The organism is Vibrio sp. J383 (genome assembly GCF_023503985.1).
Classification (GTDB): Bacteria; Pseudomonadota; Gammaproteobacteria; order Enterobacterales; family Vibrionaceae; genus Vibrio; species Vibrio splendidus.
In genome coordinates, this window is record NZ_CP097293.1 from 807,399 (window position 1) to 865,069 (window position 57,671).

Sequence of the window (57,671 nt, forward strand, 5' to 3'; positions counted from 1 at the left end):
ACTGGCTCTGCATTCGAGTACACACTGCCCGTTTTAAACGCGGTCAATTGATAGAAAATGGTGACTGTCGGTAACAGCAGATAAAACCAACAAATAGTGGTAACATTTCCCTCACAGATTTTATGGTATAGATTGAGAGTAAATGGAACTGGTAATGACTTGGTTGTGGGACAGGGCGTATGGCTACGGTATTTATATCGTTGTTGTATTGCTGATTGCTCTCATCTGCTGGCATCTTTATTCACGTTATCAGTCGCATCTTGAAAAACTTCTACTCGCTACTCCATCGCCACTCTACTTTGTTGATGTTCGAAGTGGAGAGATCTTATATGCCAATCGCCAAGCTATGCAGCTGCTTGGTATTCGCCAAATTGGCGTTAACTTTCGATTCCCTACCGTTGAAAGCGAGAATAGCTTTCGTCATTACTTAACCAATCACATTAACTCTCGATCATTTGAGCAGGTCTCCCTGTGGGCGCTGTCTGAATTTGAGTCCTTTAAGATCAATTTGGTTGGCCGCAGGATCCGTTTTAGAAGCAAGAAAGCGTGGATGATTCACGCATCACCGTATAAAAATACAGATGAAGAGGTGTCCCAAGAAGTTCGTGAGCTTAATGTCGCGCGTACCGCTTTGGATTCTTTATCTGAGCTGATCTATGTAAAAGATCAAAAGGGCGAGTTGGTGACGAGTAATCGCTCGTTTAAAAAGTTTTGGCATGGTCGCTCAGAAGAGGGCACTTTGAGTGTTTCTGGCGGGGCTTTAAAAGGTCGAGTCAGTGAACGTTCGTGGACAACGGATCAAGACGGTAAGGGTTGTTTGCTTGAAACTTACCAAAGTGTCTTGCTCTCGCAAGATGGATCAACCATAGGTACGCTCTCAATTAGCCATGATGTGACCGATTGGCACGACATGCAGCAAAAGCTGCGCGGCGAAATGGAAAAGCGAAAAGATACTGAAGTCGCGCTTGCCCAACGTGATACCATCCTCCAAAACATCTTGGAAGCGAGCCCTGACTCGATTGGTATCTTCAACGAAAATATGGTTTACCAAGCATGTAATAAGCCATTTGTGGCTGCGCTGGGTATCTCTGAAGTGAGTGATTTAGTCGGTAAGCGCCTGCAAGATGTGGTGCCTAATAGTATGTATATGCGTATTTCAGACACCGATCACCAAGTGCTTCATCAAGGTAAGTCATTACGCTATATCGATAAGGTCGTCTCTAGTGATGGCGAATACACTTGGTATGATGTGGTGAAATCACCGTTTAGGGATCTGGCATCAAGCACTAATGGTGTGTTGATCATGGCGCGTGATATTACAGAACGTTACCTTGCGGAGCAGAAACTTGAAGAAGCCAACCTTGAGCTTGAACGTTTGAGCTTCATGGACAGCCTGACTCAGGTTTCCAACCGCCGTCGCTTTGATGAACAGCTTTCGACGCTGTGGCATTATCATGTGCGTGAGAAATTACCACTGACGATTATGCTGTGTGACATCGATTTCTTTAAAGGTTACAACGATTTTTACGGACATCAACAAGGTGATGATGCTCTGATCCAAGTCTCTCAGGCATTTAAGCAGGTGCTGAACCGTTCATCGGATTGTGTGGCTCGTTACGGTGGTGAAGAGTTCGGCTTTATTCTACCGAATACCACGGCTGAGGGTGCTCAGCTGGTGGCACAGCGTATCCATGATGGGATCCTTAAATTGGAACTGGCGCATGAGAAATCGAATGTCTCTGAATTCATCACGGTGAGTATTGGTATTATCTCTTACATTCCGACACCTGATGATGAAATGGATTCGGCGGTTGCCTTGGCTGACAGTGCGTTGTATCAAGCTAAATCCGACGGTCGAAACCGTTCGATGGTGCATCCTTCCTCAATTCGATAAGCGCATTTATCTCTTGCTACCCCTCTATTTATCCCACTTATCTGTTTTAAACAATATAACTGTAGCTCTCTTGCTGCGTGTGATGTAGCTAGCTTACCTCCTCTCTTTAAACAGGGTAGAATATTGCTAGTCTTATCGCATGGAGCGTTAAATGAAACCCATGAAAAATCTCGCTCAGTATTACGTGGATCTACTCGTAAAACTGGGGATTGTCCGCTTTTCTATCTTACTCGCCTTAGCGCTTGTAGCCCTCGCAGTTGTTGTGCAAGTGGGTATAACCCTCGCACTCAAAGGTAATGTTGATGATATCGACATTGTCCGTTCGGTTTTCTTCGGTTTAGTGATCACGCCTTGGGCGGTTTATTTCCTATCAGTGGTCGTAGACCAGCTGGAAGAGTCTCGTCAAAGGTTGGCGAAATTGGTCTCTAAGCTTGGTGACATGCGAGAGCGAGATCAAGAGCTCAACAATAAACTGCAACTCAATATCGAGAAGCTTAATCAAGAAATTGAAGAGCGTGAAAAAGCGGAAGAAGCGCGCGCAGAGGCAATGCATGATCTCGAAAATGAGGTGTTCCAGCGTGAACGAACTCAGCTTGAACTCGCAGAGCGTACGGCATTGCTACGCTCGTTTATCGATGCCTCTCCTGATCTTATTTACTATCGCAATGAAGATGGTGTGTTCTCTGGTTGTAACCGTGCAGTTGAAGAGCTTACTGGCAAGACAGAAAAAGATCTCGTTGGCTTAACGCCTTGGGATGTTTATAGCAAAGAGATCGCTCAACAAGTTGTTGAAACCGATAAGAAGGTGTTTGCTGACAACCAAGCACTGACTTATGACCAATGGTTGGAATATCCTGATGGTCGTAAGAGCTACTTCGAACTGCGTAAGGTGCCTTTCTACAGTAAAGAAGGTCGTCACTTGGGCTTGGTCGGTTTTGGCCGTGATATTACTGAGCGTAAAGAGCATCAAGAGTCACTGGAGAAAGCTAGTCGTGATAAGACCACCTTTATCTCAACCATTAGCCATGAGTTAAGAACGCCGCTCAATGGCATCATCGGCTTGAGTCGTATGTTGTTGGATAGCCAACTGACAACCGAGCAGCGCAAGCAGATGCAAACCATCAAGGTGAGCGCGGTGACATTGGGTAATATCTTTAACGATATTATCGATATGGACAAATTTGATCGTCGTAAACTTGAGTTATTCCCAACTCCGCTCAACTTTGAAGATTTCGTTGTCGAAATCGAGAGTATTTCTGCGTTAATGGCAGAGCAAAAAGGGTTAAGGTTTGATCTTGAAAGGTTATCGGATCTTCCTGCTGCGGTCGAAGTGGATGGTACTCGTCTTAGACAGGTGTTGTGGAACCTTGTTAGTAATGCCATGAAGTTCACCAAAGATGGTGGTGTGGTGATGACAGTCAGCGCTGAAATTGATGGCGACTTTGCCAACATCACCATGGAAGTAGAAGACACCGGGATTGGTATTCCTGAAAGTGAAATCGAGAAGATCTTCGCGATGTACTACCAGGTGAAGTCGGGAACAGATAATCTACACGCTGTCGGTACTGGTATTGGTCTTGCCGTGTCTCAACAGTTGATCAATATGATGGATGGTCACATTGAAGTCACCAGTGAAGAGGGCTTTGGTAGTACCTTTACGGTTTCGATTCGAGTGCCTGTTAATCACGATACTCAGGCTCTGATCAAAACGCCAAGAAAGCAGTCCAATCTTAAGATCTTCATGGTCGAAGATATTGAGCTTAATATCACAGTAGCTCGCTCTCTACTTGAAAGCCTTGGTCATGAAGTGACAGTCGTAATGACGGGTAAAGAGGCGCAAATCGTTTTCAACCCGAAAGATTATGACTTGGTATTACTGGATATCCAGTTACCAGATATGACGGGCTTCGATATTGCTCAATACTACCGCGAGAAATATAGCAAACTGCCGCCTTTGGTGGCATTAACCGCGAACGTATTAAACAACAAGCAAGAGTACTTCCAGAAAGGCATGGACGAAGCGATCAGTAAACCACTGTCGGTTCGTGCAATCCAGGATGTCATCAGCGATCTTATCGAGGATGCGCCAGAGGCTATTGAGAAAGCCAAGGGTATTGATACAGCAAAGAATGTTGAAAAAGTAACCGGTATTGAGAAAGTAACCGGTGCTGAGAAAGTAACAGCGAGTAAGCCTGCTCTTTCAACGATTGATACCACTTTGCTTGATATTGATATGCTAGAGTCTTATGTTGACATTGTCGGGTCGAAACCGGTTTTGGACAGCATCGTGATGTTTGAAGATATGATGCCGGAATATATGGAAATATTGAATTCCAACATGGTGGCGAAAGATCAAGACAGCATCGTTTCTGAAGCGCATAAGATTAAAGGTGCGGCAGGTTCAATTGGCCTGAAGCGCATACAGCAAGTTGCTCAGAAAGCTCAATCTCCAGATATACCTGCGTGGTGGGAGAACATTTCAGATTGGGTTGATGAAATAAATAACGAATACCAGAATGACATTGAAGTCTTAAAGAGTTGGTTAAATCAAAGGTAGAAGAATAATGAAAAAATTAGCATTCGCCGCATGTGTCGTGGCATTAGCGGGTTGTTCTGCACCACAAGTAGAATGGCAGCAAGATAACCAAGTAGAAATATCTGCAGCGACAGTCACAATGAAAAGCAACCTGTGGCACAACAAGATGCCTACGATTGGAGAGGCTCAAGATAAGACTCTGCACGGTTCTATCTACCTAGAGTCTGACTCACAACTACCAGCAACGCTTGCGGTTGAGAGTGTGACGGTTAAACAGGGGGCGGATACCTTGTTGGTAACAGCTGACGATCTTGATTTAAGAACACACAGTGAAACTCAGTGGGAAGTCGCTTTTGTATGGCAGCTAGAGATCGACAGTGATAAGCCTGTTGATGTTGCGATTGAACTCAAAGACGGCGAAACCGTGAAGTGGCTGGTTGAGAAAGACGTTAAGGTTGATACGGTTTACTAAAACCTTAGCGATCAATGAACAATAAAAAAGGGAGAATGCGTTGGCATTCTCCCTTTTTAATCACTATTGATTACGCTTCGACTGTTAGGAGTACTATTGGTTTATAAGTACTATCAGTTTATAAGTACTAACGGTTTAGAAGTGCTATCGGTTTAGAACAGCTAACCGATGACAAGAACTAAACGGCCCGAAGCGCGAATCGAATTAGTCTTCTAGGTCACCACAAAAGCGGTAGCCTTCACCGTGAATCGTTGCGATGATTTCTGGCGTACCAGAAACAGACTCAAAGTGTTTACGAATACGACGGATTGTTACGTCTACAGTACGATCGTGTGGCTTAAGCTCACGGCCAGTCATCTTCTTAAGAAGGTCTGCACGTGTTTGGATCTTACCTGGGTTCTCACAGAAGTGAAGTAGAGCGCGGAACTCTGAACGAGGTAGCTTGTAGCCTTCGCCATCTGGGCTAACCAGAGAACGACTGTTGATGTCTAGTACCCAACCATTGAACTCGTACTTCTCAACGCTACGCTTTTCTTCTTGAACAGAGCTTGTGCTCATTGAACGGTTCAGAAGGTTGCGTGCACGGATAGTCAGTTCACGAGGGTTGAAAGGCTTAGTGATGTAGTCATCAGCGCCGATCTCTAGGCCAAGGATCTTATCAACTTCATTATCACGACCCGTTAAGAACATAAGCGCTACATTTGCTTGCTCACGTAGTTCACGCGCAAGTAGTAGGCCATTCTTACCAGGAAGGTTGATGTCCATAATTACAAGGTTAACTTGGTTGTCAGATAGCACTTGGTGCATCTCTTCACCGTCGCTAGCCTCAAAAACAGCATATCCCTCTGCTTCAAAAATACTCTTTAGAGTGTTACGAGTTACTTGCTCATCTTCAACGATAAGAATCTGCGGGGTTTGCATTTGGCGGTACCTAAATTTGTGACGAAACTGTGCTAATAGAATAAATTCTAGGCAAAAACATAACATACAGGTAATGTATTTTTGATGATAACTTAAAGTTTTCAAAAAAACACTTACTTCCAGCTATCTGCCTTCCTTGAAGTATTGCCCAATAACGTAGATCCAGTACGCCTTTCAATCATTCTGTTAGTGATTGCAGTGGATTCTATAATGTTAACAGCATGCTAACAACGCGAGAATGTTAATTCCATTCACTTTGTTGATTTACATCAATTGCCGTATCGCAACAAACTTTAATAGTATGGCTACAACTTAACCAATGTTATGGTGATTATTTAGCAGCAAAACTAGAATGATTATTCGAGATAGTTCTCACATCTCGCTTGCTAAAGACCAGATTTTGAACCAAGGAAGCTGAAAGCTGTCCTTAGAGTCTAGTAGATAAATATGCGCAATCAACTCTAATTCAATATTAAATTGAGCATAGAACAATGAAAACAAAGGATTAATTCTAACAACATATAAAAGCATAGAGGCACACCCGCATTAGACGGCAACGCCTTACTCACGGAGGATATATGCACGATATAACACCTGATTTGTGTGACGAGTTTGAAAGCAAAGTCACCCAACTGAACATGCCATTGCAGAACTTCGGTCAACGTGGCGCGTTCTGGGGAAAAATTGTAACAGTTCGTTGTTATCACGATAATTCCAAGGTTCGCGAGGTTTTAGAGACTGACGGCAGTGGCAAAGTGCTCGTCGTAGACGGTAATGGTTCGTGTCAGAAAGCACTGCTTGGTGATCAATTGGCGATTCTAGCTATAGAAAACGGTTGGGAAGGCGTCATTGTGAATGGTGCGGTTCGTGATGTAGCGATGATGGCGCAGATGGATCTTGGTATTCAAGCGCTTGGGGCATCACCATTTAAAACCGAGAAGCACGGTGTTGGGCAAGTTAATGTCACGCTCACGGTACACAATCAACTGATTCAGCCTGGTGACTATATATATGCTGATTGGAATGGTGTGTTAATTTCAACGGAATTGTTGATTGAATCTTAACGGGCTTAACAATCAAGAAGTGAGATAGATTAGAAACGAAATCCTAATCCCACTTCAACACCTTGCTGCCACTCTTCATAATCAAGGGTGGCATGCAAATCTAGATTGTCGGTCAGTTGTACTCGGCTTGAAACCTCAGCGGCGACCGACTTTTCACTGTCCTCGGTTTCATCTTTATAAGTGTGCAGAGAACTGTTGAAAGAGACTCTCTCTGAGAATTGATAGCTGACACCACTCAAGAATCCACTCTCATATTTTAGTGAATCACTATTAATACGTGTACCGACATAAAGATCTACATCGGCAAACAGACTGTAAGAATAGCCACTATCGACTTTCCAAGTGTCAAAGCTTTCACTTGATGCATTTTGTGTGGAGATAAAAAACTTATGGGCAGAACGATCGATTTGACTGGGTAGCAAAGGCAAATTGTTTAACAGAGGTAGGCTGTTCGCTGAACAAACAACAGGCATAGCAAAGGCTAAAAGAATAAGTAATCTCTTCACTTCCCACTCCTGATGTCATTATTATTGTTCTTCGAACGTTATCGTTCAATTAAAGCACAAGATCTGTACGTTCGCTGCACAATCGATATAGCATTTTGTTATGGCTATATATGCAATGGGTTAACTTTGTTGTTCTGATATCAAACCCAACCTTTGAATTGTAGGCTTATAGCCGCTGTTTTATCCCTGAAATGGCGGTTTGCTCTGAAAAATGATGCGAATGTAAAAAAAACGCAACTTTTCATTGACGTCTAGTGGTAAAAATTGATACACGTAGAGTAAAGCACAAGCAGAGAATTTGATATGCAGCACTTAAGCCACCTAGTAATGACCACCACCATTATTATTACCGACATTCACATTGTTGGGGCAGGCTGCTAAGTAACGGATTTTAAAAAAAAGGCCTGTATCCAACAAGATACAGGCCTTTTTTTGTACCATTTTTATGACTTATGGAGAAAAGGATGCGCGTTTTAAAGTTTGGAGGTTCATCATTAGCTGATGCAGATCGTTTTTTACGAGCGGCTGATATCATCGCTAATAATGCCCAGCAAGAAGAGCTAGCCGTTGTACTATCGGCTCCAGGAAAAACAACCAATAAGTTGGTCGCTGTTATTGAAGCAGCACTAAAAAATGGTGAAGCAGACGTACAGATCACCGAGATCGAATCATCATTCGCAGCATTGTTTGCAGAGATTCAAGCTGTATTGCCGTCAGTCGATGGCTCTGCATTTCAAGAGCAGGTCGATACCTCTCTTGCTCAACTTAAGCAGTTCGTGAATGGTATTAACCTACTGGGTATGTGCCCAAATCACGTAAATGCTCGCATCATCAGTAAAGGTGAGCGAATTTCAATCCAGTTGATGAAAGCGGTACTTGAAGCGAAAGGCCAACCGGCAAGCCTGATTGACCCAGTTCAATACCTATACGCTAAAGGTGACCACCTTGAAGCGATGGTCGATGTGGATGTTTCAACTCAGAACTTCCGTCAATCACCGCTTCCACAAGGTCACGTGAACATCATGCCGGGCTTTACGGCTGGTAATGAAAAAGGTGAGTTAGTAACGCTTGGTCGCAATGGCTCTGATTATTCAGCAGCGGTACTCGCGGCATGTCTACGCGCTGATTGTTGTGAGATCTGGACAGATGTCGATGGTGTTTACAACTGTGACCCGCGTTTAGTGGATGATGCTCGTCTTCTTAAATCGCTAAGCTATCAAGAAGCGATGGAGCTTTCTTACTTCGGCGCTTCGGTTTTACATCCGAAAACTATCGCTCCGATCGCGCAATTCCATATTCCTTGCCTAATCAAAAACAGCTTCAACCCACAGGGTGCAGGTACTTTGATCGGCCAAGACACTGGCGAAGATAACCTAGCAATCAAAGGCATCACTACGCTAAGTGACCTAACGATGGTTAACGTATCAGGCCCAGGTATGAAGGGTATGGTAGGCATGGCGAGTCGTGTATTCGGCGCGATGTCTTCTGCCGGCGTTTCTATTGTCCTTATTACTCAATCTTCTTCTGAGTACAGCATCAGCTTCTGTATTGAATCAGCTGACAAAGTGAAAGCGAAACAAGTGTTGTCAGACGCGTTTGAACTTGAACTTAAAGATGGCCTATTAGAGCCTGTTGAGTTCATGGACGATGTCGCGATTGTTACGCTAGTGGGTGACGGTATGCGTACATCACGTGGCGTTGCTTCTCAGTTCTTCTCTTCTTTAGCTGAAGTGAACGTCAACATCGTTGCTATCGCGCAAGGTTCTTCTGAACGTGCGATCTCTGCGGTTATCCCTGAAGACAAAATCTCTGAAGCGATCAAAGCGTGTCACGAAAACCTATTCAACTCTAAGCACTTCCTTGACGTATTCGTTGTTGGTGTTGGTGGTGTTGGTGGTGAGCTTGTTGACCAGATCCAACGTCAACAAGGCAAACTGGCTGAAAAAGGCATCGTGATTCGCGTATGTGGTTTAGCAAACAGCAAAGGCTTGTTGCTAGATAGCGATGGTCTACCGCTAGAGCAGTGGCGTGATCGCATGTCGAGCGCGACAGAAGAGTTTAGCTTAGCGCGCTTAAATGCACTTGTTCAACGTAACCACATTATCAATCCAGTATTGGTTGACTGTACGTCTAGCGAAGGCATTGCGGCGCAATACGCTGATTTCCTAGCGGCTGGTTTCCACGTGGTAACACCAAATAAGAAAGCAAATACAGCGAGCATGGCTTACTACCATCAGCTTCGTGAAGTTGCACGTAATTCACGTCGTAAGTTGATGTACGAGACAACAGTAGGCGCAGGTCTACCGGTCATCGAAAACCTACAGAACCTAATTTCTGCGGGTGATGAACTTGAGAAATTCAACGGCATTCTTTCTGGTTCACTGTCTTACATCTTCGGTAAGCTTGATGAAGGTATGACACTGAGCCAAGCAACCAATATTGCAAAAGATAACGGCTTTACTGAACCGGATCCTCGTGATGATCTGTCTGGTATGGACGTTGCGCGTAAGCTGCTTATTCTTGCTCGTGAAGCGGGTATGGCACTTGAGCTTGAAGATGTTGAAGTTGACCAAGCATTGCCACCGGGTTTTGATGATTCAGGCACGGTTGAAGAGTTTATGGCTCGCTTGCCAGAAGCGGATGCTTACTTCCAAGAACAGTCAGCGATCGCAGCAATAGAAGGCAAAGTACTTCGTTATGTTGGTGAAATCGCCGATGGTAAGTGTAAAGTTCGTATCGCAGCTGTTGATGGCGACGACCCAATGTTCAAGATTAAAGATGGCGAGAACGCATTAGCATTCTACAGCCGTTACTACCAACCGATCCCTCTAGTATTGCGTGGTTACGGTGCGGGTACTGAAGTTACAGCAGCAGGCGTATTCTCTGATGTGATGCGTACTCTTGGTTGGAAATTAGGAGTTTAGGAATGAGTTCAAGTGATATGGATGTTGTTGTTTATGCGCCTGCATCAATCGGCAATGTCAGTGTAGGGTTTGATGTGCTGGGGGCAGCTGTGTCTCCAGTGGATGGCACGCTGCTCGGTGACCGAGTTATGGTTAAAGCAGGTGATGAATCATTCTCACTAAAAACAGCAGGCAGTTTTGTTTCTAAGCTGCCAACTGAAACCAAAGAAAACATTGTCTACGACTGCTGGGTTGTGTTCTCTCGAGAGCTTGATAAAAAAGGCGTTGCGGTTAAGCCTTTGGAAATGACACTAGAAAAGAACATGCCTATTGGTTCTGGTTTAGGTTCAAGTGCCTGTTCAATTGTCGCGGCACTGGACGCTTTAAACCGTTTTCATGGTCAGCCACTGAATGAAACTGAATTGCTTGCTCTGATGGGTGAAATGGAAGGTAAAATTTCAGGCGGTATCCACTACGATAACGTTGCACCCTGTTACCTTGGTGGTGTGCAATTAATGCTGGAAGAGCTAGGTATCATTAGTCAAGAAGTACCGTGTTTTGATGACTGGTACTGGGTAATGGCGTATCCGGGCATTAAGGTTTCAACGGCCGAAGCGCGAGAGATTCTACCTTCTCAATATCGTCGCCAGGATGTCATTGCTCATGGTCGCCATTTAGCGGGTTTCATCCATGCTTGCCACTCTGGTCAGCCAGAGCTAGCCGCTAAGATGATCAAAGACGTGATTGCTGAACCATATCGTGAGAAACTGCTTCCAGGGTTTGCTGATGCGCGTAAATACGCAACCTCAGCTGGAGCGCTTGCTACTGGGATCTCCGGTAGTGGCCCAACTCTATTTAGCATTTGCAAAGAACAAGATGTCGCCGAGCGTGTTGCACGCTGGTTAGAACAAAATTATGTACAAAACGAAGAAGGATTCGTCCACGTTTGTCGCTTAGATAAGCAAGGTTCGATCGTTACAGGAAGTGAGTTATGAAGCTGTACAACATCAAAGAAAATGACGAGCAAGTCTCTTTTGGCCAAGCCGTTCGTCAAGGTCTAGGCCGCAATCAAGGTCTATTTTTCCCATCTGAACTACCAAAGTTTGATGACATCGATGCGCTGCTAGCAGAGGACTTTGTCCCTCGTAGTTCAAAGATTCTCTCTGCTTTAATCGGCGATGAGCTACCAAAAGAACAGGTTGCTCAATTGGTAGATGCGGCGTTCCAGTTCCCTGCACCTATCAAGCAAGTAAAAGATGGTGTTTACGCACTTGAGCTTTTCCACGGCCCAACACTCGCGTTTAAAGATTTTGGTGGCCGCTTTATGGCTCAATCTTTAGCCGCGGTTTCAGATGGTGGTCAAATCACTATTTTAACGGCAACATCAGGTGATACTGGTGCGGCGGTTGCGCACGCTTTCTACGGTATGGAAGACATCAATGTTGTGATCCTTTACCCGAAAGGCAAGATCAGCCCACTGCAAGAGAAGCTGTTTTGTACGCTAGGTAAGAACATCCATACTGTGGCGATCGATGGCGACTTTGATGCGTGTCAGGCGCTAGTGAAAGATGCATTTGACGATGCTGAGCTGCGTAAAGAGATCGGTCTTAACTCGGCAAACTCTATCAACATCAGCCGTTTAATGGCTCAGATCTGTTACTACTTTGAGGCGGCTTCTCAGCTGACTAAAGAGCAACGTGAAAACCTAGTTATTTCTGTACCAAGTGGTAATTTTGGTAACCTTACAGCAGGTCTACTCGCTAAAGCACTAGGTCTACCTGTGAAACGTTTCATCGCAGCAACCAATGAAAATGACACGGTTCCTCGTTACCTAGAAACAGGACAATGGGATCCAAAGCCAACGGTAGCAACAACATCAAACGCGATGGACGTGAGCCAACCAAACAACTGGCCTCGTATCGAAGAGCTTTGCCAACTGAAAGGTTGGGGCTTAGATACACTAGGCAAAGGTAAGGTATCTGATGAGCAGAGTGCTGAGTCAGTACGTGACCTAAAAGCACAGGGTTACCTATGTGAACCACATGGTGCGATTGCTTACCGTCTACTGGAAGAGCAACTGCAAGAGAACGAAACTGGTCTGTTCTTGTGTACTGCACACCCAGCGAAATTCAAAGAAGTGGTTGATGATATTTTAGGTACGGATATTGAACTGCCAGGCCCGCTAGCAAAACACGCGGCGATGGAGTTGTTATCTGAAGATCTTGATAATGATTTTGAAGCGCTAAAAGTAGTGCTTCGTCGAGTTCAACCGTAACGTACATCTGTATTGTTGAACAAATAAAAACGGCGCTCAATGAGCGCCGTTTTTGTATTCTAATTCAAGCTCTAAAAATTATAGAGACTCAGTGAACGTACGTGCGATAACGTCACGTTGTTGTTCAGTCGTTAGAGAGTTGAAACGTACAGCGTAACCCGATACACGGATAGTTAGCTGTGGGTAGTTCTCTGGGTTAGCAACTGCATCTTCTAACGTTTCACGCTTAAGAACGTTAACGTTTAGGTGTTGACCGCCTTCGATGCGTGGTGCTGCTTCGATTGCAACTTCACGGCTTTCGTAGTCGCCTAGGTCTGCAGCTGAGATAACTTGGTCAGCTTCGAAACCTGCAGTAGCAACAACACAACGAGCTTCATTCTTTTCGTTGTCTAGTAGCCAGATTGAGTTTAGTAGGTCATCGTTTGCTGCTTTAGTAATTTGAATACCTTGGATCATAACTATCTCCTAGTCCACTGAATGTGGTTTGATTATGGTGTTAACTTTCGATTTTTGTTGAGCTGGGTAATATATACCTAATATCTGTAAGGTTAACATTGATTTAAGTCAAAAAACAACCAAAAACCATATTTTTACAAAGGTGATTATATTGAGGTAAATCAATAAAACCTTTGAAAACAAAGTAATTACAAAATATTTTAAAGTATAAAAAATATTTAACAGTCTTATTTGTTGTAAGTTTACTACATTTGTTGTGTTTTTATTGAACTACAAACGATACGACCCTTTATTTATTAAGCATTCTGAAAGTGTAAAGTGATTTAATGACAAACAATAATTCATCCTCAAAACCTCAAACCAATATTAAGTTTATTGGTGCTCATGTGTCTGCTGCTGGTGGTGTTGATCAGGCGCCAATGCGCGCAAGAGAGATCGGTGCCAATGCTTTTGCGCTGTTTACCAAAAACCAAAGACAGTGGGCAGCAAAGCCGCTGGAAGCGAAAACCATTAGTGCGTTTAAAGCCAACTGTAAGATGTTGGGCTTTAGTGCTGAGAATATTCTTCCTCATGACTCCTACCTTATTAACCTAGGAGCACCAGAAGAAGAGAAGCTAGAGAAATCACGTGCGGCTTTTATTGATGAAATGGAGCGTTGTAATCAACTTGGACTCACGCTTTTGAATTTTCATCCTGGGAGTCATTTGAAGAAAATCTCAGAAAGCGAATGTTTGGCCAAGATCGCTGAATCGATCAACTTGGCTCACCAAGCGGTGCCTGATGTAATTGCAGTGATTGAGAATACCTCAGGGCAGGGGACTAATCTGGGTTGGAGATTTGAGCACCTAGCAGAGATCATCGACCAAGTAGAAGATAAGTCGCGTGTCGGTGTGTGTTTAGATACTTGCCATACGTTTACGGCCGGTTATGACTTACGAACAAAAGAAGCGTGTGAGCATACTTTTGCTGAGTTCGAGCGCATTGTGGGTATGCACTATCTAAGAGCAATGCACATCAATGATTCAAAAGCTGAGTTTGCGAGCCGAGTCGATCGACATCATTCTTTAGGAAAAGGCGAAATTGGCTGGGATTGTTTTGAGTATATTGCCTCGGATTCTCGCTTTAATGGTATTCCTCTTATCTTGGAAACCATTGATTCGACGATCTGGAAAGAGGAAATTCAACAACTTAGAATGTTCCATCGCTCAGCAACGCTAGCGAGCGAAGAAGCGTAATAATAGAGGGGGAGATTTATTTCCGTCTATTTCTAATAATTGGCACCTTTCTTTCATAGTATTAAAGTGAATATGTAGTTCACGATGTCTTAGAGGAGGTGCCTTTATGTATTCAATCACCCAAACTTCAATTTCAACTGTTGCTGTCGCCAGCCGTTTACCAACACCAAACCGTCACGTGCATAGTCATGGCCACCATCGTACACAGCAGAAAAGTGGTTAATCGAGATAAACACAACTTGAACTGATTATTATGATTCATCAACAAGTGAACCCTACACATCATGTTTATTGATAGCTGTATGAGGTATAACTAGAGCCTTATTTAGGACAGTTAGCCGATACAGCTATTTTTTTGTCTGGTGAAAGCCCCTAGAAACCTTGATGATTGGGAAGTAAAACGATGAGCGCACCAAAGAGTTGGGAATCCATTATTAATGATGAACGTGACAAAGAGTACTTTCAGAGTGTTCTCGCTTTTGTCGAACAGCAACGTAATAGTGGAAAAACCGTCTACCCTCCTCAAGAGCAAGTGTTCAGTGCTTTCGATATGACGCCTTTTGAGTCTGTACGCGTGGTTATCCTTGGGCAAGACCCTTATCACGGCGCTAAGCAAGCTCACGGTTTAGCATTCTCTGTGCTACCTGGCGTTAAAATTCCACCGTCTCTACGTAATATGTACAAAGAACTCGCACAAGATATAGACGGCTTTGAGATCCCGAGTCATGGTTACCTCGACACTTGGGCATCTCAAGGGGTGTTAATGTTGAATACGGTACTGACAGTAGAAGAGGCAAAAGCACACTCACATGCCAAGTGTGGTTGGGAAACCTTTACCGATACCATCATTGCTGAGCTGAATCAGCGTTCTGAGCCGATCATCTTCTTACTGTGGGGCGCGCATGCCCAGAAGAAAGGCCAAGCCATTGATGCAGACAAACATCATGTGTTGGTTGCACCTCATCCATCGCCATTATCAGCACGCCGTGGTTTCTTCGGTTGTCAGCATTTCTCGATGACCAACGAACTACTCTCTTCTATTAATCAACAGCCTATCGATTGGACATTACCACTGGCACTGTAGGTTGGTGGTTTTCTGAGCAGGGTCAAATCATAAATGAGCATCTTCGTATACACTTGTAAATAGTAGGTGTAATGGAGTGCAATACTATGATGATTGAAAGGATAAGACGAGAGCATGGCTATATGGCTCGTTTGCTCGCGATACTCAACAATAAGTTAGAGCATCTAAAACAAGAGCGAGAAATAAACTATAGCTTGATCGCAGAGGTGGTTCATTATCTCATGAACCATTCAGATAAGGTGCATCACCCTAAAGAAGACGTTATTTATCGTTACTACCTCAAGCAATATGGCAGCGATCAAATGATTGAAGACTTGGAGCTGGAACATCAATTGCTTTCTGAGAAAACCGCGGATTTTTTAGGTGTGGTCGATATGATCCTCCAAGATGCGGTTGTTCCTCAGCAAGTCTTTATTGAGCAGCTTGAAGCCTTTGTTAAAGCTCAACGAAAGCACATGGAATATGAAGAGAAGCATGTGTTACCGATGATTGTGAAGGCATTCACGGTCAAAGATTGGCAAGAAGTAGAGTCTCAATGGCTTCAACCGGAAGACGACCCTGTCTTTGGAGAGACAATTGCCGATCAGTACCGCCAACTTGCGGCTCGTGTTCGACAGAATGAGCAAGAGTGCGTTTAGCCCGTTGTCGTATTGAAACGCTGCTATTATTAGGCGCTCTCTATTAAGACGTTCGCTTTCAAATTGTGCTCTAAATCGAAGAGTGGTTTCATACAATAAAAAAGGCACCTACATAGGTGCCTTTTGCTATCTGATTTCTTGTCGTGCAGATTAAAGCTTTATATCATCAAGGCTAAAATCGAGACCGAGATTCATCTCTCTGAGCTCTTTCTCAAGCTGTCTACGATCGTTGATTGCCTCGATTTCACGCCATTTACGCTTGAGTGGTTTCGAGCGAGTTTTTTGAGTTGCACGAGGCATTTCTAGTTCTGATAGTTCATCGAATTGAAAGCTATCCATAAGCCATATCTCCTTCCGTGGGAATCGTTCTTACGAACCATTAAATATCATATTTAGGTTCACAATAACCTTGATTTGTTTCTCATTTGTTTCAAATCTATGAAGGTTTTGTTCTGTTTTCTTATGCATGCTCACACATTGTGGGGATTTTTATGTACAAAAAACAAGCAAACAAACCTAAGTAAACGATTAAATTAGGGGTTATGGAATGTTAATTCATTGTGCGAATGGAATGGTATTTTTACTACACTGCATTTAAGTGCGTATTGCGCCGTGCGGTAGCGGGTTCTCATTGCCCTAGAAAAAAATACAGATCTTCACTATACCTTGTAAAACCTAGGCTGACGTCATCTTTATAGGATGTCGTTCTTGTTTTGGTGGTGCCTTGGTTGTTGTTGATATTATGTCCCGATAATGTGACTTTTATTGGGCTGTATTGTTGAAAATTGTGTTAACAAAAGGTGTGTTATTAGTGAAATGTCATTTTAATATAAATGTATTTGCATATTGATTTTTAGGCCATCTCGCTGCATTATCCGCCCGTCAAAAAATACACTGATACGTAAAATGGATGCATGAAGCGACATTTACAATCTAGATCGCAACAAATAAATATAAATCTAATGCCGACACAACTATTGACACTGGCATAGGTGATCTAGAGGAAGGCTCGGAAGCAAGATCGGTGCTTAAACTCAATTACGAGGTTCACGTGACAGACTTAATCAATTTGATGAACGATCTCCTTTGGGGATCTATCTTAGTTTACTTACTCGTTGGTGTGGGTATCTACTTCACTGTACGACTAGGCTTCATTCAATTCCGCCATTTCGGCCACATGTTCTCTGTTCTTAGAAACAGCCGTAAAGCAGACAGTGCTGGTATCTCTTCTTTCCAAGCTCTTTGTACTAGTCTTGCTGCTCGTGTAGGTACAGGTAACATGGCAGGTGTTGCTGTGGCACTAACCGCCGGTGGCCCTGGTGCTATCTTCTGGATGTGGCTAATCGCCATGCTAGGTATGGCAACATCATTTGCTGAAAGCACACTAGCACAGCTATACAAAACGCGTGATAACGACGGTAACTACCGTGGCGGCCCTGCATACTACATGGAGAAAGGCCTAGGTATGCGTTGGATGGGGGTTCTATTCTCTATCTTCCTAATCATCGCATTTGGTCTAGTATTCAACGCGGTTCAAGCGAACGCGATTGCAAGTGCAATGAACACGGCATTCGACTTTGAGCGTGGCTACGTTGGTGTTGGTATCGTAATTATCTCTGCATTCGTTATCTTCGGTGGTATCCGTAAGATTGCCCGCACTGCAGAAATCATTGTTCCAATCATGGCACTGGCTTACTTAGCTATCGCTATCTACGTCATGCTAATGAACATTGAGAAAGTGCCTGAAGTTCTGGCTCTTATCTTCAAGAGTGCATTCGGTCTGCAAGAAGCTGCAGCGGGTGGCCTAGGTTACGCGATCGCACAAGCGATGATTAACGGCATCAAACGTGGTTTGTTCTCGAACGAAGCGGGTATGGGTTCTGCGCCAAACGCAGCAGCTTCTGCTACGCCTTACCCACCACACCCAGCATCGCAAGGTTATGTGCAAATGCTAGGTGTGTTCATGGACACAATTGTTATCTGTTCTGCAACAGTAGCAATCATCCTGATGTCTGGTGAGTATGTACCACACGGTGAAGTGACGGGTATCGAACTCACGCAACGTGCACTAACGGCACAAGTGGGCGAATGGGGTGGCATCTTTGTAGCGGTAGCGATTTTCTTCTTCGCTTTCACTTCAATCATTGCAAACTACTCGTACGCTGAAACGAACCTTATCTTCCTAGAGCACAACAACAAGAAAGGCCTAGTGCTGTTCCGTATCGTTGTACTGGGTATGGTTATGTTCGGCTCTCTCGCGACACTGCCAACGGTATGGGCACTGGCTGACGTATCGATGGGTCTAATGGCGATTGTGAACTTGGTAGCGATCATCTTGCTATCGGGCATCGTGATTAAGCTAGCGAAAGACTACAACCGTCAATTAGACGCGGGTAAAGTACCCACGTTTGATGCGGATGATTTCCCAGAGCTTAAAGCTCAATTGGAAGATGGTATTTGGGTTAACAACAAGAAGAAGTAATCTTGTTGGAGTGATTCATCACTCATCCTAAAATCATTAGAAAGGCTAAGGTTTCGACCTTAGCCTTTTTCTTTGCCTGCGATTTATATCTGTCTGCGATTTTTTCTTGGTGAGTGATTTTTGCTTTGTCTGCGATCTTTTCTTTGTTAACGATTTTTCTTTGCAAGCGACCTTTTCTTTGTAAGCGACTTATAGCTAGATCTGTCTATCAAAGTAATAGGAAGAGTCATAAAGACAAGTTGATGTTTTTTCTATACTCTAGCTGCATCCAGTTAGATAACCGATTAGGGTAAAGTTATGTTAGTTGTCGTTTCTCCAGCCAAGACATTAGATTACGAATCACCATTAGCGACTGAGCGCTTCAGCCAGCCAGAGTTTGTTGAACACTCTGCAGAGCTTATTGAAGTGTGTCGTAAGCTGACACCTGCTGATGTATCAGCATTGATGAAGGTAAGCGATAAGATTGCTGGGCTGAACGTAGCGCGCTTTGAGCAGTGGAGCGAGACCTTTACCCAAGACAACGCACGCCAAGCAATCCTAGCCTTTAAGGGCGATGTGTACACTGGCCTAGATGCTGAAACACTGTCGGACGATGATTTTGACTACGCACAGAATCACCTGCGCATGCTTTCTGGCTTATATGGCTTGCTTAAGCCGTTAGATCTGATGCAGCCTTACCGCCTAGAGATGGGCACACGCTTAGCTAATGAGCGTGGCACTAACTTGTACCAGTTCTGGGGCAATATCATCACTGATAAGCTGAATGAAGCGTTGAATGCTCAAGGCGATAATGTATTGATCAACCTTGCATCGAACGAATACTTTAAAGCGGTGAAGCCGAAGAGCCTTGATGGTCAAATCATCACGCCAGTTTTTAAAGACTGTAAGAATGGCCAATACAAGGTGATCAGTTTTTACGCGAAAAAAGCGCGTGGCATGATGGCTCGCTACATCATTGAGAACAAAATTGATTCCGTTGAAGCGCTGACCAAATTTGATACGGCGGGTTACTACTTCGTTGAAGAAGAGTCGAACGCGAAAGAGCTCGTCTTCAAGCGTGAAGAGCAAAACTAGTAGCTCTTGGTTAATTAGTCACTCTTGGTTAATGAGTTACTCTCGGTTTGAGTCTGTAATTAAAATTAGAGGCTTAGTCATTTAGCCAGACAATAATAAACCAGACAAAGAAAAGCCCCATGCAGAGAACTGCATGGGGCTTTTTATTGAATCATTGAAAGGCGGTTAGATTACTTGTTCTTAACGGCTTTCTTTTTCTTAGCGATTTTCTTTTTCTTAGCAATTTTTTGCTTCGCGACCGCTTTCTTGTCTTCTTTCTTCGGTTTCTTCTTCTTCGTTACCGCGGCTTTCTTATGCGTTGGGCGCATGCCTTCGATGAAGCGTTCTTTGATCGCATCTTCAGTGTAACGAGCCACACGTTCAATCATTAGCTGATCGTGCGCTTCAATGATAGAAACCGCGTTACCTTTCTTACCTGCACGAGCCGTACGGCCGATACGGTGAAGGTAGACATCTGCTGTACGCGGCATGTCGTAGTTAATAACGTGGCTCACATCAGGAAGATCGATACCACGAGCTGCGACGTCAGTTGCTAGCAGTACGTTGATAGAACCATCGCGGAAACGAGAAATCGCGTTGTTACGACGATCTTGAGGCATTTCACCTTGGATCCATACACACGGGATCTGTGCACTTTCTAGTTGAGCTCGTAGCTCACCTAGGCGATCACGCGTCTTCAAGAAGATGATGCTGCGTTCAGCTTGCTCTGTGATGATATGTTTTAGGATATTAAGCTTGTGCTTAGCTGAATCGGCGCGGTGATACCATTGAGTGATCTTCTTACGTTCACGCAGTGATGATTTAGCATCGATCTCCGCTGGGTTTTTAAGTAGATCTTCAGTGAAGCCTTCAATACCTTTACCTTCTAGTGTTGCTGAGAACAGTAAAGTTTGTTTACGCCAGCGACATTCTGCAGACAGACGGTCAACAACAGGACCAAAGCCCATGTCTAGCATACGGTCAGCTTCATCGAGAACTAACCATTCAATCGCACGACAGTCAAAACGCTCGCCTTCGATGTACTCCATTAAACGACCAGGTGTTGCTACCACGATATCTTGGGTTGTACTTAAGATATCAGCGTGCTCTTGGTACATCACACCGCCCGTGATCGTAAAGATGTTCAGGCTGGTGTATTTAGCAAGCTCACGTGCTTGTTCGGTGATCTGCATTGCTAGTTCACGCGTTGGCGTTAGGATAAGCATACGTGCAGGGCCAGATTTCTTACGTGGGAAATCCAGTAGGTATTGCAGTGCTGGCAATACAAATGATGCTGTTTTACCAGTACCTGTTGGCGCAGAAGCCAAAACGTCTCTTCCATCTAACGCTTGCGGGATTGCTTCAGCTTGTACCTGTGTTGGGCGTTCGTAGCCCATTTCGTCAATTGCTTTAAGCAGCTCTTGGTTTAGATCGAGTTCTGCAAAGGTTCTGATCACTGTTGTTTCTCCACAAGCAATAAATGTTTCTGCCTCAAAGAGCAGACGATAAAAAAGAGTAGTCGGACATTATAGAAGCATTAGTGATTAGGATCACATGGTATTTGCTACATCTTGAGATAAAAATCTTTAGTAAGTGCAATAAATGCCTCGCTATAACCATTATTGTTGTGGATCGTGAGCGATTCACAATGCAAATCTTGCTCGCAAGCAGGATCTTTAGATAACTCAAACAAGATTCGGCTAGCTGTTTTTTTGTCTGTTGTTTTCACATCAAGGCGTTTTGCTAGATACCAACCACATTGCTGGGCAAGCTTAATGAAACCTTCTCCTTCTGGAGTCGGTAGTATGAAGCTCGCGGTAGCGGCTTCGGACGTGATCTCGAAACAACGCTGAGCAAGCTCAAGATGCTCCAAGCTATCGGTGTGTCTGGCCGTGGCTCTTTGGCTTTGTTGCGCCTGTTCACCAGAGTTGAAGTAGGGCGGATTACAGATGATTGCATCAAATCGTTGCGAGAACTCCGTGGTTAATACGCTGCCATGATGAAGACATATACGATCTTGCCAAGGCGACTGTTCAATGTTGACTGTAGCTGCGTTAATCGCGTGCTGATCAATATCTATCGCAGAGATTAAAGCATCCTCAAAACGCTGCGCAGCCATCAAGGCCAGCAACCCTGTTCCTGTCCCTATGTCGAGTACCGATGATTTCGGAGCAAGGTTAGTCCACGCTCCGAGTAGCACGCCATCGGTGCTGACTGGCATACCGCTTTGTCCACCGTAAATAGAGAATTTTTTAAAATTGAAGCTTTTGGTTTCTATTGTTTTGTCTGTCATTAATGTTCTGAGTATCGAGATATTTTAAGTGATTAGCTCTAATGTTAACCAGTTGTATGGATCAATGTTCTGGCTGGGTAACTATTGTTGTGACTTATGGTTAGTTTATAATTATGTCTATTTTTCCATATCCAGTGTAATCCACTGCTTTTAGTTCGCATATGCAAATTTATATGGTGTTTTTTTATGGTGACTTGCAGCTAGCTAAGTGTTTCGTCATTATGCGCGACTATTTTAAAGATTGATTGGCAGCCTTGAGCTGTAACATTCATGTAAGCACAACATAAATTCATAAATATAATTAAGGATTATCTGTGAAACAGAGTCTAAAACTAACAGATATAACTGCATTGGGCTTTATGCTTTTTGCGTTTTTCTTAGGTGCGGGTAACATTATCTTCCCACCTCTCGCTGGCCAATTGGCTGGTGATCACTTTCTTCCCGCTATGTTTGGTTTCTTGCTGACTGCCGTTGGTCTGCCATTAATCACTATTATTGCTGTGGCAGTGGCTGGTGGTTCTTGGGGTCACCTAACTAAAGATCTTCCTAAGCGAGCAGCAACCATTATGGCTGTGCTGATCTTTATTATCATTGGTCCTGCATTTGCTGCACCGCGTACAGGCCTTGTTGCTTATGAGATGGCGGTGAAACCGTTCTTCATCGATGCCTCTCAAGCTCACCTTACGCTCTTTTCTATAGCATTCTTTGTGGTAGCGATGTTCTTCTCATGGTCGCAAGGTAAACTTATTGACGTCATTGGTAAGGTACTGACGCCTGTACTATTCGTTGGTTTGGTTGTACTTGCAATTGCTGTGTTTGTTAACCCTCAGGGTGACGTTCTTGCGGCACATGGTGAATACATTACTCAACCACTGACCAAAGGTTTCCTTGAAGGTTACAACACCATGGATACTTTCGCTTCTTTGATGTTTGGCATGCTGATTGTTGATGCGATTCGCAGCAAAGGCATTACTGATCGTGCGGCGACGACTAAGTACCTTATCAGCGCAGGTTGTATTGCCGCGGCTGGTCTAGCGTTTGTTTACATCTCTCTGTTCTTCTTGGGCGCAACAAGCGCAACAGTCGCAGCGGGTGCGGACAATGGCGGTGCTATCTTAAGCCTTTACGTTCAATCACTGTTTGGCCCATCAGGTCAGTTAGTGCTTTCAGTGATCGTATTACTGGCGTGTCTAACAACGGCGATTGGCCTTGTATCCGCATGTTCTGATTATTTCAGCTCGCTAACGCCTCTGTCTTATAAAACTTGGGTAATCATCAACGGTGTAGCTTGTGCAACCGTTGCGAACGTTGGCCTTTCTCAACTGATTTCTCTGTCTGTTCCAGTACTGTTTGCACTGTACCCAGTCGCTATCGCTCTAGTCGCACTGACGTTCTTGCGTAGCCGTTTCCCTAATCCAAAAGCGGCTTACCGTGTGGTGGTATTAGTGTCTCTGTTGTTTGCTCTTATCGATGGCGCTAAAGTAGCGGGTATCGATGTATCTGCACTTAAGATGCTGCCACTATTTGAGATCGGTATGGGTTGGTTGCTTCCAACTGCTGCAGCAATCATCTGCATGTTCTTTGTTGGTAAATCAACAGAACAAGAGATGGCAGAAGAGACGGCTTAATCTTCCGTTGAGATTAAATCGTTAGTCTGTATTCAATAAAAAATTGAATAGAAAAGGCCTCATTACTTCGCAGTAATGAGGCCTTTTTGTATCTAATCGATAATGTTCTTTCTGCTTGGATCTAGAAATTTTCGCATAAAGCTAGAAACTCTCGCTTAGTGCTTAATTCTAAGGAAGCAGAGCTTATAGCTTTTCGCTGTACTCAACCAGTACTTGCTCAACCCAAGTTGCGATACGTTCATCGCTAAGCTCGTATTGTGAGTCTTCATCCAGAGCCAAACCAACGAATTGCGATTTGTCTTCTGTCAGGGCTTTAGATGCTTCGAATTCGTAGCTGTCATCGTTTGGCCAGAAGCCGACAAACTCAGCGCCTGCGGTTTTCAGTTCGTCATGCAATAGCCCCATAGCATCTAAGAACCATTCACCGTAGCCTTCTTGATCGCCTAGACCAAATAAAGCCACAACCTTGCCTTTCATTGGCGTGGTTGCGATGTCTTCCCACAACTCATTCCAGTCTTCTTGAATTTCACCGAAATCCCACGTTGAGATGCCAAGCAATAAAAGGTCGTAGTCCGCCATAAAAGAAAGAGGGGTTTCTTTCACGTTATGGATATCAACTAGGTCTTCACCAATAATACCGCGAATTTTCTCTGCTGCCATTTCGGTATAGCAGGTGGTTGAGCCGTAAAATAATCCAATTTTCATAGCAAACGTTCGATTTTAATTTCAGATGGCGAATTCTAACCATAAATCGACTTCGATTGCAGCGATTATCCGCTCAAGTCGTAATTTTTATGGCATTCATATTTGCTCTGACATACTCTCAAAACAGTTTCCAATATTGTGAGTAACACTATGCAGTCGCCTCAAGGGCAGAGCGCAGACCACGGTCTCGTTGAGCAGTTTTTAGATGCTATGTGGATGGAGCGAGGGTTATCGGAGAATACGCTTGTCTCATATCGTACCGATTTGTCCAAGCTTCTAACGTGGATGGAAAAGAACAACTACCGCCTCGATTTTATTAGCCTTTCAGGGTTACAGGATTATCAAGGCTGGTTAGCCGACGCCGATTTTAAGCAGACTTCCCGTGCTCGCATGTTGTCGGCGATTCGTCGCTTGTTCCAATACTTGCACCGCGAGAAAGTGAGAGGCGATGATCCGAGTGCATTGTTGATCAGCCCTAAGTTGCCACAGCGCTTGCCAAAAGATTTGAGTGAAGAGCAAGTTAATGCACTGCTAGAGGCTCCTGATCCCAATGACCCTATTGAACTTCGCGATAAAGCGATGCTTGAGTTATTATATGCAACTGGTCTTCGTGTTACCGAGTTAGTCAGTTTGACGATGGAAAATATCAGCCTAAGACAAGGCGTGGTGCGTGTTATTGGTAAAGGCGGTAAAGAGCGCTTGGTGCCAATGGGCGAAAATGCCGTGGACTGGATTGAGACTTTTATTGAACAAGGTCGGCCACAACTGCTCGGCGAAAACAGTTCTGATGTGGTTTTTCCGAGTAAACGCGCCAAGCAAATGACCCGTCAGACGTTCTGGTATCGTATTAAGCATTACTCAATTGTTGCTGGTATAGATACAGAGCTATTGTCACCACACGTATTAAGACACGCTTTTGCGACTCATTTACTGAACTATGGCGCAGATCTCAGGGTCGTACAGATGTTGCTTGGGCATAGTGACTTATCGACAACCCAAATTTATACTCACGTGGCGACCGAAAGGCTGAAGCAAATTCACGCGCAGCATCACCCACGTGCTTAAATCCATTTATTTTTAAGGTGAACTTAATGAGCGTATTACGCCGTCTTCCTCTATTAGTGCTTCCTCTCATGATTACTGCATGTAATGCATCAGAAGCGAAAGTAGAACAAACATCAACAGCCGTAGAAGTTGCTCCAGCTCAAGCTATTGATACAGCAGCGTTAACTAAGCGTTTTGAAAAAATCGGTATCAAGGTAGAGAAGATCCTTCCTTCAGACATCGATGGCCTATTAGAAATTCAAACTAACAGTGGCATTATCTTTTCTTCTCCAGAGGGCGATCACTTTCTAGCCGGCACTCTTTACTCTCTGGATGATAACGGCAAATTCAGTGACGTTCTGGCTGAGCGTCAAGCTCCACTTAATGCTGAAAAGGTCGCGGCGATGTCGGATACAGTTATCGAATATAAAGCCGATAACGAAAAGTACGTTGTGACGGTATTTACTGACATTACCTGTGGTTACTGTGTTCGTCTGCACAGCCAAATGCAAGGCTATAACGATCTAGGTATTACCGTTCGTTACATGGCTTACCCACGCCAAGGTGCAACAGGACAAGTTGCCGATCAAATGGCAGCAATCTGGGCTTCAGATGATCCAAAAACAGCCATGCACGATGCTAAAGTAAACCGTCAAATGCCAGCGTCTGGTAAAGACCTAGCAGAGCAGAAGCAGATCATCGCTAAACAATACCAACTAGGTCGTGAGCTTGGCATCAATGGCACACCTGCTATCGTGCTAGCAAGTGGTGAGTTGGTGAGTGGTTACTTACCGCCAGCACAACTTCTTCAACGTTTAGAGCAATAATATCGTTTCTGTATTGCCAATTTATCCCTCATGTTTTTGATTTAAGGAGTGGCCTGATTAATATCAGGCCCATTTTTATATGATAGAGATCCAACGCCGTCCTGAGGTCGACACTTCAGTCTTACCTGCTCACTTACCTGACTTGTTAAAGCGCATTTATGTGAGTCGCGGAATCGACAGTGCTGACCAACTAGAGACAGCAGCGAAAGGCTTGCACTCTTATCAAAAACTGGGCGGCATTGATGCTGCGGTTGAATTGTTGTTCAAAGCCATTCAGCAGCAAAAGCGCATCATCATTGTTGGTGACTTTGATGCCGATGGCGCAACCAGTTCGGCGTTGTCTGTGCTTGCTCTGCGTATGTTGGGCAGCTCTAACGTTGATTATCTAGTACCAAACCGTTTTGAAGATGGTTATGGCTTGAGCCCTGAGGTTGTCGAACAGGCGATCGAACTTGGTGCTGAAGTGATCATGACCGTGGACAACGGTGTCTCTTCGATTGACGGTGTCCGTTTCGCTAAAGAGAAAGGGCTAGACGTTCTGGTTACTGATCATCACTTGCCGGGTAATGAACTGCCAATCGCCGATGCGATGGTCAATCCGAACCTAGAAAGCTGTGCATTTCCTTCAAAAGCGCTAGCGGGTGTTGGTGTCGCCTTTTATCTGATGATGGCGTTGTGTGTTCACATGCGTAAGTTGGGTTGGTTTGCTCAACACGGTATGACAGAACCCAAGTTGATGGAACTGATTGACCTAGTGGCACTGGGTACTGTTGCGGATGTGGTTCCACTTGATGAAAATAACCGAATCTTGGTGCACCAAGGGCTACAACGCATTCGTGCGGGCAAAGCTCGTCCGGGTATTCAAGCCTTGATTGAAATTGCTAAGCGAGACGCTAAGCGTTTGGTCGCTTCTGATTTTGGTTTTGCACTTGGCCCACGTATCAATGCGGCAGGCCGATTGGATGATATGTCTTTTGGTGTTGAGCTGCTAATGAGTAACAACATCCATGCCGCGCGTCGAATGGCCAGTGAGTTAGATGGCTTGAACCAAACACGTAAAGAGATCGAAGAGGGCATGAAACAAGAAGCGATGGCTTTTTGTGAGCGCCTTGAATTTGGTAAAGACGATTTGCCTTCTGGTTTGGCGCTGTTTCAACGTGATTGGCACCAAGGCGTAATCGGTATTCTCGCTTCGCGTATCAAAGACAAATATCACCGCCCAGTGATCGCATTTGCTGATGGTGGTGAAGGCAGCATCAAGGGTTCATGTCGTTCGATTCCAGGTTTGCACATGCGCGATGCGCTAGACAGAATCGATACTCAAAACCCTGGCTTGATCTTGAAGTTTGGTGGTCACGCAATGGCTGCTGGCTTAACTATTATGGAAAAAGACTTCGAGCGATTCAGTAAGATGTTTGATGACGTTGTGCGTAAAGAACTCGGTGAGACGGCACTTAAGGGCATTATCTTGTCTGATGGTGAACTGTTACCTGAAGAGTTCTCAATGCATACCGCTGAGACGTTGCGTTCAGGTGGTCCGTGGGGCCAAGCTTTCCCAGAACCCATCTTTGATGGTGAGTTTAAAGTGCTGCATCAAAAGCTGGTAGGTGAAAAACACCTTAAATTGATGCTAGAACCTCTATACAAAGGCCACCCAACCAATGTGATGATTGATGGTATTGCTTTCAATGTTGATTTACGTCGTTGGCCAGATGCGTCCGTGAAAACGGTTCACCTTGCATTTAAGCTTGATATCAACGAGTTTCGTGGCAACCAATCGTTGCAGTTGATGGTTGACCATATTGAAGCCAAATAGTTGAAGCCAAATAGCGTTATCGTTCACTGAATGATGTTCATCATTTAGCCCCAAATTCAACAAGCTCTGTTCAAAAACAGGGCTTGTTTTCTTTCTTTCCCTTACAAATTTCACGTGTTTTTTCTGTCTGTCAATTTTATATTCCATTAAGTTGTTGAATCTTGGCTTTCCGCTCTAAAAAATTCTGTATCTCCGTCACACTTTTGAGTACAATTCTTCGGTTAAATTCTACTCATAAATGATGAGCTAAAATGTTTGAAATCAATCCTATTAAAAACCGTCTGCAGGATGTGTCTGAACGCACAAATATCCTGAGGGGGTATCTTTGACTATGACGCTAGAAAAGAGCGTCTAGAAGAAGTAAACGCAGAATTAGAACAACCGGATGTATGGAACGAACCTGAGCGTGCTCAAGCGCTAGGTAAAGAACGTTCTGCATTGGAAGCAGTAGTAGAAACGATCGACCAACTTGACCAAGGTGTTGAGGATGTTGAGGGTCTATTAGAGCTTGCGGTTGAAGAAGAAGACCAAGAAACGTTTGACGAAATCGAACCAGAATTAGCAGAGCTAGAAGCTAAGCTAGAAAAACTGGAATTCCGTCGTATGTTTGCTGGCGATCACGACGCATCAGATTGCTACATCGATTTACAGTCAGGCTCGGGCGGTACAGAAGCTCAAGATTGGACTTCAATGATGTTGCGTATGTACTTACGTTGGGCAGATTCGAAAGGCTTCAAGACCGAAGTGATCGAAGTGTCTGATGGTGATGTTGCTGGCCTTAAAGGCGCAACGGTACGTATTTCTGGTGAATACGCTTATGGTTGGTTACGTACAGAGACAGGTGTTCACCGTCTAGTTCGTAAGTCACCATTTGATTCAAGTGGCCGTCGTCATACTTCATTTGCATCTGCGTTTATCTACCCAGAGATTGATGACAACATTACGATCGATATTAATCCTTCTGACTTACGTATTGACGTATACCGTGCCTCTGGTGCTGGTGGTCAACACGTAAACACCACGGAATCGGCGGTACGTATTACTCACGTTCCAACCAACACCGTAGTTCAATGTCAGAATGACCGTTCGCAGCATAAGAACAAAGACCAAGCGATGAAGCAGCTACGTGCTAAGCTTTTTGAACTTGAGATTCAAAAACAAAATGCTGAAAAACAAGCGAGCGAAGAAACGAAATCAGACATCGGTTGGGGCAGTCAAATCCGCTCTTACGTACTGGATGATTCTCGTATCAAAGATTTGCGCACCGGCATCGAAAATCGCAATACTCAAGCGGTTCTTGACGGTGACTTAGACAAGTTTATTGAAGCTAGCCTGAAATCAGGTCTGTAAGCTTTACCAACTCTTAAGTTTTACCAATAATATTGGTAAAAATGCCTATATTTTCAAAAATATAGCTGTCCAAATTATAAAAGCAAGGTACATCTCTAATGACTGATGCTGTTCAAAACGAAAACGCACAAGAAGCTTCTTCACCTGAAGAGAACAAACTAATCGCTGAACGCCGTAGCAAGCTGGATCACATCCGCTTGAACTGCAAAGCGAACGGTCACCCAAATGATTTCCGTCGCGAGCACCTAGCTGGCGATCTTCAAGCGGAATTCGGTGAGAAGACTAAGGAAGAGCTAGAAGAGCTTAACCACATCGTTGCGATCGCTGGTCGTGTTATGGCGAAGCGTGGTCCATTCCTTGCGATTCAAGAAACTTCTGGTCGTATCCAAGCATACGCAGCGAAAGACGTACAAAAAGTACTGAAAGAGAAGTACCAAGGCCTAGATATCGGTGACATCATCGGTGTTAAAGGTGCGCTTCACAAATCTGGTAAAGGTGACCTTTACGTGAACATGGAAGAGTTTGAACTGCTAACTAAAGCACTTCGTCCTCTACCAGAGAAGTTCCACGGTCTAACTGACCAAGAGATGCGTTACCGTCAGCGTTACGTTGACCTAATCGTGAACGAAGACTCTCGTAACACATTCATCGTGCGTTCTAAGCTTGTGTCTTCAATCCGTAACTTCATGAGCTCAAAAGGCTACCTAGAAGTTGAAACGCCAATGATGCACGTGATCCCAGGCGGTGCTACAGCACGTCCATTCATCACTCATCACAACGCATTAGACATCGACATGTACCTACGTGTTGCACCTGAGCTTTACCTTAAGCGTCTAGTGGTTGGTGGTTTTGACCGTGTATTCGAGATCAACCGTAACTTCCGTAACGAAGGTCTTTCTCCACGTCACAACCCAGAATTCACAATGATGGAATTCTACCAAGCGTACTCTGACTATAAAGATCTAATGGATCTAACGGAAGAGATGCTAAGCACAGCAGCGATGGACGTTCTTGGTTCTACTTCTATGCCTTACGGTGACGAAACAGTTGAGTTCGGTGGCACTTACGCTCGCATGAGCATGTTCGATGCAATCAAACACTACACACCTGAAAATGCAAACATCCAAGCTCTAACTGAAGACGATCTTCAGAACAGAGAATTGATGGTTAAAATTGCAGAAGAAGTAGGTCTGTACGTTGAGAAATTCTGGACTTGTGGTCAGCTTCTTGAAGAGATCTTTGGTGAAACGGCTGAGCCTCAGCTAATTCAACCAACATTCATCACGGGTTACCCAGCGGACATCTCTCCATTGGCTCGTCGTAGCGACAGCAACCCATTCTTCACCGACCGCTTTGAGTTCTTCATCGGTGGCCGTGAAGTAGCGAATGGTTTCTCTGAGCTTAACGATGCACAAGACCAAGATGAGCGTTTTAAAGCGCAAGTTAACGCAAAAGACGCGGGTGATGACGAAGCGATGTACTACGATGCAGACTACATTACTGCACTAGAGCACGGCTTACCGCCAACAGCGGGTCAAGGTATTGGTATCGATCGTCTAGCGATGCTATTTACAAATACGCACACAATCCGTGACGTGATCTTGTTCCCGGCAATGCGTCCACAAGCGTAATATTCGCTTATGGGATGTAACAGCCCATCTAATTAAAAAAAAAGCCACCTTCGGGTGGCTTTTTCTGTTTTTAGGCTGCAAAACCTAGCCTGTACCGCACTCTTGATTCGAAAAACCATTATTTCTGACATAGTCTTACTATTGAGACATAAAATCTAAGATAGTCTCACTACTATACGTCCTGCGCTGAATACGATCTCGTGGCATTTTGTCGAACGATGAAGCAGTGACTCGTATTAGCTTGATTTAAATAAAAATAGAATAAGGAAGAAGGATGGGAACTCAATTTAAGATGGATTCCTTACCAGGTTCTCTTATCGTCGTTGGTGGTGCGTACGAACCCTGGTTATCAGTGTTAGAGCAAGTGGGTTGGCAATGTACCCAGTGTGCAGATTTACGAAAAGCCGATGCCTTGATTGCTGACATTGGCCCATGCATTGGCATTGTGGATCTTAGTCATGATGAGTTTAGCCTTAACGGTATCGCTAATCTCGTGAGCAACAACAAGCAAGTAAGATGGCTCGCCTTTATTCGTGAATCGCAATTGAGCTCTGATACCATTTGCCAATTTATCGTGAACTTCTGTATCGACTTTTTCACGGCGCCAATCCCAGATGCCCAGTTATTGAGTACCATTGGTCACCAATTGGGTATGCTCAAGCTTGAGCAGAAAGTATGGCCAAACTACGGCATCAACAACAATATGGGTTTGCTTGGCGACTCTGTGGCTGTGAAGCGTTTGAGAGACCAAGTAAAGCGCATTGGGCCGACTGATGTCAGTATCCTGATTTACGGAGAGAGTGGAGCAGGAAAAGAGACGGTTGCACGCTCAATTCATCAAAACTCTTCGCGAGCGCAAAAGCCATTTTTAACGGTCAATTGTCGTGCCTTGTCTGAAATGAGAATAGAGGCCGAGGTATTTGGTATCTCTGCACAGCCCGCTGCAGCACCTTGTCTGTTGGAAGAAGCCGACGGCGGAACCATCTTACTCAATGATGTATTGGCGATGCCACGTAATCAGCAGTTGAACCTGCTGCGTTTCTTACAAGAAGGTAAAATTGAAACTGCGGATGGTCCTAAGCCTGTCGATGTGCGTATTCTGGCCGCGAACTCTTCTGATATCGAAAAGGCATTGATCGAGGGCGACTTCAATGAAGAGCTTTATCATTACATCAATGTTCTGCGTATTCACGTACCGAGCTTGAAAGAGCGAGTGAGTGATATTTCAGTACTGGCTAATCATTTTCTACGCGAGTATTCAAAAGAGTTCAATGCTCAAGCGAAGAGCTTTTCAGACGATGCTATCCGCTCGATGAATCGTTATCACTGGCCGGGCAATGTGCGTGAGCTGATGAATCAAATTAAGCGTGTCGTGCTGATGTCGGATGCGGTGATCATTGACGATCAACAACTGGATTTACCAAAACAGAATGATGAGCGCCGCAGTCTCAAAAGTATCCGTGAGCGTTCAGAGCGCGATGCGTTGCTGATTGTTCTGGAATCTTATGGTGGTCAAGTATCGTTGGCCGCTAAGGAGCTTGGAGTTTCGCGTGCAACCATGTACCGATTGCTGAATAAACATAGCCTGATTTCTGAAGGTGTTGTTTAGAGCTGATTCTATCCAGTTAGTGTAAATCTAAGAGCCACGCATGATGCGTGGTTTTTTTATATCCATTGCTACAACTTCTCGTTGATCGTTGATCGTTGATCGTTGACAGATTGACAGATTGACAGATTGACAGATTGAGCTATTGGAGGCTCGGCCTTTAAGATAGATGTTCTGTGATTTTATATAATCATAGTGAATATGTTATATATAAAGTGATATGCAACTGATATTTTGGGTGAATCATTTGTTTTGAAATTGTTAATCAATTATCGGTTGAATAATATACTCACTTGGTTAGACTTTAACCGTGAAAGCAATGGTTTAACAAAGACTTATTTGCTTTTATTATCTCATTTCTTTTTGGATTTTTTAGTTAGTTTGGAGGCGCAAATGAAACATTTCGATTTTATACAGCATATTTGCGCGTCGTTTGATCCGTGTACTGACATGGTGACTGTTATGTCACAAACATCAGCCATGGCCGATCGAAACACCCAAGATAAACCTAACTAATAGATCCGTACCCTTATTTGGCTGCGGAAAAATAGCAGCTAAGTGAGAAGCCCTCATACTATTTAACACGCTATTTTTCCTCAGTTTATTTTACAACTGGAGAGTTATTATGCGTCACTCAGTATACTTAAAACTAGCAACAGTCCTTATCCGTGCAGACCTTCGTCGTGAAGAACGTGAATGGCAACGAAAAGTTCGTCGTAGTTCATACGATCTACCATGGAACAATACTCATTTATTGAGAGATATTGGCCTTGAAGCCGATGGTCGACCAATTGGTTTTTCTGAACCTGAAGTCGTTACGATTGAACGTCGAGTTCGTCACCTTCGTCGAGTCTTAAGCGCGCGAATACCGACGTAATCTTGTGGGGTGATAGCGCCTTTCACCCCTTAAGATAAATATCAGCGATAGTTGTGGCGTCGGAAGTGCAAGCTTTTGAACTAGAACTGGCCAAAAAAGAGAAGCACTCGCTTCTCTTTTTTGCTTTTTTAAGCCGTTATGTGTGCTTTTTTAAGTCGTTATCTAGTAAAGAAAAAGAGTTCTACTACGCTTTATAGAGCAAGGGAGGCTGGCTATGCAAAAGCATCAATTAGACATGTGGTTACATGGAGAGCACAAAGACTCTTATCAAACCCCGAAAGTATACGTTATTGGCTGTTCCGATATCTCGGAATATCTATTAGCAGTGGAATATAAACACAAGCTAGAACCGGTAAAGCAAGACGGTGAGCCGCTTCACTTTGGATCCTTGGATCAAGTGAAAGAAGAGTTGCTTCGGCTCGGTTTTGAAAAGGCGTATCTTCGCTTACACAACGCCTATGACGAGTTTGGCAATGAGCCAAGCCAAAGCTACTGTGATATTGAACTGGCGCTCAAACCTCATTAGAGAGCGTTCGTAGCTAGAGATTGATTCTAGTTACAGGCGGTTTGTAACATACTGATAGTTTGGTCCATCTATGCTAGATAAAAGCTCTATGCATAATGGGTTGTCAGCAATTTATGGGTGAATTGAGTCCGTAGATAGAAACCACGTGGCTTAGTCTTGATAGGTTTTCCACTTGCACCGTAAGCTTCTGTTAACACGCGACTGTTGGCCGCTTTTGGTCGCAAATGCAGTGCTTCGCCGTGTCTTGCTGTTATCTGTTCAACATTACCCAACACGATCAACTCCATCAGCTCTTCCCAATCTCTTTTCAGGAGTTCGTTTTCAGCTAGGCTTGGTGTCCAGAGTAATGGGGAGCCAACATGCCTTTCTGCCAGCGGGATCTCTCTTTCTCCCTCAACAGGGATCCACAACACTTTAGACAGCTTGTTTCGAACGTGACTGGTTTCCCAAGTTATGCCTTGCACGCCCATCAATGGAGCGACACAAACAAAGGTGGTTTCGAGTGGCTTTCCAGAGTAGCCAATCGGGATGCTTTTAAGCTCGATACCGAGTTTGGCAAAATCTTGTTCTGGTTTGCTGCCAGCGGGCGCACCCAAGTGCCATTCCAATAGCTGTCCAACCCAGCCTTTATCGCGCTTGAGGTCGTTTGGCATCACCATCTCGGCTTCATCGGCGAGCTCTTTAAAGGTCATTCCGGCGATAGCATACGCTCTGTCTAGCAGCTCTTGTTGTGTTTGTGGTTCTGGTTTCATAATAAAAGGCATGATCAAAAAAATGATTTTACCAGAAGTTATCACCATATGACGACTGGTTAAGAAATGATCTCCTTGTTAGGAAAGGGATCAAACTCATGGTTATCCACAGGACATAAAGGTAATTAATTGAAATATTAATTTAGTGGATAAATAAACAGGGGTTTATGGTGGATTAAATGCTTGCCAAATGGGGTTCAAAATGAATCTTTCACTTACTAGTGTGGATAAACATCGGAGTGGTTGATCTTTAACCATGTTCTGTTTTTGAAAGATCTTTTACTTTTCTAATGTTTTTGGAAATGAAAAATTAATTCTAAATTATTGATTTTTAATTGAATAAATTATATTTGTTCGGCTTGGTGTTTTTGGTGTTGATGAATCTATGGATTAAAAAAAACGATTGCGGGTAATTCTTCACATAGTTATTCACAGAAAAGGTGAATAAATGTGGTCTATGTCTCACTATTGTGTGGGTAACTAGAATTTGAGCAAAACTTATCCATATTCTTAGTTAATATTCATAAATATAGCGCTTGTCACGTCACTAAGTTTGCTCCGATTGGGGATATGTGGAAAAATCAGAGTAATTAAAAATTTAGATAGAGGTTGGCCAGTGATAGATGGCGATGGTTACCGATTAAATGTTGGTATTGTAATCTGTAACAACCATGGTCAGGTCTTCTGGGCTAAACGATACGGGCAACATTCATGGCAATTCCCTCAAGGGGGGATAGATGAAGGTGAAACTCCGGAACAGGCAATGTACCGCGAGTTGTATGAAGAGGTTGGCCTTACTAAAAAGGATGTAAAGATCGTCGCGACAAGTCGTCATTGGTTACGCTATAAGCTGCCCAAACGACTGGTTCGGTGGGATTCTAAACCTGTCTGTATTGGACAAAAACAGAAGTGGTTCCTTTTACGCTTAGATTGCGATGAATCGCAGATCAATATGCAGCGTGGAAGTACACCTGAGTTTGATGGTTGGCGTTGGGTGAGTTACTGGTACCCAGTTCGACAAGTTGTTTCTTTCAAGCGAGATGTTTACCGTCGAGCGATGAAAGAATTCGCATCTTTAGCAATGCCGTTTAAAGAGCGAAAAACAAAAGGAAAACGCAAATTGCGTAGAGGTTAAGCATGCTCAGTCAACTAAGGGAAATAGTTGAACACGTATCAAGAGTTGAAGATGTGTCGACGGCTCTTGATATTTTGGTTAAAGAGACATGCAGTGCGATGCAGACGGAATGTTGCACCGTGTATTTGGCAAATAATGATATGCAGCGTCTTGAGTTGATGGCAACTCAAGGCCTGATCTTCAAAGGCAATAGTATTCACATTGGTTTTGACGAAGGTCTGGTTGGCCTTGTCAAAAGAAGTGCTGAACCTATCAACCTTGCACAAGCGTCTGCTCACCCTGCTTATAAGTTTTTTCCAGAGCTTGGAGAAAAGGTTTATCACTCTTTTCTCGGCACTCCGATTATCCATCGCAAGCAAGTGCTTGGCGTATTGGTCATTCAACAGAAGTCTCCTCGTTTATTCAGTGAGATGGAAGAATCCTTCCTTGTCACTCTCTCAGCACAACTTGCGGTCATTGTGGCGCACGCTCAAACTCAAGGCCATTGGCTTTTAGAGCAACAGAAGCTACCTAAGATTAAAGGTATTGCAGCTTCATCGGGCGTTGCGATTGGTGATTTATGGTGGGACAACACTCAGCCTGAACTCACCGATGTTTATCCAGCATCGACGCTTAATGTTGAAAGAGAGCATGAAATGCTGGCAGTCGCCGTCGAAAATGCTCTCAATGACTTTAAGCGAATGCGAAAGCGCCTAGACAGTGAAATCAATAAAGACGCGTTGGCGATCTTTGACCTGTTTACTCACTTACTCAACGATCCAATGTTACGTAAGGATCTTAAGAGCCAAATCCAGAAAGGCGATAAGGCCGATTGGGCATTAAGGCAGGTTGTTGAGAGCTACTCGAATCGCTTTGCTCGTATGTCAGACGTGTACCTTCGTGAGAGGGCACAAGACATCCGAGAGCTTGGTCAAAGGCTGCTGTATTTCCTTCACAATTCTGAACATGAACTTCGCACGCTAGATAAGCCAATTATTTTGGTGGTTCGAGAGTTAACGGCTTCGGTATTGGCCTCTATTCCCAAAGAAAAACTTTTAGCTGTTATTTCTTTGGAAGGGGCAGCGAACTCACATGCCGCGATTTTATCTCGAGCTTTGGGTATTCCTTCTGTTATGGGGGTTAACCTAAATCTTGCTCAAGCTAATGGTAAGCAAGCGATTGTTGATGGGTATAGTGGCGAGATCTTTATTGAGCCGACTCAAAACCTGCTCAAAGAATATCAAGGGCTGATTCTAGAAGAGAGTGAGCTCTCTTCGATGGTCAATCGAGAACTGTACTTACCGGCAAAAACGCAAGACAACCAGCAAGTCGAGATCCTGCTTAATGCGGGCTTGAGTGCCGACACCAATATCGCTATCAACCAAGGCGTTGATGGGGTAGGGCTGTATCGAACCGAAATTTCTTTCTTGTTGCAGCAGAGGTTTCCGTCAGAAGACGAACAATTCAAGCAATACCGTTCTGTACTCGCAAGCTACCCTGAGAAGCAAGTGGTGATGCGTACACTCGATATCGGTGGCGATAAGGCCTTACCTTATTTCCCTATCGAAGAGGACAACCCATTCCTTGGTTGGCGTGGTATTCGTTTTACGCTCGATCATCCTGACATCTTTATTATTCAGTTACGTGCCATGCTACGTGCGAGCTGTGAAAGCCATAACTTGAGTATTTTGCTGCCGATGATCTCTGGTGCGCAGGAACTGGATGACGCGCTACAACTTATTGAACAAGCGTATGACGAAGTGCATGAGCTTGATAACCGAGTGCGTATGCCTCGCGTTGGTATCATGATTGAAGTGCCATCAATGCTTTACATACTGCCGCTGATTGCTGATAAGGTCGACTTTGTTTCAGTCGGTACCAACGACTTAACTCAATATTTATTAGCGGTTGATCGGAACAATTCACGAGTATCCGATGTCTATGAATCAATGCACCCTGCGGTGATCATGGCATTAAAACAAATTCATGATACTTGTAAGCAACATCAATTACCTGTGTGTATTTGTGGCGAGCTAGCCGGTGATCCTATGGGCGCGTTGTTACTGATTGGGTTGGGGTATGAGACGTTAAGTATGAATACCTCGAATGTCGCGAGGACCAAATATTTGATTCGCCAATCTAACTTGAGTGAATTACAGGATTTGGCAAATAGAGCGCTTTCAAAACCATATGGTAGTGACATCTATAGTATGATGCTGAACTATTTCGAAGAGCGTGAATTTACAGGCTTCATTCGAGCAGGTAAAAAATAGGATTTAACGTGTCATATGAACTGATAGGCTTGTTAGCGGGCCTTGGTGCTATTGTTGGTGTTTTAGCGGGCTTGCTAGGCATTGGCGGTGGTTTGCTGGTCGTTCCTGCCTTGCTATTTTTGCTTCCTAAAGCGGGTATTCCTCAAGAGTTTGCGATGCAAATGGCATTGGCAACCTCGTTATCAACCATTATTGTTACCTCAGGGTCGTCTGCGATTAACCATTTAAAATTGGGTAATGTGGAGCTTTTTGTCGTTAAGTGGTTGATGCCTGGTGTGGTGATTGGTGGTTTCCTAGGTTCTTTTGTCGCCGACGTTATTCCTGCTCAATATCTGCCAAAAGTCTTTGGTGTGATTGTCTTGGTATTGGCGTTGCAGATGTTGTTGTCGATCCGCTCTAAGAGTCAAAAGTCGATGCCGGGTTCAGCTAAGACCATGTTATGTGGTGGCGGTATTGGTTTGGTTTCAAGCTTGGCTGGTATTGGTGGTGGTTCTTTATCGGTGCCTTTCCTTAACCATCACGGTGTGGAAATGCGTAAAGCTGTAGGCTCATCCTCTGTATGTGGTTGTGTTATCGCGATTTCGGGAATGCTAGGCTTTATTTGGCATGGCTCTTCTGTCGATGATCTTCCGGCGTATAGTTTGGGTTATGTTTATCTACCGGCTTTGATAGCGATATCTTGTACCTCAGTTCTGACCACACGAGTTGGCGCTAAACTGGCCACTCAATTGCCAACCCCCGTGCTGAAGAAATTCTTTGCGGTATTTTTAATGTTTATAGCAGCCACTATGCTGCTGTAGTGTCTTTTCTGTTAGCTGTTGAGTTAACCGTTATTCAATTTTAGATAGAGAGCCAAGTATGTCTCAGGGTTTTATCGAATTCCCAAATATCGATCCTGTTCTTATTGAACTAGGACCAATCTCAGTTCGTTGGTACGGCCTAATGTACCTTGTCGGTTTTATGTTTGCTCTTTGGTTAGCAAATCGTCGAGCTGATCAACCCGGTAGTGGTTGGACTCGAGAGCAAGTATCAGACCTACTGTTTGCTGGCTTTCTAGGTGTGGTGCTTGGTGGTCGTATTGGCTACGTACTTTTCTACAACTTTGGCCTTTTCATTGATGATCCACTCTACCTATTTAAGGTATGGACTGGCGGTATGTCTTTCCATGGTGGTTTGCTTGGTGTGATCACCGCGATGCTTTGGTATGCCAAAAAGAACGGTCGAACCTTTTTTGGTGTCGCTGACATGATTGCACCATTGGTTCCATTTGGTTTAGGTATGGGCCGCATGGGCAACTTCATGAACAGTGAGCTATGGGGTCGTGTGACTGATGTGCCATGGGCGATTGTATTCCCTAACGGTGGTCCACTCCCTCGTCACCCATCTCAGCTTTATGAAATGGCACTTGAAGGTATTGTACTGTTCTTCATCTTGAACTGGTTCATCAAAAAGCCTCGTCCTCTTGGTTCTGTATCAGGGTTATTCCTAGCAGGATATGGTACATTCCGCTTCCTAGTTGAATACGTACGTGAACCTGATGCTCAGCTAGGTTTGTTCGGTGGATTTATCTCTATGGGACAAATTTTGTCACTGCCAATGGTTATCATCGGTGTGCTGATGATGGTTTGGGCATACAAGCGTGGTCACTACAAAGATGAATTGCCACAACAAACGAAGTAAGGAATTGGTGTGAAACAGTATTTAGATCTCTGTCAGCGTATCGTTAATGACGGTACTTGGATTGAAAATGAACGCACGGGCAAGCGCTGCCTAACCGTAATCAATGCTGACCTTGAATATGATGTTGGTAATAACCAATTCCCACTGGTAACAACACGTAAAAGTTTTTGGAAAGCCGCAGTTGCTGAGCTGCTTGGCTATATACGTGGTTACGACAATGCTGAAGATTTTCGTAAGCTAGGGACTAAAACTTGGGATGCGAATTCTAACCTGAATGAAGCATGGTTAAATAACCCTTACCGCAAGGGTGAAGACGACATGGGCCGTGTTTATGGCGTTCAAGGACGTGCATGGGCAAAACCTGACGGCGGTCATATCGACCAACTGAAGAAGATTGTTGATGATCTAACAAACGGCATTGATGACCGCGGCGAGATCTTAAACTTTTATAACCCAGGTGAGTTCCACATGGGTTGTTTACGTCCGTGTATGTACAGCCACCACTTCTCTCTACTTGGTGACACTTTGTACCTAAACAGTACTCAGCGCTCTTGTGATGTTCCATTAGGTCTGAACTTCAACATGGTTCAAGTGTATGTGTTCCTAGCAATCATGGCGCAAATCACGGGCAAGAAAGCCGGTGTGGCTTACCACAAGCTGGTTAATGCTCATATCTACGAAGATCAACTCGCACCTATGCGTGATATCCAGTTGAAGCGTGAGCCTTTAGCGGGGCCAACATTCCATATCAATCCTGAGATTAAGTCTCTAGAAGATTTGGAAACGTGGGTGACGATGGATGACTTCTGGGTTGAAGGCTACGAATGCCACGAAGCGATTAAGTACCCATTCTCGGTTTAATCTAATCTGCTTTGATTGACTGATTGACAGATTGATCGAAAGGCTGCCTCTGCGCAGCCTTTTTTATTTCTGATGCTTGGCTTGCTTACTATTCGTAAAACCAATAATCTTGAGTGGTCTTTTCTAACCACAGAACTACTATGACTCGCTCGCATTGCTTTGTATTGCAACACGACTTTCCTATTTCTTTCTACCCTGATAAAAACCAGTTAGTGATTGATAGTGAAGAGATTCATTTAGAGCCACTACAAGCAAGGCTGCTCAGCTATTTCATCGAGAAGCGCGGGCAAGTGGTTAGTACGCAGCAGATAGCTGCTGATGTCTGGCAAAGAACTCAAGTGTCTGACAACTTGGTCAGACAGGTCATCAGCTTACTGCGCTGTCAGCTTCAGGATAAATCACGTCCATATAGCATCATTCAGACTATTCCTAAGCAAGGTTACCTGTTCGATATAGAAGTGACTCAGCCGAGCGTCGGACCCACTCCCGTTGGGGACGCCTCCCAACCTAAAGCTCTTATTGCTAAGTCCAAAAAGAAAACCATCGCCCTGATTACAACTGCAGTATTCTCGGTTGGCTTGATAGCAACTTGGGTATGGCAAACCAAAGTACCAACTAATGATACTGTCGGTATTGCCTCTTATCAAAGTGATGTAATTCCCGTTTATATCCATGACATTACGCTCGATTCTACGAATGAATATGAGATGTCGGAAAGCGTATACAACTATCTTTTCTATGGATTGAATTCAGCAAAAAACTTATCGGGTTACCATTTCTCTCAGCTTTCGAAACAGAGCAAGCAATCACTTGCCAATAATGGTGTCGAACTCAAAGGTTGGCTCAAGAAAAAGGGCGGTGACTATGTACTGAGCGTGTTGATACAAAATAACCGCCAGCCTAATCAAAGTCAGAAAGTGGAAAAGAGCTTTAGCCAAGATAACTTTTTTGATGCCATTGGGGATGTGATTCTTGAGATTAAAGCCATTATTGCCCCAATGAGTTCAGAATACGGTGTCGTCAGTCATCGAGTGACTTCTATTGATAACTACGATGATTGGAAGGTTATTTCAGAGGGAATATCGCTTTTCTACCAAGGCAAAGGTGGACAGCCATTTGCAGAGATCGCACTTCAGTTGGATACGATTCAACAGCAAGGAAGAGACAATTATTTGGTCAATGCCTTATTGTCGTATTCGGAATCTTTGGCTTATTTGCAAAGTCATGAGCAAGAAGATCGCGAACATGCACTGCAACTGGCAAAGCAAGCCTTCGAGATGAACCCACGTTGTGATATTGCCAACCTTACCTTGGGTCTTGCACTGTTAATCAACCAACATGCCAATCAAGCTTTCCCTTACCTTTTTTATGCGGCCGAAAGTACACCGAGCCCTATCAGTTTTTATCTACTTAGTGTGGCTGACAAGCTGTCGGATAACCCAGAAGGTTCGCAATACAACTATCAGCGCTATACCGAAGTGAAAAAAGAGTATAATGGCCAACTGTTTGATCTTATTGAATCTTTATAAAAAACAAACCTTTCCTAAACCACATAATTCTCTTTGAAGTGAAGACGTTGAGTTACCGCTAATAGTAACGGCTCTTCCGCAAGGTTTTCTTGTGCCGACAGGCTTCTCAACATGTTTGATTATTGTTTGGACTCAGGCTCGATTGCCTTGCATCAAGCGTAAAAACATCGACTTCCACATACTGGTAACCAAATCATTAATTATTTGGGGTACACACATGTTGAAGAAGTTTGCTTTTCAGATCATTCCAATTCAGATCTTCTTATTCGTCTTTTGGTTCAAAAATGGCTTTATCGATAAAGTGATGGGCGTTGTGCTTGGCTTTATTACGCCAGATACCGCTTATTCAGGTGATACTTGGGCTGGCTGGAAAGGCTATATTGTAGGAACTTGGGATAAGAGCCAAGTCGGTCATGCTCTACTGAGTCCAACATTCGATTTTATGTTCCCTATTCTGATTGCTTTGCAATGTGTGCCGTTTTTACTGGTTATCCGTTCGGTATTTGCAGGTGAGTTCATGTCTGGCAAGGAGCGTCCGTGGTTACTCTATGCAGCCTTTGCTTCTCTGTTTGTGACTTCTTGTATGGCTTTCACTCAAACCATCACAGGCGCAAGCGACGGGCAGTATCTATGGCAATTTATCGGGTTTGGCATGGTTGCCATTATGTATCTGCGTAATGAGCAAGGTAAGTAAGTGTTTTTTTAGATGCGGGATACGAAGGGTAGCTAGATACGAGTAAACGAGATGCGAGATGCGAAGATCAAAAGCCCCTGTCATTCCCTAGACTGACGAAGGAAGGAGTAGGGAATCTCTGAGTGTTGTGTGTTAGATAGATTCCCTATCACGCTCGTTCCTCGCTGTAGGGAATGACGGGTGTTTAGGTGTGAGATTGTTTAGATACGAGTAAACGAGATAAGGGATACGAAGAGCGTGTTTAGATTTGAGTCCGTAAGATACTAAATATCAAAACGCAGATAATGAGAGGAAGTCGCTTTTCGTCACTCTCTACCCGAATCTCGTATCTTCTTTTAGCTCTTCGTTACTCGTTCACTCGCATCCCGTATCTACTTTTTGCTTCCCTCATCTGCTCTTAAAAAGAAAAAGCCCGCAACCTAGGAGGTTGCGGGCTTTGTTATAAGCGATGTGTCTTGTTAGCGGTTAAGCTATCTAAGTATTTAGCGATTAAGCCGTCAGTGCTAACACGGTACCAGGCAGTACAAGGAATACCGCAATAAGGTAACCAGCCACTACAGATTTGTTCTTCACAGCCATGTCAGAAATAATATCAGCGGCTTTTACTGGTAGTTCACGTAGGAACGGAATACCAAAGATGAATACCGTTGCCATGATGTTGAACACCAAGTGTACTAGAGCAATCTGCAGTGCAAATACTGCGAACTCACCAGATACTGCTGTCGCTGCTAATAGAGCGGTAATACACGTACCGATGTTTGCACCCAGAGTGAATGGGTAAACGTCACGTACTTTAAGGACACCTGAACCTACTAGTGGAACCATCAAGCTTGTTGTCGTAGAAGATGACTGAACAAGGATAGTAACGATAGAGCCAGAAGCGATACCGTGGATAGGACCACGACCAATTGCATTCTTTAGAATCTCACGAGCACGACCCACCATCAGGCTCTTCATTAGCTTACCCATTACCGTGATAGCTACGAAGATAGTCGCGATACCTAGAACGATAAGCATGATACCGCCAACGGTGTCGCCAAATGTCGATAGTGGCTCTTTAATCGCACTGACTACTGGTTTAGTGATTGGCTTGATGAAGTTAAGACCACCCATGCTCATATCACCTGTTGCTAGCATCGGTGATACTAACCAGTGAGAAATCTTCTCTAGAATACCAAACGCCATCTCTAGTGGTAGGAAAATAGCAACGGCTAATAGGTTAAAGAAGTCGTGAATCGTCGCACTTGCGAATGCACGTTTGAACTCATCTTTACAACGAACATGACCAAGACTAACTAGCGTATTGGTTACTGTCGTACCAATGTTCGCACCCATGATCATAGGGATTGCTAGCTCAACAGGTAAACCACCTGCCACAAGGCCAACGATAATTGAAGTAACTGTACTTGATGATTGAATAAGTGCTGTTGCCACTAAACCAATCATTAAGCCTGCAACTGGGTGTGAAGCAAATTCGAAAAGAACCTTTGCTTGCTCGCCTGTTGCCCATTTGAAGCCTGTACCAACCATTGAAACTGAAAGTAATAGTAGGTAAAGCATGAATGCCAAGTTAGCCCAGCGTAGCCAACGAGTTGTGCTCGAGATAGGCGCTGCTGCAGTAGTAGCTTGGTTCATAATGTTTTCTCCATTGGACCGTTTAAGTCTGTGTTTGGTCTGTTTGTTTAATCTGAGCGTGATGTTAGAGAACAAATATTTCAGTAATATTACATTTTGGTTTAGGTGAGACTTTTTTGTGATGATTTGCCCTTTAAATATTTGGCCTTGAAATGGTGGTGGTTTAACTTGTTGTTTTTGTGGTGTTTTATTCGTGTTTTTGATAGGTGATATAGATCTTAAAAGTTAGAGAAAAATTAAAAATAATTGCTGAAATATTACATTATGAAATCAGACACTTCGAAAAAATAAGTGGTAATAACTAGTTTGGTTAGGTTTTTCCGAGTTTGTTGAGCGAAGGTGTCATATTTGATATAAAAGGGTATCTACTCTTTTATTACGGCACATCTATGTCGCACCTCAACTATAACCACCTTTATTACTTCTGGATGGTTTGCAAGCAAGGCTCTGTTACTAAAGCAGCAGAAGCTCTATTCCTAACACCACAAACGGTAACAGGTCAGATAAAAGCGTTAGAAGAGCGTATGGATGGCAAGTTGACCAAGCGCAATGGTCGCAGTGTTGAGCCTACAGAGCTTGGACAGCTAGTCTTTAAATATTCCGACCGTATGTTTGGCCTGAGCTACGAGATGCTGGATATCGTGAATTATAGCCAGCACTCCAATATTCTGTTTGATGTTGGTGTTGCAGATGCGCTGTCTAAAAGGCTTGTCAGCAAGATACTGATGTCGACCATTCCCCCAGATAACAGTATTCATTTACGCTGCTTTGAATCGACCCATGAAATGCTACTTGAGCAACTGTCTCAACATAAGCTCGATATGATCTTGTCTGACTGTCCGGTGGATTCGAGTCAAAGTCCTGGCCTGTTTAGTAAGAAGTTAGGTGAGAGTGGAATGAGTTTTTTCAGTTCGGGTAAGGTTGAAGGTGTTAGCTTCCCGGCTGTATTAGAGCAAAGAAAGCTTTTGATCCCAGGAAGTCGAACCTCGATGGGGCGTAAAGTGCTGCAATGGTTTGATAGACAAGGACTTAAACCCGATATTTTGGGTGAGTTTGATGATGCGGCATTGATGAAGGCTTTTGCTCGTTATCACGATGACGCTATCTTCTTAGCGCCTACGCTTTATATGTCTGAAGTTGAAGAGGATTCATCACTGCAATTATTGGTTGGTATTGAAGAATTAAAAGAGGAGTACTACGTCATATTTGCTGAGAGGATGATCCAACATCCAGCAGTAAAAAATGTATGTGACGCAGATTTTAGCAAATTGTTCGAGTGAGGCGGTTTGTTAATGAATTGATATCGATTATCATAACGCCACCATATGCCGGAAATACTAATAGCCGTAGTTGGTGTAAAGGTTGTAGGGAGCCAAACTATGAACTTAAAAGAGATGGAGAAGAACTCAGCGCAAGCTGTGATTCTACTCAAAGCCATGGCCAACGAGCGTCGCTTACAGATTTTGTGCCTATTACATGGTACTGAGCTGTCAGTTGGGGAGTTGTGTGGCAAGTTGGAACTGAGTCAGTCTGCTTTATCTCAACATCTTGCTTGGTTGAGAAGAGATGGTTTGGTCGAAACTCGCAAAGAAGCTCAAACTGTGTATTACACATTGAGCAGTGAAGAAGTAAAAGCGATGATTAACCTACTGCATGGTATTTACTGCAAGTAGCTTATTGCTGGTGGGAGGGGGATTTCTTATCAGTGATAGAATGACACAAGGAAGTGTCAGTATTTCATATCGAATGTTACTGCCTATCTATTTACCTACCTATTTATCTATTTTCTTGTCTGTTTTTTATATGCTTAGTTGTCTATCGGTCAGCGGTATATCTTGTAGTCAGCGATAGGCCTTTAGTAAGCGATATGCCTTTTAGTAAGCAAATACGTGTCAGTTAGCCAAATGCCTTTTAGTAAGTAAGTATCTGTCGGTAAACCACGTGCTTTTAAGTCAGCTAAATAATGTTCAGCAAGAAAAGTCGCTGTGTTACTCAAAATTTAGATATAAAAAAACCGGCCGAGGCCGGTTTTTTTCGTTTTGCGTTGTAATCAAATTTCTATTAAAGAGCTTTGATTGCAGCAGCGAAACGAGACTTATGACGTGCAGCTTTATTCTTATGAATAAGGCCTTTAGTCGCCATGCGGTCTAGAAGAGGTGTAACTTCTACAAGAGCAGCAGTTGCAGCTTCTTTATTGCCAGCTTCAATAGCTGCAATAGTTTTTTTCATGTAAGTGCGCATCATAGAACGACGGCTAGCATTGTGCTGGCGACGTTTCTCAGCTTGGATAGCGCGCTTCTTAGCAGATTTACTGTTTGCCAAGGTCTAACTCCCAAAAACTTAGTTCGGTGACAATTTAAGGGCGAGGACTATCCCTCATAGGCGCTTAATTGTCAAATGATTTGTGCAAAAACCAATCTCAGCCAAAACAAATTTTGGTATGGAAAGGTCATCGCGGTTAAGATGGCGGGGATTCTAACAGCATTTTTAGACCAATGCTAATAATTATGCTTCTAAGGACAGGATAGTATTTATCCTTGCTTGAAAGTAATCAACCAGTGTCAGAGGTTTCTGTGAGTAAACGACTATTAAAGTCAGGCCTGATTGTCAGTGCAATGACTTTTGTTTCCCGTGTGTTGGGGCTAGTACGTGATGTAGTAGTAGCAAATTTGATGGGAGCAGGAGCGAGTGCCGACGTATTTTTCTTCGCTAATAAAATTCCTAATTTCTTACGTCGACTTTTTGCAGAAGGTGCGTTTTCTCAAGCGTTTGTTCCTGTATTAACAGAATATCACGCCGCAGGTGATAAAGATAAGACACGAGATTTAATTGCTAAAGTGTCGGGTACGCTCGGGGTTTTAGTGTCTATAGTGACTGTTATCGGAGTCTTGGGCTCGGGTGTGATCACTGCGATGTTTGGTGCAGGTTGGTTTATCGATTGGTTGAATGATGGCCCAGCAGCCCCTAAATTTGAGCTGGCGAGCTTTATGCTCAAGATTACCTTTCCTTATTTATGGTTTATTACCTTTGTCGCCTTATCTGGTGCAATCCTCAATACCATGGGTAAATTTGCGGTTTCGTCATTTACACCTGTTTTCTTGAACGTAATGATCATTGCTTGTGCTTGGTTTCTTGCTCCTAATTTAGAACAGCCTGAAATTGGCTTGGCAATCGGTGTGTTTCTTGGTGGCTTAGTCCAATTTCTTTTCCAAATGCCTTTCTTGATAAAAGCGGGTGTTCTGGTTAAGCCGAAGTGGGGCTGGAGAGATCCGGGCGTTGTAAAGATCCGTACGCTAATGATCCCAGCTCTGTTCGGTGTATCTGTCAGCCAAATTAACTTATTGTTTGATACCTTTATTGCTAGCTTCCTAGCGACCGGTTCGATCAGTTGGTTGTATTATTCAGACCGACTGCTTGAATTCCCACTAGGTCTATTCGGTATTGCGATTGCGACTGTCATTCTTCCTGCTTTGTCTCGTAAACACGTTGAAGCTCAAGGTGAAGGGTTTGCGCACACCATGGACTGGGGGGTGCGTATGGTGTTGCTGCTTGGCATTCCTGCAATGTTAGGCCTAATAGTTTTAGCTAAGCCGATGTTGATGGTGCTCTTCATGCGTGGTGAGTTTTCGCCGCATGATGTACAGCAGGCATCAATGTCATTGGTTGCTTACGCATCGGGTTTGCTTAACTTCATGCTGATTAAAGTGTTAGCTCCGGGCTATTACTCTCGCCAAGATACTAAAACCCCAGTGAAGTACGGCATTATCGCCATGGTCACCAACATGGTGTTCAACGCGATTTTTGCGTATTTCTATGGTTATGTTGGCTTGGCGATAGCGACGGCATTGTCTGCCTTTGTGAATATGGCCTTGTTGTATCGTGGATTGCATCTTGCAGGTGTGTATCAATTATCTAAGACAACCTTGTTGTTCAGTGCCAAATTGATTATCTCTGGCGTAGTGATGGTCGCGGCGATTTTATGGCAGTTGGATAATATGCAACATTGGCTTGAATGGAGCTTTAGCCAGAGAGCGCTGACATTAACAGGCTTGATTGGACTTGGTGGCTTTGTTTATATTGTTTCGGTACTGATTTTAGGTATCCGAGTAAAACATTTAAAAGCAGCGACAGATTAATACTGATTAGTATATAATCCGTCGGTTTCACACAATAAATGATGCAAATAACAGGTTTTAGCTGATCATAATGGAACTGATCCGAGGTATACACAATATTAAAGCGCAGCATCATGGCTGTGTATTAACCATAGGTAACTTCGATGGTGTTCATTTAGGACATCAAGAGGTTCTGAGTCAGGTTTCTAAACAAGCTGCAGCATTAGGGCTCCCTTCTGTTGTCATGACGTTTGAACCACAGCCTATGGAGCTGTTTGCCCGAGGTAAAGCGCCAGCACGTTTAACTCGCTTACGAGATAAATATGTGCAATTGAGTAAGCTAGATATCAGTCGGTTGTTGTGTGTGAATTTCAATCAGTATTTTGCAAGCTTATCCGCAGAAGCATTCATTAAGGATCTTTTGGTTGATAAGCTTGGTGTGAAATTCTTGGTGGTTGGTGACGATTTTTGCTTTGGCAAAGGTCGAACAGGTAATTTCGCGATGCTTAAAGAAGCGGGCGAAAAATATGGTTTTGAGGTGGTAAGCACCCAAAGCTATTGCTTAAATCAACTACGAGTAAGCAGCACTGAGATACGGAATGCACTAGCGGTCGATGATTTGGCTGCAAGTGCTACCATGTTAGGGCGTGACTACAGTATTAGTGGTCGTGTGTCTCATGGTCGAAAACTAGGGAGAACTATCGGTTTCCCTACCGCTAACATTCCATTAAAACGTTGTGTTTCTCCTGTATCGGGAGTGTATGTTGTTGAAGCATTGGATATCGACGGTGTTCCTGTCGGTGGCGTTGCTAATATTGGACAACGACCAACGGTTAATGGTGTAAGGCAGCAATTAGAAGTGCACTTTTTTGACTTTAAAGCCAATTTATATGGTAAACAGTTAGAAGTACGACTTTTGCACAAACTGCGCGACGAGATAAAATTTGAATCGTTCGACGCACTAAAGAATCAAATAGAATTGGATGCTGAAGCCGCAAGGGTGTGGCTGCTTCAGCTAAAGAATTAGTCGGATGATTCCACCGATTAACATAATGTCTAACTTCGCCCAATATAACGGAATTAAGAATCGATGAGTGATTATAAAGATACCCTGAACTTACCAGAAACAGGGTTCCCAATGCGCGGCAATCTGGCAAATCGTGAACCAGAAATGCTGAAGCGTTGGTACAAAGAAGATCTTTACGGCGAAATCCGTAAGGCAAAGAAAGGTAAAAAATCTTTCGTGCTGCATGACGGCCCTCCATACGCGAACGGCGACATTCACATTGGCCACGCGCTGAATAAGATTCTTAAAGACATTATTATCAAATCTAAGACCCTTTCTGGTTTTGATGCACCGTACATCCCAGGTTGGGACTGTCACGGTCTTCCAATCGAGTTGATGGTTGAGAAGAAGAAAGGTAAGCCAGGTCAGAAGATTTCGGCTGCTGAATTCCGCGAAGAGTGTCGTAAGTACGCTGCGGGCCAAGTTGAAGGTCAGAAAGAGAGCTTCAAACGTCTTGGTATCATGGGCGAGTGGGATAAACCTTACCGCACTATGGATTTCGGCACTGAAGCGAACATCATTCGTTCTCTAGGCAAAATCGCAGACAAAGGTCACCTTCTTAAAGGTTTCAAACCAGTTCACTGGTGTACTGACTGTGGTTCTGCTTTGGCTGAAGCTGAAGTTGAATATAAAGATAAAGTTTCTCCATCTATCGATGTGAAATTTACAGCAGCTGACGAAGCGGCGCTTCTAGAGAAATTTACTCTAGCGGAAGGTCACGCGGGTCAGGGCGAAATCTCTATCGTTATCTGGACGACAACACCGTGGACTCTGCCTGCTAACCGCGCAGTATGTTTACGTGATGATCTTGAATACGTACTTATCCAAGTTGAAGCGAATGGCGAACAGCCAGCTCAACGTATCGTTGTTGCTTCTGAACTAGCAAAAGACGTAATGGATCGTACAGGTATCGAGCACTTCCATAACCTTGGTTTTGCGACTGGTGCTGATCTTGAGCTTTCTCAGTTCAACCACCCGTTCTACGATTTTACTGTTCCTGCTGTTCTTGGCGACCACGTTACAACGGATTCAGGTACTGGTGTGGTTCACACTGCGCCTGGTCATGGTCAAGAGGATTTCGTGGTTGGTAAGAAGTACGACCTAGAAATCGCTAACCCAGTAGGCTCAAACGGCGTTTACCTGCCAGATACTGAGCTATTTGCTGGTCAGCATGTATTCAAAGCGAACGATTCTGTTTTAGAAGTTCTAAAAGAGAAAGGTGCACTACTGCATCACCACGCTTACGAGCACAGCTACCCACACTGTTGGAGACATAAAACTCCAATCATCTTCCGTGCAACACCGCAGTGGTTCATCTCTATGGATCAAGCTGGCCTACGTGCAAAAGCACTAGAGTCAACGAAGAGTGTTGAATGGATGCCAGAATGGGGTCAAAGCCGTATCGAAGGTATGATCGAAGGTCGCCCTGAGTGGTGTATCTCTCGTCAACGTACTTGGGGTGTGCCAATTGCTCTGTTCGTTCATAAAGAAACATCAGAACTTCACCCAGATAGCCCAGCTCTTATTGAAAAAGTAGCGAAGCTTGTGGAAGAAAAAGGCATTCAAGCTTGGTGGGATGTCGATGCTGCTGAACTGATGGGTGCTGAAGACGCTGACAAGTACGAGAAAGTACTTGATACGTTAGACGTATGGTTCGACTCAGGTGTAACGCACTTCTCTGTTGTGGATTCTCGTGAAGAGTACAACTTCCCGAATGAAGAAAGAACGCACAGTGCTGATCTGTACCTTGAAGGTTCTGACCAACACCGTGGCTGGTTCCAGTCATCTTTGATTTCATCTATCGCGATGAAAGACGAAGCACCATACAAGCAAGTGCTAACGCACGGTTTCGTGGTTGATGGTAACGGCCGTAAGATGTCTAAATCTATCGGTAACGTTGTTGCTCCTAAAGATGTAACCAACAAGCTAGGCGCAGATATCCTACGTCTATGGGTTGCTTCTACGGATTACACTAACGAAGTTGCGGTTTCTGACGAGATCCTTAAGCGTTCTGCTGATGCTTACCGTCGTATTCGTAACACGGCTCGTTTCTTCCTAGCGAACTTGAACGGTTTCAACCCTGAAACTGACCTAGTGCCTGCTGAAGAAATGGTCGCACTTGATCGCTGGGCTGTTGGCCGTGCTCAAGCTGCACAAGAAGAGATCGTTAAAGCATACGGTGAGTACAACACTCACGGTGTGACTCAACGTCTAATGCAGTTCTGTTCTATCGAAATGGGTTCTTTCTACCTAGACGTAATTAAAGACCGTCAGTACACAGCGAAACAGGGCAGCCATGCTCAACGTAGCTGTCAAACGGCGCTTTACTACATCGTAGAAGCTCTAGTTCGTTGGATGGCGCCTATTATGTCGTTCACTGCAGATGAAATCTGGAACGAGATGCCTGGCGAACGCGACACGTTTGTATTCACAGGCGAGTGGTTCGAAGGCCTATTTGGTCTTGCTGACGACGAAGAGCTAAGTAACGAATTCTGGACTGAAATCCAGTCTGTTCGTGGCGCAGTGAACAAACTTCTTGAAGATGCTCGTAAAGAGAAAACGATCGGTGGTGCATTGCAGGCTGAAGTGACTCTATACGCTGACGACGCACTAGCTGCTAAAATCAACAAGCTAGAAGATGAGCTACGTTTCGTACTTATCACCTCTGCTGCTGTTGTTAAGCCGCTTAGCGACAAGTCTGATACAGCTCAAGCGACAGACGTTGCAGGTTTATACGTTGAAGTCGCAGCAACTGAAGCTGAGAAGTGTGACCGTTGCTGGCACCACACTCCAGATGTAGGCACAATCGAAGGTCACGAGAAAATTTGTGGTCGTTGTGTGTCGAACATTGACGGTGAAGGCGAAGTGCGTAAATACGCATAACGACTCAGAGAAAGACTGAACTTTTTGTAAAAATCATAGCCCCAGTATCAACTGGGGTTATTTTTAATTATAGGAAATGTGTTTAACCGAGTTGAGTGCTCATCATCCCTTAAACAGGAAGATTAAATGGGTACTGGCTTCGTAAATACTAGGAATAGAAATGAGTGAAGTTTCGTTAAAACAATCTGGTGTGCGTTGGTTATGGCTGGCTCTGTTGGTCTTCCTTGCCGATATTGGCATCAAACTGTTCGTCATGGACAATATGGGTTATGGCTGGGCAAACCGTATTGAGGTGTTGCCATTCTTTAACTTTTTGTATGTCCATAACTATGGTGCAGCATTTAGCTTTCTGAGCGATCAGAGTGGCTGGCAGCGTTGGTTATTTACGGGTATCGCCTTTGCGGTAACGGGCATGCTGACATACTGGATGAGCAAACTACCTGCGGCAGAGAAGTGGAATAACATTGCTTATGCGATCATCATTGGTGGTGCTGTTGGTAACGTATTTGACCGAGTAGTACACGGCTTTGTTGTCGATTACTTAGATTTCTACTGGGGTACTTACCATTGGCCTGCGTTTAACTTAGCGGATATGGGGATCTGTATCGGTGCTGCGATGATCATCCTAGATGGTTTCCGCAAGAAAGATGAAAGCAAATAGGCGACTCAGGTATTAATGAGTATTAACTAAATCGCTTTGAATTAGATTGCCCTAAAGTCAGTCTATGACTCACAGAATGGAATAGCCCTAAGCGCTGTCGGTTGATTCCGGCGGCGCTTTTTTTTATGCTTCAGTCAACAAGGAAGCAAAGCACAGCGCATCCTCAAATAATAAAGAAATCTAAGGAAAGTAACGTGGCAGCAATTAAAAATGATTCAGCAGTAACTCTACATTTTACGATTAAAATGAAGGATGGTTCAGTTGCCGATAGCACCGAAAATATGGGTAAGCCTGCGAAGTTCGTTATGGGTGATGGCAGCCTAAGTGAGAACTTTGAACAGTGCTTGATTGGTCTTGAAACGGGGACTGAAAAGTCTATCGAATTGAAGGCGCAAGACGCTTTTGGGATGCCAAATCCAGATCACATTCATCATATGGATCGTGCTAAATTTGTTGGCGATTCTGAAGTCGAAGTTGGCACTATTATGGCTTTCTCTGGTCCTGATGGTATGGAAATTCCAGGTATTATCACTGAGATCGCGGGTGATTCAGTGACGGTTGATTTTAATCATCCATTAGCAGGCCAAGACGTTACGTTTGACGTTAACATCTTAGCAGTGGACTAACTATTTTAGCGGTGGATTAACTATCTTAGCGTTAGAATAGCTATCTTAACGTTAGAATCGCTATATTGACGGTTGAATAACATCACCTTACAGCTGTGATGTAACCCAGAGCTTCACTGTCTAGGCGCTTCACTGTAGAATGCGATCTTCGCTGACAGCGAACTCTATAGAAACAACCTTAGTACCGCGGTAAATGATGAGCAATGAAATGAAAATAATGTTAGCTAACCCTCGTGGCTTTTGTGCCGGTGTCGATCGTGCGATCAGTATTGTTGAGCGTGCACTCGAAATGTACCAGCCACCGATCTATGTTCGTCATGAAGTGGTACACAACCGCTTTGTTGTTGAAGGGCTAAAGCAACGTGGTGCTATTTTTGTCGAAGAGTTAAGTGAAGTGCCAGACGATAACATCGTGATCTTCTCTGCTCACGGTGTTTCTCAAGCTGTTCGTAAAGAAGCAAAAGAGCGCGAACTCACCGTATTTGATGCAACGTGTCCTTTGGTAACCAAAGTTCATATGGAAGTTGCTCGTGCGAGCCGCAAACATATGGAAGTGGTACTGATTGGTCACGCGGGTCACCCTGAGGTTGAAGGCACCATGGGTCAGTACGCTAGCCAAACTGGTGGTATGTACTTGGTTGAAAGACCAGAGGATGTACAGAACCTAGTGGTGAATGATCCAAGTAACCTGCATTATGTTAGCCAAACCACTTTGTCAGTTGATGAAACGGCGGATGTGATTGAAGAGCTACGTCGAGTGTTCCCTGAGATCCAAGGCCCACGTAAAGACGACATCTGCTACGCGACTCAAAACCGTCAGGATGCTATCCGTGAGATGGCCGGTGATGTTGATGTCGTGATAGTTGTTGGTTCTAAGAACTCATCGAACTCAACACGTTTGAAAGAGCTAGCTGAAAAGCTAGGCACGCCAGGTTATCTAACAGACTGCCCTGAAGACATTCAAACTGAATGGGTTGAAGGGAAAAAGAAAATCGGTGTAACAGCCGGTGCTTCTGCTCCTGAAGAGTTGGTAAACCAAATCTTAGATCGTATTCGTGAGCTGGGTGCTACCGAGGTTGAAGAGATTCAAGGTCGTGAAGAGAACATGTTCTTCGAAGTGCCGAAAGAGCTGCAGATTAAGCAAGTCGACTAATCGCTATTGATTGGCGACAAGATCGATTCGTAACTCTATCGATTCGTAACTCTATCGATTCGCAAACACTATTGATTTGTAAACAGTATCGATTTGTAAACAGTAGGAAGCCAACGTTGATGCGTTGGCTTTTTTGATCGTGCTTTGGAACAAGTCGTCGAATTTCTAACAGGTTACTGGAGACCGAGTAGCTCTTTCAGTGTCTTGAGGTAGCGACGACTGACAGGCACTTCAAAACCAGTCAGCGTGATGATCTCCGCTAATCCATTTTCCAACAGTTTGATCTCTTGGATCGATTTTATGTTGATCAAATACTGTCGATGACAACGGATCAAATCGGTTTTTTCTTCTAGGATCTTCAGGGTTAACTGTGAAGTCGCCGTTTGTGATGAGCTACGAACATGCACACCACTGATATCTGAATAAGCGCACTCGACCGTTTGGCTTGCCATGATCACAATGCGGTTGTGGCCGATACACGGGATCTGCTCTAAACGGCACGGAGCAATCGCTGAGATGTCTTGTTCCGGTGCTTTGTGGTTCTGCTTGATGACCTTATTCAGACGACAAACACTCTTGTTTAATCGACAAGGTTCGACCGGCTTGAGTAGGTAATCAAAGGCATTGTCTTCAAAGGCTTGAATCGCATATTGGTCGTAGGCAGTGACGAATACAACGTAAGGCATGGTGTCTGGATCAAGCATGCTTAACAGTTCGATTCCGGTAACCTGCGGCATTTGGATATCCAAATACACCACGTCAGGCTTGAGCAGATTGATCTGTTTAAGTCCTTCGATCGCGTTACTTGCTTGGCCGATGATTTCCACTTCTCCAGTCTCGGTTAGTAGTTCAATCAGTTCTTCGCGAGCAAAAAGCTCATCATCGACAACTAATGCCTTTAACATCCTACAATCTTCATCTTGCTTCTATCCCTGCTTGGTTCACGTTTTTCTTTGAAATGTCTGCTTCTAAATGTTTCAAATCGGAGCGAGTCGTCTCCGAAAATGCCCTTATTTCAGTATAGGTATGATAAAGCTCATTCGAGTGAATTGCTGTGGTTGAGATTCTATTTTTAGTGCTGAATCTTGTCCAAAGAAATTAGTGAGTCGTTTATCAACAATTTCCATGCCTAGTCCAACATGATCTTTCGATGGCTTTTGATAATTGCCCGCGTTGTCTTCAACGGTCAACTTAACCCCACCCTTGAAAGCCTCGCTATAGATCTTCACTTTGCCACCTTCCAGCATGTTAGAAATCCCATGTTTGATGGCATTTTCTACTAACGGTTGCAGGGTAAAGCTTGGCAGTTGCGACTCATACAGTTGCGGGTCGATATCCCATTCTACTTCTAATCGATCGGTAAAGCGTGCCTTCTCTATGGTTAGATACGCATTAACGTGTGCCAGTTCATCTTTGAGTTTTACCGTGTTGATGTTCTGCTTCAGGTTACTTCTAAAGAAGTGAGACAGATGTTGAATGAGCTCACGTGCTTTATCAGGGTCACGACGTGTAACGGCACTGATGGTGTTAAGTGCATTAAACAAGAAGTGTGGGTTCACCTGTGCATGCAGCAGTTTGATTTCCGCTTGTGTCAGCAGCGTTTGCTGCTGCTGATAGTTGCTAAATAGGATCTGGCTCGATAATAGCTGAGCGATACCTTCACCCATCGACATATTGATGGTTGAGAATAGTTTCAGCTTTGGCTCATACAGTTTGATGGTTCCGATGACTTCGTTTCCTGCTCTTAACGGGATAATTAGCGCGGAGCCTAGCTTACAATCTTGCGAAAGGGAGCATTGGTACGGATTCTCTTTGCCATCAAGGTAGATGATGTCGTTCTGTTCCATCGAAGTGAGCGTGCTCTGCGATGAAATCGGCGTGTTCGGAATATGGTGTTCGTCACCAATGCCGATGAACGCGAGGATTTTTTCTCGGTCGGTGATCGCCACCGCACCAACGTTGGTCTCTTCGTAAATGATCCGCACGATTTTTTGCGCATTATCCGAATTGAATCCTCCATGTAAAATACCCACTGAACGCTCGGCGATGGTTAATGCGCGGCGTGAGAAAGTTGCCGAATACTTCTCGAAGATGGTTTTCCGATCTTGGATGATGCTCATGAACAGCGCCGCACCGACCGAGTTAGCAATGATCATTGGCGCGGCAATATCAGAAACCAGAGCATAGGACTGCTCGAATGGTTTCGCGACCGCTAACAGAATTAGCATCTGAATAATCTCTGCAAACAGGGTTACCGAGAAAACCACCAATGGATTAAACAGCTGGCTGGCTTTGTTCTTTCTCACTAGGTAAACGTGTAATAGGCCGCCAATCAAGCCTTCTGCTGTGGTTGAAATCGCACAAGCTAGATCGGTAAATCCACCCAAAGAGTAACGATGGATACCGCCAGTAAAACCGACGGCAAAGCCAACGACAGGGCCGCCAAACAGACCACCCATTACCGCACCCATCGCGCGTGTATTGGCGATAGCGTCATTAATCTGCAGCCCAAAATAGGTGCCCATAATACAGAACAGGGAAAACAGAACGTAGCAGCTTATCTTATGACTTAAGCGTGAGGAGATGCTCAACAAAGGGAGAATCAGTGGAGTCTTGCTGAGCATGTAAGCAATCACTAAGTAGACACAGGTTTGTTGCAGCAGAGAGAGAATGAGTTCCATATTTTCACCTATTGAGACGCTGGTTAAGTGTAAAGCTCATTGCGTGGTAACGGTAGCTTTGCTTGTGTTTTCATTGGTTATATCGAGTTGCGATTGCTTGTCAGGCGGAGATACCAATATTGATGT

At 44.1% G+C, this 57,671-nt stretch carries 51 protein-coding genes and 1 other annotated feature (1 of these 52 only partly in view); of the genes, 37 read left to right on the forward strand and 14 right to left on the reverse strand.

Features of this window, described 5'->3' with window-relative positions; all coding sequences use genetic code 11:
* The 4 genes from mnmL to M4S28_RS03660 all read left to right on the forward strand — a co-directional run.
* Positions 1-51, forward strand: the 3' end of a protein-coding gene (gene mnmL, locus M4S28_RS03645; protein ID WP_249632326.1) for a tRNA modification radical SAM protein MnmL/YtqA. 903 nt of this gene lie to the left of the window's left edge; 51 of the gene's 954 nt are visible here — the last part of the coding sequence; its start codon lies off the left edge, out of view; the stop codon is at positions 49-51.
* Between the two features lie 91 nt (positions 52-142).
* Positions 143-1,894, forward strand: coding sequence for a sensor domain-containing diguanylate cyclase (locus M4S28_RS03650; RefSeq protein WP_017077703.1), 1,752 nt, complete (start codon positions 143-145; stop codon positions 1,892-1,894).
* 151 nt (positions 1,895-2,045) lie between these two features.
* Positions 2,046-4,451, forward strand: coding sequence for an aerobic respiration two-component sensor histidine kinase ArcB (gene arcB, locus M4S28_RS03655; protein ID WP_249632327.1), 2,406 nt, complete (start codon positions 2,046-2,048; stop codon positions 4,449-4,451).
* 7 nt (positions 4,452-4,458) lie between these two features.
* The gene (locus M4S28_RS03660) at positions 4,459-4,902 is read left to right on the forward strand and encodes a hypothetical protein (protein WP_004734990.1); all 444 of its coding nucleotides are present in this window, start codon (positions 4,459-4,461) and stop codon (positions 4,900-4,902) included.
* Positions 4,903-5,106: 204 nt separating this feature from the next.
* On the opposite strand, the gene arcA is transcribed toward M4S28_RS03660, so the two are convergent.
* Positions 5,107-5,823, reverse strand: coding sequence for a two-component system response regulator ArcA (gene arcA / locus M4S28_RS03665; RefSeq protein ID WP_004741534.1), 717 nt, complete (start codon positions 5,821-5,823; stop codon positions 5,107-5,109).
* A gap of 372 nt (positions 5,824-6,195) precedes the next feature.
* Complete coding sequence (locus M4S28_RS26525; protein ID WP_004734992.1) at positions 6,196-6,354, reverse strand: hypothetical protein; 159 nt, start codon at positions 6,352-6,354, stop codon at positions 6,196-6,198.
* Between the two features lie 47 nt (positions 6,355-6,401).
* Here M4S28_RS26525 and M4S28_RS03670 point away from each other — a divergent pair, with 47 nt between their 5' ends.
* The gene (locus M4S28_RS03670) at positions 6,402-6,887 is read left to right on the forward strand and encodes a putative 4-hydroxy-4-methyl-2-oxoglutarate aldolase (protein WP_004734993.1); all 486 of its coding nucleotides are present in this window, start codon (positions 6,402-6,404) and stop codon (positions 6,885-6,887) included.
* 29 nt (positions 6,888-6,916) lie between these two features.
* On the opposite strand, the gene M4S28_RS03675 is transcribed toward M4S28_RS03670, so the two are convergent.
* Positions 6,917-7,393 (reverse strand): DUF7840 domain-containing protein, encoded by a 477-nt coding sequence (locus tag M4S28_RS03675; RefSeq protein ID WP_017077706.1) that lies wholly within the window; start codon positions 7,391-7,393, stop codon positions 6,917-6,919.
* Positions 7,394-7,709: 316 nt separating this feature from the next.
* Positions 7,710-7,828: a sequence feature (Thr leader region), on the forward strand.
* A gap of 29 nt (positions 7,829-7,857) precedes the next feature.
* On the opposite strand from M4S28_RS03675, the gene thrA reads away from it, so the two are divergent.
* From thrA to thrC, 3 genes are read left to right on the forward strand one after another with little or no spacing between them, the layout of a single operon-like run.
* Positions 7,858-10,317 (forward strand): bifunctional aspartate kinase/homoserine dehydrogenase I, encoded by a 2,460-nt coding sequence (gene thrA, locus M4S28_RS03680; protein ID WP_249632328.1) that lies wholly within the window; start codon positions 7,858-7,860, stop codon positions 10,315-10,317.
* Between the two features lie 17 nt (positions 10,318-10,334).
* A complete protein-coding gene (gene thrB / locus M4S28_RS03685) occupies positions 10,335-11,291 on the forward strand; it encodes a homoserine kinase (RefSeq protein WP_004734996.1) in 957 nt (318 codons plus the stop codon).
* On the forward strand, positions 11,288-12,571 hold the full coding sequence (gene thrC / locus M4S28_RS03690; RefSeq protein WP_004734997.1) for a threonine synthase: 1,284 nt from the start codon (positions 11,288-11,290) through the stop codon (positions 12,569-12,571). Before thrB ends, thrC begins: the two co-directional genes overlap by 4 nt.
* 78 nt (positions 12,572-12,649) lie before the next feature.
* Here the strand turns inward: thrC and grcA are convergent, their stop codons facing one another.
* The gene (gene grcA / locus M4S28_RS03695; RefSeq protein ID WP_004734998.1) at positions 12,650-13,027 is read right to left on the reverse strand and encodes an autonomous glycyl radical cofactor GrcA; all 378 of its coding nucleotides are present in this window, start codon (positions 13,025-13,027) and stop codon (positions 12,650-12,652) included.
* Positions 13,028-13,353: 326 nt separating this feature from the next.
* On the opposite strand from grcA, the gene nfo reads away from it, so the two are divergent.
* The 3 genes from nfo to M4S28_RS03710 all read left to right on the forward strand — a co-directional run bounded on the left by nfo (position 13,354) and on the right by M4S28_RS03710 (position 15,984).
* Complete coding sequence (gene nfo, locus M4S28_RS03700) at positions 13,354-14,262, forward strand: deoxyribonuclease IV (protein WP_061024544.1); 909 nt, start codon at positions 13,354-13,356, stop codon at positions 14,260-14,262.
* 403 nt (positions 14,263-14,665) lie between these two features.
* A complete protein-coding gene (gene ung, locus M4S28_RS03705) occupies positions 14,666-15,346 on the forward strand; it encodes a uracil-DNA glycosylase (protein WP_249632329.1) in 681 nt (226 codons plus the stop codon).
* Positions 15,347-15,432: 86 nt separating this feature from the next.
* Positions 15,433-15,984 (forward strand): hemerythrin domain-containing protein, encoded by a 552-nt coding sequence (locus M4S28_RS03710; protein ID WP_004735001.1) that lies wholly within the window; start codon positions 15,433-15,435, stop codon positions 15,982-15,984.
* Positions 15,985-16,134: 150 nt separating this feature from the next.
* On the opposite strand, the gene M4S28_RS03715 is transcribed toward M4S28_RS03710, so the two are convergent.
* The gene (locus M4S28_RS03715) at positions 16,135-16,323 is read right to left on the reverse strand and encodes a DUF3545 family protein (RefSeq protein ID WP_004735002.1); all 189 of its coding nucleotides are present in this window, start codon (positions 16,321-16,323) and stop codon (positions 16,135-16,137) included.
* A gap of 712 nt (positions 16,324-17,035) precedes the next feature.
* Here M4S28_RS03715 and M4S28_RS03720 point away from each other — a divergent pair.
* Entirely contained in the window at positions 17,036-18,466 is a 1,431-nt protein-coding gene (locus M4S28_RS03720; protein WP_017084788.1) for an alanine/glycine:cation symporter family protein, read from the forward strand.
* Between the two features lie 22 nt (positions 18,467-18,488).
* On the opposite strand, the gene M4S28_RS03725 is transcribed toward M4S28_RS03720, so the two are convergent.
* Complete coding sequence (locus M4S28_RS03725) at positions 18,489-18,632, reverse strand: hypothetical protein (protein WP_249632330.1); 144 nt, start codon at positions 18,630-18,632, stop codon at positions 18,489-18,491.
* A 131-nt stretch (positions 18,633-18,763) separates the two neighbouring features.
* Here M4S28_RS03725 and yaaA point away from each other — a divergent pair, with 131 nt between their 5' ends.
* Entirely contained in the window at positions 18,764-19,540 is a 777-nt protein-coding gene (gene yaaA, locus M4S28_RS03730) for a peroxide stress protein YaaA (protein WP_017080261.1), read from the forward strand.
* Between the two features lie 170 nt (positions 19,541-19,710).
* Here yaaA and srmB read toward each other — a convergent pair whose 3' ends face one another.
* Together srmB and M4S28_RS03740 are read right to left on the reverse strand one after the other, a co-directional pair.
* The gene (gene srmB, locus M4S28_RS03735) at positions 19,711-20,976 is read right to left on the reverse strand and encodes an ATP-dependent RNA helicase SrmB (RefSeq protein ID WP_065605376.1); all 1,266 of its coding nucleotides are present in this window, start codon (positions 20,974-20,976) and stop codon (positions 19,711-19,713) included.
* 107 nt (positions 20,977-21,083) lie between these two features.
* Positions 21,084-21,812, reverse strand: coding sequence for a tRNA1(Val) (adenine(37)-N6)-methyltransferase (locus tag M4S28_RS03740; RefSeq protein WP_249632331.1), 729 nt, complete (start codon positions 21,810-21,812; stop codon positions 21,084-21,086).
* A gap of 314 nt (positions 21,813-22,126) precedes the next feature.
* Here M4S28_RS03740 and brnQ point away from each other — a divergent pair, with 314 nt between their 5' ends.
* Entirely contained in the window at positions 22,127-23,440 is a 1,314-nt protein-coding gene (gene brnQ / locus M4S28_RS03745) for a branched-chain amino acid transport system II carrier protein (protein ID WP_249632332.1), read from the forward strand.
* 183 nt (positions 23,441-23,623) lie between these two features.
* Here brnQ and fldB read toward each other — a convergent pair whose 3' ends face one another.
* Positions 23,624-24,145 (reverse strand): flavodoxin FldB, encoded by a 522-nt coding sequence (fldB, locus tag M4S28_RS03750; RefSeq protein ID WP_004735008.1) that lies wholly within the window; start codon positions 24,143-24,145, stop codon positions 23,624-23,626.
* Between the two features lie 150 nt (positions 24,146-24,295).
* Between fldB and xerD the strand changes: the two genes are divergently transcribed.
* From xerD to M4S28_RS03790, 8 genes are all read left to right on the forward strand, one after another.
* Complete coding sequence (xerD, locus tag M4S28_RS03755) at positions 24,296-25,210, forward strand: site-specific tyrosine recombinase XerD (RefSeq protein ID WP_249632333.1); 915 nt, start codon at positions 24,296-24,298, stop codon at positions 25,208-25,210.
* Between the two features lie 26 nt (positions 25,211-25,236).
* Positions 25,237-26,016: a thioredoxin fold domain-containing protein gene (locus M4S28_RS03760; RefSeq protein ID WP_249632334.1), complete on the forward strand. Its 780-nt coding sequence runs from the start codon at positions 25,237-25,239 to the stop codon at positions 26,014-26,016.
* 79 nt (positions 26,017-26,095) lie between these two features.
* On the forward strand, positions 26,096-27,832 hold the full coding sequence (gene recJ, locus M4S28_RS03765) for a single-stranded-DNA-specific exonuclease RecJ (RefSeq protein WP_017087527.1): 1,737 nt from the start codon (positions 26,096-26,098) through the stop codon (positions 27,830-27,832).
* 251 nt (positions 27,833-28,083) lie between these two features.
* Positions 28,084-29,182 (forward strand): peptide chain release factor 2 gene (gene prfB / locus M4S28_RS03770; protein WP_099426155.1). Its coding sequence is split into 2 segments (ribosomal slippage): positions 28,084-28,158 and positions 28,160-29,182, totalling 1,098 coding nucleotides; the frame shifts between segments, so codons are not numbered across the junction.
* Positions 29,183-29,280: 98 nt separating this feature from the next.
* Complete coding sequence (lysS, locus tag M4S28_RS03775; RefSeq protein ID WP_004735013.1) at positions 29,281-30,813, forward strand: lysine--tRNA ligase; 1,533 nt, start codon at positions 29,281-29,283, stop codon at positions 30,811-30,813.
* Between the two features lie 274 nt (positions 30,814-31,087).
* On the forward strand, positions 31,088-32,422 hold the full coding sequence (vpsR, locus tag M4S28_RS03780; RefSeq protein WP_004735014.1) for a cyclic-di-GMP-binding transcriptional regulator VpsR: 1,335 nt from the start codon (positions 31,088-31,090) through the stop codon (positions 32,420-32,422).
* A 622-nt stretch (positions 32,423-33,044) separates the two neighbouring features.
* Positions 33,045-33,296, forward strand: coding sequence for a hypothetical protein (locus tag M4S28_RS03785; protein ID WP_004735015.1), 252 nt, complete (start codon positions 33,045-33,047; stop codon positions 33,294-33,296).
* Between the two features lie 214 nt (positions 33,297-33,510).
* Positions 33,511-33,822, forward strand: coding sequence for a DUF6482 family protein (locus M4S28_RS03790; RefSeq protein ID WP_004735016.1), 312 nt, complete (start codon positions 33,511-33,513; stop codon positions 33,820-33,822).
* 86 nt (positions 33,823-33,908) lie between these two features.
* On the opposite strand, the gene mutH is transcribed toward M4S28_RS03790, so the two are convergent.
* Positions 33,909-34,574, reverse strand: a complete 666-nt coding sequence (gene mutH, locus M4S28_RS03795; RefSeq protein WP_086027492.1) for a DNA mismatch repair endonuclease MutH — start codon at positions 34,572-34,574, stop codon at positions 33,909-33,911.
* A 616-nt stretch (positions 34,575-35,190) separates the two neighbouring features.
* On the opposite strand from mutH, the gene rppH reads away from it, so the two are divergent.
* From rppH to M4S28_RS03830, 7 genes are all read left to right on the forward strand, one after another.
* Positions 35,191-35,709, forward strand: coding sequence for an RNA pyrophosphohydrolase (rppH, locus tag M4S28_RS03800; RefSeq protein WP_004735018.1), 519 nt, complete (start codon positions 35,191-35,193; stop codon positions 35,707-35,709).
* Positions 35,710-35,711: 2 nt separating this feature from the next.
* Entirely contained in the window at positions 35,712-37,961 is a 2,250-nt protein-coding gene (gene ptsP, locus M4S28_RS03805; protein WP_004735019.1) for a phosphoenolpyruvate--protein phosphotransferase, read from the forward strand.
* Positions 37,962-37,969: 8 nt separating this feature from the next.
* A complete protein-coding gene (locus M4S28_RS03810) occupies positions 37,970-38,761 on the forward strand; it encodes a sulfite exporter TauE/SafE family protein (RefSeq protein ID WP_004735020.1) in 792 nt (263 codons plus the stop codon).
* A gap of 58 nt (positions 38,762-38,819) precedes the next feature.
* A complete protein-coding gene (lgt, locus tag M4S28_RS03815; protein WP_004735021.1) occupies positions 38,820-39,641 on the forward strand; it encodes a prolipoprotein diacylglyceryl transferase in 822 nt (273 codons plus the stop codon).
* Between the two features lie 9 nt (positions 39,642-39,650).
* Positions 39,651-40,502 (forward strand): thymidylate synthase, encoded by an 852-nt coding sequence (locus M4S28_RS03820; protein ID WP_009848438.1) that lies wholly within the window; start codon positions 39,651-39,653, stop codon positions 40,500-40,502.
* A 140-nt stretch (positions 40,503-40,642) separates the two neighbouring features.
* The gene (locus tag M4S28_RS03825; protein ID WP_249632335.1) at positions 40,643-42,031 is read left to right on the forward strand and encodes a winged helix-turn-helix domain-containing protein; all 1,389 of its coding nucleotides are present in this window, start codon (positions 40,643-40,645) and stop codon (positions 42,029-42,031) included.
* 217 nt (positions 42,032-42,248) lie between these two features.
* The gene (locus tag M4S28_RS03830) at positions 42,249-42,725 is read left to right on the forward strand and encodes a hypothetical protein (protein ID WP_249632336.1); all 477 of its coding nucleotides are present in this window, start codon (positions 42,249-42,251) and stop codon (positions 42,723-42,725) included.
* A gap of 489 nt (positions 42,726-43,214) precedes the next feature.
* On the opposite strand, the gene M4S28_RS03835 is transcribed toward M4S28_RS03830, so the two are convergent.
* On the reverse strand, positions 43,215-44,360 hold the full coding sequence (locus M4S28_RS03835; protein WP_004735026.1) for a Na/Pi symporter: 1,146 nt from the start codon (positions 44,358-44,360) through the stop codon (positions 43,215-43,217).
* A 389-nt stretch (positions 44,361-44,749) separates the two neighbouring features.
* On the opposite strand from M4S28_RS03835, the gene nhaR reads away from it, so the two are divergent.
* Positions 44,750-45,640 carry a transcriptional activator NhaR gene (gene nhaR / locus M4S28_RS03840; RefSeq protein WP_004735027.1) on the forward strand — a complete coding sequence of 297 codons (891 nt, stop codon included), beginning with the start codon at positions 44,750-44,752 and terminating at the stop codon, positions 45,638-45,640.
* 99 nt (positions 45,641-45,739) lie between these two features.
* Entirely contained in the window at positions 45,740-46,033 is a 294-nt protein-coding gene (locus M4S28_RS03845; protein ID WP_004735028.1) for an ArsR/SmtB family transcription factor, read from the forward strand.
* A 388-nt stretch (positions 46,034-46,421) separates the two neighbouring features.
* On the opposite strand, the gene rpsT is transcribed toward M4S28_RS03845, so the two are convergent.
* The gene (gene rpsT, locus M4S28_RS03850) at positions 46,422-46,682 is read right to left on the reverse strand and encodes a 30S ribosomal protein S20 (protein WP_012603273.1); all 261 of its coding nucleotides are present in this window, start codon (positions 46,680-46,682) and stop codon (positions 46,422-46,424) included.
* Positions 46,683-46,933: 251 nt separating this feature from the next.
* Between rpsT and murJ the strand changes: the two genes are divergently transcribed.
* From murJ to ispH, 6 genes are all read left to right on the forward strand, one after another.
* Entirely contained in the window at positions 46,934-48,496 is a 1,563-nt protein-coding gene (murJ, locus tag M4S28_RS03855; RefSeq protein WP_050546228.1) for a murein biosynthesis integral membrane protein MurJ, read from the forward strand.
* A gap of 70 nt (positions 48,497-48,566) precedes the next feature.
* A complete protein-coding gene (gene ribF / locus M4S28_RS03860; RefSeq protein ID WP_017077722.1) occupies positions 48,567-49,502 on the forward strand; it encodes a bifunctional riboflavin kinase/FAD synthetase in 936 nt (311 codons plus the stop codon).
* 63 nt (positions 49,503-49,565) lie between these two features.
* A complete protein-coding gene (gene ileS, locus M4S28_RS03865) occupies positions 49,566-52,424 on the forward strand; it encodes an isoleucine--tRNA ligase (protein WP_004735055.1) in 2,859 nt (952 codons plus the stop codon).
* Positions 52,425-52,584: 160 nt separating this feature from the next.
* A complete protein-coding gene (lspA, locus tag M4S28_RS03870; RefSeq protein WP_004735054.1) occupies positions 52,585-53,085 on the forward strand; it encodes a signal peptidase II in 501 nt (166 codons plus the stop codon).
* 194 nt (positions 53,086-53,279) lie between these two features.
* Entirely contained in the window at positions 53,280-53,711 is a 432-nt protein-coding gene (gene fkpB / locus M4S28_RS03875; RefSeq protein WP_012603277.1) for an FKBP-type peptidyl-prolyl cis-trans isomerase, read from the forward strand.
* A 196-nt stretch (positions 53,712-53,907) separates the two neighbouring features.
* The gene (ispH, locus tag M4S28_RS03880; protein ID WP_012603278.1) at positions 53,908-54,864 is read left to right on the forward strand and encodes a 4-hydroxy-3-methylbut-2-enyl diphosphate reductase; all 957 of its coding nucleotides are present in this window, start codon (positions 53,908-53,910) and stop codon (positions 54,862-54,864) included.
* A gap of 173 nt (positions 54,865-55,037) precedes the next feature.
* Here the strand turns inward: ispH and btsR are convergent, their stop codons facing one another.
* Together btsR and M4S28_RS03890 are read right to left on the reverse strand one after the other, a co-directional pair.
* A complete protein-coding gene (gene btsR, locus M4S28_RS03885) occupies positions 55,038-55,769 on the reverse strand; it encodes a two-component system response regulator BtsR (RefSeq protein ID WP_004735051.1) in 732 nt (243 codons plus the stop codon).
* Between the two features lie 105 nt (positions 55,770-55,874).
* Positions 55,875-57,545: a sensor histidine kinase gene (locus tag M4S28_RS03890; RefSeq protein WP_017091340.1), complete on the reverse strand. Its 1,671-nt coding sequence runs from the start codon at positions 57,543-57,545 to the stop codon at positions 55,875-55,877.
* Positions 57,546-57,671: the final 126 nt, after the last annotated feature.

Coding starts and splice junctions, on each gene's coding strand:
- lysS (WP_004735013.1), top strand. CDS start 29,281: ATGACTGATGCTGTTCAAAACGAAAACGCACAAGAAGCTTCTTCACCT.
- ung (WP_249632329.1), top strand. CDS start 14,666: ATGAGCGCACCAAAGAGTTGGGAATCCATTATTAATGATGAACGTGAC.
- M4S28_RS03670 (WP_004734993.1), top strand. CDS start 6,402: ATGCACGATATAACACCTGATTTGTGTGACGAGTTTGAAAGCAAAGTC.
- M4S28_RS03710 (WP_004735001.1), top strand. CDS start 15,433: ATGATGATTGAAAGGATAAGACGAGAGCATGGCTATATGGCTCGTTTG.
- recJ (WP_017087527.1), top strand. CDS start 26,096: ATGATAGAGATCCAACGCCGTCCTGAGGTCGACACTTCAGTCTTACCT.
- ptsP (WP_004735019.1), top strand. CDS start 35,712: ATGCTCAGTCAACTAAGGGAAATAGTTGAACACGTATCAAGAGTTGAA.
- vpsR (WP_004735014.1), top strand. CDS start 31,088: ATGGGAACTCAATTTAAGATGGATTCCTTACCAGGTTCTCTTATCGTC.
- mutH (WP_086027492.1), bottom strand. CDS start 34,574: ATGAAACCAGAACCACAAACACAACAAGAGCTGCTAGACAGAGCGTAT.
- ileS (WP_004735055.1), top strand. CDS start 49,566: ATGAGTGATTATAAAGATACCCTGAACTTACCAGAAACAGGGTTCCCA.
- M4S28_RS03660 (WP_004734990.1), top strand. CDS start 4,459: ATGAAAAAATTAGCATTCGCCGCATGTGTCGTGGCATTAGCGGGTTGT.
- thrB (WP_004734996.1), top strand. CDS start 10,335: ATGGATGTTGTTGTTTATGCGCCTGCATCAATCGGCAATGTCAGTGTA.
- grcA (WP_004734998.1), bottom strand. CDS start 13,027: ATGATCCAAGGTATTCAAATTACTAAAGCAGCAAACGATGACCTACTA.
- M4S28_RS26525 (WP_004734992.1), bottom strand. CDS start 6,354: ATGCTTTTATATGTTGTTAGAATTAATCCTTTGTTTTCATTGTTCTAT.
- lgt (WP_004735021.1), top strand. CDS start 38,820: ATGTCTCAGGGTTTTATCGAATTCCCAAATATCGATCCTGTTCTTATT.
- M4S28_RS03835 (WP_004735026.1), bottom strand. CDS start 44,360: ATGAACCAAGCTACTACTGCAGCAGCGCCTATCTCGAGCACAACTCGT.
- M4S28_RS03845 (WP_004735028.1), top strand. CDS start 45,740: ATGAACTTAAAAGAGATGGAGAAGAACTCAGCGCAAGCTGTGATTCTA.
- btsR (WP_004735051.1), bottom strand. CDS start 55,769: ATGTTAAAGGCATTAGTTGTCGATGATGAGCTTTTTGCTCGCGAAGAA.
- arcB (WP_249632327.1), top strand. CDS start 2,046: ATGAAACCCATGAAAAATCTCGCTCAGTATTACGTGGATCTACTCGTA.
- M4S28_RS03790 (WP_004735016.1), top strand. CDS start 33,511: ATGCAAAAGCATCAATTAGACATGTGGTTACATGGAGAGCACAAAGAC.
- M4S28_RS03785 (WP_004735015.1), top strand. CDS start 33,045: ATGCGTCACTCAGTATACTTAAAACTAGCAACAGTCCTTATCCGTGCA.
- M4S28_RS03740 (WP_249632331.1), bottom strand. CDS start 21,812: ATGACAGACAAAACAATAGAAACCAAAAGCTTCAATTTTAAAAAATTC.
- arcA (WP_004741534.1), bottom strand. CDS start 5,823: ATGCAAACCCCGCAGATTCTTATCGTTGAAGATGAGCAAGTAACTCGT.
- M4S28_RS03650 (WP_017077703.1), top strand. CDS start 143: ATGGAACTGGTAATGACTTGGTTGTGGGACAGGGCGTATGGCTACGGT.
- M4S28_RS03715 (WP_004735002.1), bottom strand. CDS start 16,323: ATGGATAGCTTTCAATTCGATGAACTATCAGAACTAGAAATGCCTCGT.
- M4S28_RS03760 (WP_249632334.1), top strand. CDS start 25,237: ATGAGCGTATTACGCCGTCTTCCTCTATTAGTGCTTCCTCTCATGATT.
- xerD (WP_249632333.1), top strand. CDS start 24,296: ATGCAGTCGCCTCAAGGGCAGAGCGCAGACCACGGTCTCGTTGAGCAG.
- fldB (WP_004735008.1), bottom strand. CDS start 24,145: ATGAAAATTGGATTATTTTACGGCTCAACCACCTGCTATACCGAAATG.
- nhaR (WP_004735027.1), top strand. CDS start 44,750: ATGTCGCACCTCAACTATAACCACCTTTATTACTTCTGGATGGTTTGC.
- lspA (WP_004735054.1), top strand. CDS start 52,585: ATGAGTGAAGTTTCGTTAAAACAATCTGGTGTGCGTTGGTTATGGCTG.
- nfo (WP_061024544.1), top strand. CDS start 13,354: ATGACAAACAATAATTCATCCTCAAAACCTCAAACCAATATTAAGTTT.
- thrA (WP_249632328.1), top strand. CDS start 7,858: ATGCGCGTTTTAAAGTTTGGAGGTTCATCATTAGCTGATGCAGATCGT.
- ispH (WP_012603278.1), top strand. CDS start 53,908: ATGAGCAATGAAATGAAAATAATGTTAGCTAACCCTCGTGGCTTTTGT.
- yaaA (WP_017080261.1), top strand. CDS start 18,764: ATGTTAGTTGTCGTTTCTCCAGCCAAGACATTAGATTACGAATCACCA.
- ribF (WP_017077722.1), top strand. CDS start 48,567: ATGGAACTGATCCGAGGTATACACAATATTAAAGCGCAGCATCATGGC.
- M4S28_RS03825 (WP_249632335.1), top strand. CDS start 40,643: ATGACTCGCTCGCATTGCTTTGTATTGCAACACGACTTTCCTATTTCT.
- M4S28_RS03830 (WP_249632336.1), top strand. CDS start 42,249: ATGTTGAAGAAGTTTGCTTTTCAGATCATTCCAATTCAGATCTTCTTA.
- thrC (WP_004734997.1), top strand. CDS start 11,288: ATGAAGCTGTACAACATCAAAGAAAATGACGAGCAAGTCTCTTTTGGC.
- M4S28_RS03890 (WP_017091340.1), bottom strand. CDS start 57,545: ATGGAACTCATTCTCTCTCTGCTGCAACAAACCTGTGTCTACTTAGTG.